This window comes from Thauera sp. DNT-1, assembly GCF_055393985.1.
Window position 1 is genome coordinate 3,319,587 of record NZ_AP043752.1, and the last position, 53,243, is coordinate 3,372,829.

Genomic DNA, 53,243 nt, shown 5'->3' on the forward strand with positions numbered 1-53,243 from the left:
CGGCTCCCGGGACGGCGACTTGCTGCCCGGTCTGTCTTGGCGCATCCGTGCGCCCCTTTCTGCACGTGGGCGGGCGCGACTACCTGCGCTGCGAAGCCTGCGAGGCGACCTTCCTGCACCCGGCCCAGCGGCCGGCGGCGGATGCGGAGTGCGCCGAATACCGCCTGCACCGCAACGACCCCGAGGATCCCGGCTACCGCCGCTTCCTCGCGCGCCTGGTCGATCCGCTGCGCATCCGCCTCGCGCCCGCGGCGCAGGGGCTGGACTACGGCTGCGGTCCGGGGCCGGCGCTGGCCGCGATGCTGCGCGAGGCCGGCCACCCGATGCGGGTGTGGGACCCCTTCTTCGCCCCTGACCCCGACGCGCTCGCGCGCCGCTACGACTTCGTCACCTGCACCGAGGTGGTCGAGCACTTCCACGCGCCCGCGGCCGAGTTCGCCCGCCTGGACGGTCTGCTGCGCCCCGGGGGCTGGCTCGGCATCACCACCTGCCTGCAGACCGAGGATGCGCGCTTCGCCGCCTGGCACTACCGGCGCGATCCCACCCACGTGGTGTTCTATCGCGCGGCCACCTTCCGGGTGATTGCCGCCCGCTTCGGCTGGCGCTGCGAGCTGCCGGCCAAGGACGTGGTGCTGCTGCACAAGCCCGCGCCGCCGGCGGCCGCCGCGCCGTGCCTTTCTCCCCCCAATCCCGACCGGGAGTCTCCATGCGCTACGAAACCCTCCTCTACGACCTCTCCGACGGCATCGCCGAGATCCGCCTGAACCGCCCGCAGCGCCTCAACGCGGTGACGCAGCGGCTCTACGACGAGTTGAACGACGCGCTCGGCCGCGCCGAGGTTGCGCGCGAGGTGCGCGTGGTGCTGCTCACCGGCGCGGGCCGCGCCTTCTGCGTCGGAGCCGATCTCAAGGAACACAAGGCCGGACGCAGCGCCTTCGACCGCCGCCAATACCTCCAGGGCGAGCAGGACGTGTGCCGCCGCCTGATCGACCTGAAGAAGCCGGTGGTCGCCGCGGTCAACGGCTACGCACTCGGCGCCGGTGCCGAGATCGCGCTCGCGTCCGACTTCCTGCTGATGGCCGAGGGCGCGCAGCTCGGCCTGCCCGAGATCTCGATCGGCAACTTCCTCGGCGGCGGCGTGACCTGGCTGCTGCCACGCCTGGTCGGGCTGGCGAAGGCGCGCGAGCTGGTCTTCCTCGGCGAGCGCATCGGTGGCGAGGAGGCGGTGCGCATCGGGCTGGCGAACCGGGTGTTCGCCGACGCGGGCTTCCTCGACGAGGCGCGCGCCTTCGCGCGCAGGATCGCCGCCAAGGCGCCGTTCTCGATGGAGCTCGCCAAGCGCCAGCTCAATCTTTCGGCCGAGCGCACGCTCGACGCCTGCCTCGTCGCCGAGCTCGAGGGCATGATGTTTGTCGGCACCACGCGCGACTGGCAGGAGGGCGTGGATGCCTTCGCCGAGAAGCGCGCGCCGGTGTTCAGGGGGGAATGACATGAACGAGAACTCGAGCCCTGTGCCCTGCAGTCCGGCGCGCCGCAGCCCGCTGCACGATTTCCTCGCCCCCGCCTCGATCGCGATCGTCGGCGCCTCGGCCGATCCCACCAAGCGCGGCTACAAGGCCATGGTCGGCCTCGTCAAGGGCGACTACCGCGGCCGCGTCTACCCGATCAACCCCAAGGTGCCCGAGATCCTCGGCGTGCCGACCTGCGCCACGCTCGACGACGTGCCCGGGCCGATCGACCTGGCGCTGATCTGCACCCCGGCGAAGACCCTGCCCGGGCTGCTCGAGGCGTGCGGGCGCAAGGGCGTGAAGGGCGCGGTGATCCTCGCCAGCGGCTTTCGCGAGAGCGGGCCGGAGGGCGCCAGGCTCGAGCAGCAGGTGCTGGACGCGGCGCGTGCGGGCGGCGTGCGCATCATCGGCCCGAACACCTCGGGCATGTTCAACCTGCATCACAAGGTGAACCTGCTCGACCTGCGCAACGCCAGGCCCGGCGACATCGGCTTCATCTCGCAGTCGGGCAACATGCTGCTGGCGCTGGTGCTGGAGGCCGAGCACAACGGCCACGTGGGTTTCTCGACCTACGTCGGCCCGGGTAACCAGACCGACGTCGGCTTCAACGACTACCTGCGCTACCTCGGCGAGGACGTGCACACCCGGGTGGCGACGCTGTATGTGGAGGGCTTCCGCGACGGCCAGCGCTTTCTCGAGGTGGCGCGCGAGATCACCCCGGTGAAGCCGGTGGTGGTGTACAAGTCGGGCGCCACCGAGCTCGGCAAGAAGGCGGCGAGCTCGCACACCGGCGCGCTCGCCGGCAGCTACGCGATGACGGTGGACCTGCTGCGCCAGGTGGGGGTGAGCGTGGTGCATCACTCCGACGAGATCCTGCCGGTGGCCGAGGGCCTGGCGCTGATGCAGCAGGCGCGTGGGCGGCGGATTGCGGTGATCGCCGACGGTGGCGGCCAGGCGACGATCACCTCCGACCGCCTGTCGGAGTCCGGCCTGGAACTGGCCGAGCTGTCCGCGGCGACCCGCAAGCGCCTGGCGGCGATCCTGTTCCCGCAGGCCGCGTTGGCGAATCCGGTGGACGTGGCCGGCAGCTCGGACGCCGACCCCGAGGTGCTGGCGCGCTGCGTGGAGATCGTCGCCGACGACGACAACGTGGACGCGGTCTTCCTCGTCGGCATGTTCGGCGGCTACCACATCCGCTTCGCCGAGTCCCTGCTCGGCGGCGAGATGCGCGCGGCCGAGGCCATGATCGAGCTCGCGCGCGCCAGCGCAAAGCCGCTGGTGGTCTACAGCCTCTACGCCCCGGTCAAGCCGCCTGCGCTACGCCGCCTGCACGAGGCCGGGCTGCCGGTGTACGCCTCCATCGAGCAGGCGGTGAAGGTGCTGGAGGCGCTCGCCGAGCGCGGGCTCTACCTGCAGGACCGCCACGGCCAGCCCCTGCAGGCCGGCGCGGCGCCCGACGAGGCGATGCAGGCGATGTTCGCGCGCGCCCAGAACGAGGGCCGCGACCTCTACGAGCACGAGGCCAGGGCGCTGCTGCGCACGCACGGTGTCGCGGTGGCGGAGGAAATCGTCGCCCACACGGCGGACGAGCTCGCGGTGGCGATCGAGCGCTTCGGCGACCAGCCGCTGGCGATGAAGGTGGTGTCGAAGGACATCCTGCACAAGTCCGACGCCGGCGGGGTGAAGCTGAACCTGGTCGGCGAGGCGGCGCTGCGCGAGGCCTGGGCACAGATTCTGGCGGGCTGTCGGGCATACGATGCCGACGCCGACATTCGCGGTGTGCTGCTGACACCGATGGCGAGGAAGGGGGTGGAGGTCATCGTCGGCGTGGTGCGCGACCCGATTTTCGGCCCGGTGCTGATGTTCGGCCTGGGCGGCATCTTCGTCGAGATCCTCGAGGACGTCGCCTTCCGCGCGATTCCCCTGTCCCGGCGCGACGCCGAGACCATGGTCGATCAGCTCGGCGCGCGCAAGGTCCTCGCCGGCGTGCGTGGCGAGGCGGCGGTGGATAAGGTCGCGCTGGTCGAGCTGCTGCTGCGGGTGTCGAGCATCGTCAGTGCCTACCCGCAGCTCTCCGAGCTCGACCTCAACCCGGTGATCGCCTACCCGGACGGCTATGCGGTGGTCGACGCGCGCATCATCACCAACCGCACGGTGGCCAGCAGCTGAGCCGGTCGAGCGGATTTTCGCGCCTTGGATCGGGGTGTGCACGAAGCGGATATCGATCGTGCACAAGCTGGATATTGATCGGTGTGATCGCGCCATAACCTGACGGCCTTGCAATCAAGGAAGCTTGACGCACGTCAAGTTCGTCACTGCTCGCCCGTCCGATCTCCCCTGCAGCAATTCCCCCAAAGAGGCACGATTTTGAAAACGAACGTTCCGATGGAAAACCCGGAGATGGCGCGCAAGCGGCGCAGCACCATCATCTGGGTGATCGCCCTGGCCTTCGTCGGCCTGGTCTTCGATGGCTACGACCTCGTCGTCTATGGCGCAGTCCTGCCCGGCTTCATGGGGCCGGACTCCGCCAAGTGGATCGGCGACCACGCACTCACGCCGAAAGACGCCGGCATGCTCGGCTCGTACGCGATGATCGGCATGATGCTCGGCGCCCTCGTCGCCGGCACCCTGGGCGATCTGATCGGCCGCCGCAAGGTCATGATCGGCGCCATCGCCTGGTTCTCGATCGGCATGGCGGTGTCGGCGATGACCGAGACGCTCGCCGCCTTCGGCGTCTGGCGCTTCATCACCGGCCTGGGCGTGGGCGCGCTGGCGGGCACCACGGGCGCGATGGCGGCCGAGTTCGCCCCGCCGGGGAAGAAGAACCTCGCCACCGCCTTCACCTATGCCGGCATCCCGCTGGGTTCGCTGCTGTCTGCGCTGCTGGCGATCTTCCTGCTGCCGATCATCGGCTGGCGCGGCATGTTCCTGATCGGCGCGCTGCCCCTGGTCACCCTGCTGCCGCTGGCGATCTGGAAGCTTCCCGAGTCGGTGGCCTGGCTGGCCTCGCGCGGCCGCCTGGACGAGGCCCGCAAGGTCTCCGAGCGCACCGGCGTGCCCATCCCCGAGGCGGAGATCAAGCCGCAGCAGAGCGCGGCCGCCAATGCCTCGGACGCGCGTGCGGGCTGGGCGGGTCTGTTCACCGTCTATCTCGTCCCGGCCATCGTCATCGGCTTCGTCTCGGCGTTCTGCCTGCTGCTGGTCTATTCGCTGAACACCTGGCTGCCGAAGATCATGCTGCCGATCATGGGCCAGAACGGATCGCTCGCATTGCTGCTGGTCCTCAACGCCGGCGCCATGGTCGGTACCCTGTACGGCTCCACCCTGGCCGACAAGCACAGCCCGCAGCGCATCGTGGCGCTGGGCTTCCTGGTCGGCGCGCTCGCCATGGGCGCCATCGGCATGATCGCCTCCACGATCGACGTCCCGATGGTCGCCAAAGCAGGCGAGATCCAGCAACTCGCCGACGTCAGCGGCATCGTCGTGGCCCTGCTGCTGCTTACGATCGCGATCACCGGCCTGGGGACCTCGGGGACGCAGACGCTGATCTACGGTCTGGCCGCCAACTACTACCGCACCAACGTCCGTGGCGCCGGTGTCGCCTGGACGGCGGCCTTCGGTCGTATCGGCGGCATCTTCGGGCCGATCTTCGGCGCCTTCCTGGCGGTCACGTTCGCCGGCGAGCTGCACAGCATCTTCTACGTGCTCGGCGGCATCAGCCTCGTCGGCCTGGCCCTCACCCTGATCATTCCGAAGAGCAAGGCGGCGGCGGTTGCACAGGCGGTGGCGCCGACCACGGCGGCTGCGGCGGCCGTGCCCGCCGGCAAGTCCCGTCTCTACGGCACCATCATGGCCGTGGTCGATCACACCGGAAACAGGCTGACGCGCGAGCGTGTCTCCGAGTTCGTCTCCCTGACGGGCTCGAAGGTGCACCTGGTGTATCTCGCGCCGGAGCACGTCCTGTCCGCCGAGGTCGATCAGACCGACAAGGCCATCGACCCGGCGCACGTGGCGAACCTGCAGGAGTATGTGAACGAGGTGAACGCGCAGGGTGTCCCGGCGGAGGGCCAGATCCTGACCTCCACGCTGTTCGGTCGCGGCAGGGCGGTGGTCGACCTGGCCGAGCAGCTGCGCTGCGACCTGATCATCCTCAACACCGAGGAGGGCGGCCAGCGTGCCAAGGCCGAGCTCGCGCAGGAGGTGGCCGGACAGAACCCGAAGATGGCGGTGCTGATCGCGCGCTCGACGCAGTAAGACGCTGCCGCACCACGAAGCCCGCCCCGACCGCTACGGTCGGGGCGGGCTTTTTTGTGCGCGGCGCAACCGCGCCTCGCACCCGGGGTGGGCAATAGGTGTATGAGATATTGTGCATTCGAAATGTGTTCATGCGCAAAGATGTGCGATATAGTGCAGTTTTGGCGCCTGGGTCACAGGTGCCTGCGCCATTGCGGCGCACGAACATCGCTCTCTTCGCTCCGTGATGGGGCGGGATGCGGGTCGCGCGCCGTGATCGTGAGCGTCTGCGCGATCTTCGGTCGCAATGCCCGCAGCAACTCCCACAACCCCAACGCAAGCGCCAGGAATCCATCGTGAGAAAAGTAGATGTGCATCAAACAATCGACGAGGCGAAGTTCAACAAATTTCACCTGAACGTGCTGTTCTGGTGTGCGCTCGTCATCATCTTCGACGGCTACGACCTGGTGATCTACGGGGTCGTGCTGCCGGTGCTGATGAAGGAGTGGGACCTCACGCCGCTGCAGGCGGGCTCGCTCGGCAGCGCGGCGCTGTTCGGCATGATGTTCGGCGCGCTGATCTTCGGGCCGCTGTCCGACCGTATCGGCCGCAAGAAGGTGATCATGATCACGGTGATCATCTTCAGCGGCGTGACCTTCCTCAATGGCTTCGCCGAGACGCCCACCCAGTTCGCCGCGATGCGCTTCATCGCCGGCCTCGGCATCGGCGGCGTGATGCCCAACGTGGTCGCGCTGATGACCGAGTACATGCCCAGGAAGATCCGCAGCACCATGGTCGCGGTGATGTTCAGCGGCTACTCGGTCGGCGGCATGACCTCGGCCTTCCTCGGCATGTACCTGATGCCCAGCCACGGCTGGCAGTCGGTGTTCTTCGTCGCCGGCATCCCGCTGCTGCTGCTGCCGCTGATCTGGATCTTCCTCCCCGAGGCCGTCGGCTTCCTGCTCAAGGAAGGTCGCAAGGAAGAGGCCGGCCGCCTGCTCGCCCGCGTCGAGCCGTCCTACTCGCCCGCGGCCGGCGACAACTTCCACCTGGTCACCGGCCAGGGCAGGAGCGTCGCCCTGGTCGCGCTGTTCCAGAACGGTCGCCTGGTCAGCACGCTGATGTTCTGGGTCGCCTTCTTCAGCTGCCTGCTGATGGTGTACGCGCTCGGCTCCTGGCTGCCGAAGCTGATGAACAAGGCCGGCTACGAGCTCGGCTCCAGCCTGAGCTTCCTGCTGGTGCTCAACTTCGGTGCGATCTTCGGCGCGATCGGCGGCGGCTGGCTGGCGGACCGCTTCCACCTGCGCCGGGTGCTGACCATCATGTTCGTGATCGCGGCGCTGTCGATCAGCGCGCTCGCGATCAAGAACGACATGATCGTCCTCTACCTGCTGGTGGCGATCGCCGGTGCGACCACGATCGGCTCGCAGATCCTGCTCTACGCCTACGTCGCGCAGTACTATCCGCTGGCGATCCGCTCCACCGGCATCGGCTGGGCCTCGGGCGTGGGGCGCCTGGGGGCGATTTCCGGGCCGATGCTGGGCGGTGCGCTGATCTCGCTGCCGCTGGAGATGAACTTCCTCGCCTTCGCCATCCCGGGTGCGGTCGCCGGCCTGGCGATCTCCATGGTCGGGCGCAGCGCGGTGCATGCGCCGGAAGAGGAGAAGAACCTCGCCTTCGTGGGTGAGACCGGCAAGCTCGAGGTGGATTGAGGCGATTCCGGGCCATGGGCAACCGTCGGCGCACCGGATCGATGCGGGAACGGCCGGTGCCGTTCCCGCATTCTTGCGTTCGGGTGAATGTGGCGCGGGAACAGCGGCCCGATTGGCGCTAGCATTGAAGTCCCGCCCAGGAGACCCGCCATGGAGCTCGAAGCTTACGTCCGCGCCTTGCCCAAGGCCGAGCTGCACCTGCATATCGAGGGCACGCTCGAGCCCGAAATGATGTTCGCGCTCGCGCGCCGCAACGGCGTGGCGCTGCCCTGGGCGAGCGTCGAGGCGGTGCGCGCCGCCTACGCCTTCACCGATCTGCAAAGCTTTCTCGACCTCTACTACGCCGGCGCGGCCGTGCTGGTCCGCGAGCAGGACTTCTTCGAGCTCGCGTTCGCCTACTTCGAGCGCGCACACGCCGACGGCGTGGTCCATGCCGAGCTCTTCTTCGACCCGCAGACGCATACCGCGCGCGGGGTGGCGCTCGAGACCGTGCTCGACGGCCTCGAGCGCGCCTGCGTCGAGGCGCGCGCGCGCTGGGGCATCGGCTCGCGCCTGATCCTGTGCTTCCTGCGCCATCTCAGCGAGGAGGAGGGCTTCGCCACGCTGCAGCAGGCTCTGCCGCACCTGTCGCGCATCGACGGCGTCGGCCTCGACTCGTCCGAGCGCGGGCATCCGCCGGCCAAGTTCGCCCGCCTGTTCGCGCGCTGCCGCGAGCTCGGCCTGCATGTGGTCGCCCATGCCGGCGAGGAGGGGCCGCCGGCCTACATCGTCGATGCGCTCGACCTGCTGAAGGCCGAGCGCATTGACCACGGCGTGCGCTGCACCGAGGATCCGGCGCTGGTCGGACGCCTCGTGCGCGAGCAGGTACCGCTCACCGTGTGCCCGCTCTCCAACGTCAAGCTGTGCGTGTTCCCCGACCTCGCCCGGCACAACCTCGGGCAGCTGTTCGCCGCGGGGCTCAAGGTGACGATCAATTCCGACGACCCGGCCTATTTCGGCGGCTACGTGGCGAAGAATTATGTCGACACCGCGCGCGCGCTCGGCCTCGGCCGTGCCGAGTTGCGTCGCATCGCGCGCAACAGCCTGGAGGCGAGCTTTGTGTCCGCCGCCGAACGCGCGCCCTGGCTCGCCCGGCTCGACGCGCTCGGGGAGTACTGCGAGGGAGAGGGCGGCGCGGCATGACGCCACCGACTGCCGCAGAGCGCCGGGCGCTGCGTGACCGCCTCACCGCGGTGCCGCTGTTCGCCGGCCTGCCCGCCGTGCAGCTGGCCGAGCTCGCCGCCGCGGCGCGCCTGCTCGAGCTGACGGCGCGCACCCTGGTGCATGGCTGCGGCGAACCCTTCGACGAGGCATACGTGTTGTGCAGCGGGACGGTGGTGCGCTTTCGCGAGCTCGACGGCGACGCGCGCAAGGTGGTCGAGCTGGTGCATACCCCTCAGCTGCTCGGCTGCGGCGAGTTCTTCGGTGCCAGCCGTCATGAATCGGGCTGCGAGACGGCAAGCGCCTGCGCGCTGATCGCGCTCGACGCCGGCGTGCTGCGCGCGGTGGCCGAGCGCAGCCTGGTGCTGACCCGGCGCATGCTGCAGGCGGTGGCGGCGCGGCTGTGCGAGGTCGAGTTCGACGTCGCCGGGCGCCATGCCAGCCGCACCAGCGCGCAGCGCATCCTCGATTATCTGGTCGAGCTCGCCGGCGGCAGTCTGGCGCTCGCCGGCGAGACCACGGTGGAGCTGGCCTCGACCAAGAAGGTGCTCGCCGCGCGCATCGGCATCACCCCCGAGGCCTTCTCGCGCAGTCTGCGCGAGCTGGCCGACAAGGGCGTGATCGTGGTCGACAAGCGCCTGATCCACATCCAGAACGCCGCCACCCTGGACACCGGTGCGGGCGAGCAGCCGCAGCGCCTGAGCTTCTCGCGCCGCAACAAGGGTGCGCGCCGCGACGAGACGATGTCGGTCGGTGAGCTGATCAACCTGTGCGGCCGCCTGCGCCTGCAGGTGCAGCGTCTGGCGATCGACTGGGTGCTGATCAGGCATGGCGTGGCGCCGGTCGAGATGCAGCTGCGCCTGCGCCAGGACATCGCCGAGTTCGAGCGCAGCCTCGCGGTCCTGCAGGCCGCCAGCCTCGCCCCCGAGCTCGGCGAGGCGCTGGAGGACGTGGGCCGGGTGTGGGCGGATTTTCGCGATGCGCTGGGTGCGGCCGAGCGCCCGCCGGCGGGCGCGGCGCGGGTGCTGCAGCTGAGCGAGGACTTCATCACCGCGGCGGATTTTCTCAACGCCGTGGCCGGCGGCTTCGCCGCCTCCGGCAGCCTGTACATGGTCAACGTCGCCGGACGCAACCGCATGTTGTCGCAGCGGGTGGCGAAGTTCTTCCTCTTCGAGGGCTTCGAGGGCTGCCCCGACCCGCAGGCGCAGATCGCCGCCTCGTGCCGGGCCTTCGAGCACAACCTGCAGCGCTTGCGCGAGAATGCCGGCGAGCTGCCCGAGCTGGTGGCGCAGATCGACGCCACGGCCACCCTGTGGGCGCGCTTCATCGCCGCGCTCGACCCCGCGATCCGCCAGCCTCATCGCATCGGCCGGGTGCGCGCGGTGCTCGACGAGGGGGAGCGCCTGTTGCGCTACACCAACACCCTGGTCAAGCTCTTCGAGCGCCTCGCGCACTGAAATCCGGCCGCTGATTCCGCGCCCCGCCTGTCCGGCACGGGGCGCCCTTTTCCCCTCGATCCGTGGAGCAACCCATGAGCGCAGCCTCCAGCCCCTCCCACCCGACGACGCCGCCCGCCACCGAGCCGGCGTTGCGCCTGATGCCGATGCCGGCCGACCTCAACTCCGCCGGCGACGTGTTCGGCGGTTGGGTCATGGCGATGGTCGACATCGCCGGCGCCCTGCCCGCGATCCGCCGCGCGCGCTCGCACGTGGTCACGATGGCGGTGAATTCCTTCGTCTTCAGGCAGCCGATCTCGGTCGGCGACATCGTCAGCTTCCACGCCGACGTGGTCGCGGTGGGCAAGTCCTCGATCACGGTCGACGTGCACGTGTTTGCCGAGCGCCATCCGGCGGATCCGGTGGTGGTCAAGGTGACCGAGGCGCGCATGACTTACGTCGCCGTCGACCGCGCGGGCTGCAAGCGCATGGTGGGCCCGGAGTCGACCCTGCCCCCCGGCGGCGAGCGTCCGCCCCTGGACAAGGAGCTCGTGCTGCGGGTCGTGCCCATGCCGGCCGACCTCAACCCCTCGGGCGACGTGTTCGGTGGCTGGATCATGTCGATGGTGGATATCGCCGGCGCGGTGCCGGCGATCCGCGTCGCGCGCTCCAAGGTCGCCACCGTGGCGGTGGACTCCTTCGTCTTCAGGCAGCCGGTGTCGATGGGCGACATCGTCAGCTTCCACGCCGAGGTGGTGCGCGTGGGGCGCACCTCGATCACCGTGGATGTCGAGGTCTACGCCCAGCGCCACCCGGAGAACCCGGTGGTGGTGAAGGTGACCGAGGCGCGCCTGACCTACGTCGCGGTGGACGAATTCCGCGCCAAGCGCACGATCGGGGCGGGCTGAGCCCGCTTTCAGCCGAGCTGGCCGCGCACCCAGCGCACGATGTCGGCCGCGCTCATCGCGCCGGCCTGGCGGGCGATCTCGCGGCCGCCGCGAAACAGCGCCAGGGTGGGGATGCTGCGGATGCCGAAGCGTGCCGCCAAGGCCGGGTGGGCTTCGGTGTCGAGCTTGGCGAGGCGTAGCTGCGGTTCGAGCAGGCCCGCGGCCTGCGCGAAGGCGGGCGCCATCGTGCGACAGGGGCCGCACCACGGCGCCCAGAAGTCCACCAGCACCGGGACGTCGCTGCGGCCGACATGGCGGTCGAAGTTCGCCGCGTCGAGCTCCACCGGGTGGGCGGTGAACAGCGGCTTGCCGCACCTGCCGTAGTTCGGTGCTTCGGCGAGGCGGGTGGCGGGGACACGGTTGACGGCGTCGCAGTGCGGGCAGACGAGGTGCAGGGCGTCGGACATGGCGGGGCTCCCGGGCATTTCGGATTCTCCGGATGTCGAGGCGAAGCGGCGGGATTCAAGAGGGCCGGTGTCCGTCGATGCGGCTGGGGGTGGGGGCGGCATGTGGCCGCGATCCGGCGGATAATGCCGGCATCTCGTTGTGAAGGAGAAGCGCCGATGAAGCTGCCCCGAATCGTGGTGATGCCCGGCAGCCGCCGGCGCGAGGCCTTGTCGCGTCGCGTGGCGCAGGCGTGCGCGCAGGCCGTGCGGGAGGCGGGGGCCGAGGTCGAGCTCGTCGATCTGGACGATTACCCCGCGCCGCTCTACGACGGCGACCTCGAAGCCGCCTCCGGCCTGCCCGAGGGCATCGTGCGCCTGCAGCGGGTGCTGCATGCGAGCGACGGCCTGCTGCTGGTCAATCCCGAGTACAACGGCTCGCTCACGCCCTTGCTCAAGAACACCCTCGACTGGTGCTCGCGGCCCAACCCGGCCGACGCCGAGCGCTCCGGCGGCAAGGTGTATGCCGGGCGGGCGGCGGCGGTGGTGGGAACCTCGCCGGGCGCGCTCGGTGGCATGCGGGTGCTGTTCCACGTGCGCGACGTGCTCGGCTACCTCGGCATGCAGGTCATTCCGCAGCAGGTCGCGGTGGGCCAGGCCGGCGAGGCGGTCGGCGCCGACGGACGCCTGCTCGATGCCGCCCGGCAGGGCATGCTGGAGGGGCTTGCGGAGGCGTTGGTGGACACGGCGCGGCGCCTGCGCGCCTGAGGGCTTCAGTCCGTCGTCCCGCCCGTCATCGCGGTGGCGGGCGTCGCACGCAGGCCGCGCACCGCTGCGCGGGCCTGCTCGAAAACGCGCTCGGCCTCTTCGCGATCGAAATCCGTGGCGTAGCGCTTCTTGACCCCCTGCTCGTTGAGCAGCAGGTGGGCGGCGGGTCGGACGCCGCGCTCGGCCAGGCTGCTGCGCGTGCATTCGAGCGCGCAGCCGTCGAGCGCGAGGATCGGTCGCCCGGAGCGGGCGATGTTCACCAGATGGGGGACGTTGCCGCCGACCCCGGCGATGCAGGACATCTCGGCCTCGCCCTCGCGATCCAGGCGCAGCGCCACGTGGTTGGCCATCTGCGCTGCGCTGGAGCAGCCCGAGCAGGAATAGACGAGCGGCAGGTTCTTCTTGCGGCCGGCCATGGCGGGGTCCTCGGGCGGGCATGTTGGGACGAATAGTTTACTATGCTGCGGCAGTTCACCCGGTGGACCGTGTTCGGGGTGAATTGACCGCTATCAATCAACTTGTGAGGGTTTGCCGCTAGTGTGCAATGCATTCGCGGAGACGCTCTGCGACGGACCACGACAAATCGGAGAATACGCATGACCAAGTTTCCCTTCCTGATCGCCGCTGCGGCGTCCGTTCTGCTGGCTGCCTGTGGCAACTCCGGTAGCGGCACTCCCGCGGCGCCTGCCAAGGCCCCCGCGGCTCCGGCAGCGGCTGCGGCCCCCGCTGCGCCGGCCGCAGCTCCCGCTGCCGCCCCTGCTGCGGCCGCGCCCGCCGCCGCTCCGGCCGGTGCCGCGGGCGAGGGCACCTACAAGAAGGTTTGTGCGCTTTGCCACGCATCCGGTGTTGCCGGGGCTCCGATCCCGGGCAACAAGGCCGACTGGGAGCCGCGCGTCGCACAGGGCAAGGACACGCTCTACAAGCACGCGATCGAGGGCTTCACCGGCTCGAAGGGCATGATGCCCCCGCGCGGTGGCGGCGCTTCCTTGACCGACGATGAAGTCAAGGCTGCGGTCGACTTCATGGTTGGCAAGTTGAAGTAAGCCGGACTGCGGCAGTCCGCTGCGGCGGACGACGATGTGTTTTTCGCGGGGCCTGCGGGCCCCGCTTTCCATCGCGCGCCGGTGCGCTCAGTGCATGTGATGGGCGTGGTTGGCGTCGCGCAGGCCGGTGACGACGCTGGCGTCCACCTGCTCGAAGGTCAGTGCGCGGCCGCCTTGCTCGGCGATGAAGGCCTGCGCTGCGACGGTGTCGGCGAAGGCCGGCAGATCGGGGCCGCGCATCGGCCCGCGCGCGCGCGAGTCGCGCACGAAGACGGCGTGGCGGGCGGGAAGCCAGGTGCCGTTGCGGAAGTCGGCGACGTACATCGCCGCAGCCTCGGCGGGGGTGCGCGTGCTGCCGAAGCTTGCCGGTTTGTCCAGGAACATGAACAGGTCGACCGGCGAGTCGAAGAAGTGCGCCGCGCCGTCCTCGAAGACGATCTGCGCCGCCCAGCGCGGGAAGCGTGCCGGATACATGCCGCATACGGGGCAGCGTGCGTCCGCGGGGATGGGCCTGGCGTCGTATTTGCCCAGGCCGCTCGCAGGGTCGTACGGATGGGCCTGCGCCGCCCGCGTCGGGGTGACGACGCAGATGTCTTCCGCGGGCGGCTCGAAGCTGCGGCCGGCGCGCGTCGTGTAGTCCCACAGCAGCGCGCTGCCCGCGGCGAGCGAGACGGCGGCGCCGGCGAGCAGGAGCCGGCGGCGACCGCGTACGATGCTCACGTGCCGAAATCCGCGAGTTGCGGATCGCGACCGAGGACGTCGATCACCCGCGCGAGGTTTTCCTGCGGACTGCGCCGCGGATCGGTGAGCGGATCGGCCGCGACGCTGCCGTCGGCCCGATGCAGATGGTTGGGTGTGGTCTCGAGTTGCGGATGAACGGGCGCGGTGTCGATGCCCAGTTCGACTCCGTCGATGTCCGCGCTCGTGCGCCAGCGCAGCGAGTAGGCATCGGGTGCGGCGTAGCGCACGGTGAGGACCACTCCATTCCTGAGCACCAGGTTCAATGCATCCTGCGACAACCGTGCGGGGGCAAGCAGTGCACCTTCGTGTGCGCGCTCGACGTAGTCGAGCAGTTCGGTGTGCAGGCTCATCAGCGGTTGATCTCCCGCAGGCGCTCGCCCACGACCTGGCGTGCGGCCTCGTGGGTATCGGCCAGGATGCGCGCGGCGAGGTAGTGTTCGTAGCCGGGATGTTCGTCGACCGCGCCGGCGGCGATGCGGGCGAGCAACTCGGCTTCATTGTTCGCGCCGATGGCGGCGAGGACCTTGCGGCGGTTTTCGCGCGCCTCGTAGATGAGCCGGGCGATCTGCTCGAGCTCGAGGGCCTGCTCGGGGGGGATGGCGTCGAAGATCGGATTCATCGTGGTGCCTGTCCTGCTTACATGGACTGATCGTGGAGGGCGCCGCCGTCGAGGATCGCCATGTCGGGCGTGACCTCGTCGAAGCGCAGCACCTTGCCGCCGTTCTCCGTGGCGAAGGCCTTGGCGTCGGCTTCGTTGGCGAACGAGGCCGCGGTGGGGCCCATCGCACCCATGCGCCGGGAGCCGAACACGTACCAGGCCTTCTTCGCATCGATCCAGTGCCCCTGGGGGGCGTTCCACGAGGCCTTGGCCATGTCCTGCACGAAGATCGCGGTGACCAGGCGGGCCTGCTCCGGGTTCAGGTATACGTTGAACATCTCGATGGTGTCGCAGAACCAGTCGGGGCGCTCCACGCCGGCGTAGTGCATCTGGACCTTGGAGCCGGGGTAGTCGGCCAGCAGCATGCCGTCGAGCGCGCAACTGGTGGCGCGGTCGATCTCGAGCGGCGTCACGGTGCCGCTGCCGGCTCCCTGCTTGCCGCTGCCGCAGGCCGCGAGCAGCCCGGCGGCAACGCCGGCGATCAGGAAGCGGCGACGGCTCGGGCAGGCGTGATGTGTGCACATGGGGAAATCACTCGATACGGTTCGTTTGGAAGGAGTGTTCAGCGGCGGAAGCGCCACGTCGCGATCGCCAGCGGACCCGCGATCCATGCCGCCATGACCAGCCCGAGCAGCCAGGGCCGCGCCAGCGCGGGCGGGAAGACGGTCGACAGGCCGTAGAGCGTGCGGACGTCCTCCATCGAGAAGATGTTCAGGATGCGGAAGACGTCGGCCGGGTTGAACAGCAAGGCGTAGGGCAGCGCTTCGCCGCCCCACCGGCCGGCGGTGACGACCAGCACGCCGAGCACCAGGAGGTCGAAGATCAGCACGAAGAAGAACCAGGTGGCGATCGCCAGGCCGGAGGCGCGGGTACGGTCGGCGGCGAATACCGAAAGCATCACCGCGATGCTCAGGAAGGCGCAGCCGAGCAGAACCGAGCTGAGCATGAAGCCGAAGTAATGGAACAGCGAGCCGAGGTCGAGCTGCGCCGACAGCACCACGCCGACCAGGCCGAAGCCGGCGACGGTGGAAAAGGTGAGCGCGCCCGCGAGGCCGAGGTATTTGCCGAGCAGGAGTTCGAGGCGGGTGATCGGCATCGACAGCAGCAGGTCGAGCGAGCCGCGTTCGCGCTCGCCGACGATGGCGTCGAAGCCGAGCACCAGCGCGATCAGGGGAATCAGGTAGATGACCAGACTGACCAGGCTGGCGATGGTGACCTCGATCGAACGGAAGCCCACGGCGCCCTGCTGCGCCGAGCCGAAGTAGGCGATCGACAGCGCGAACACGGTGAACACCAGCGCCACGGCCAGGACCCAGCGGTTGCGGATGCGGTCCCAGAACTCCTTGCCGGCGATGGTGGCGATCTGTGAAAACTCCATGGTCCGCCTCTCAGTCCGAAAAGCCGAAGAACACGTCTTCGAGCGAAGGCTCGCGCACCGTGAGGTCGCGGACCTTGCCATTCAGGGTGGCCAAGGCGGCGATCACCGCCATCTTGGCATCGCGCGCGCACTGCACCGCGACATGGCCGTCGCGGGCTTCGATGGCGCCTACCGGCAGGCCGCCGAGGGCGTTGCGCACCGCCTCGAAATCCTCGGGCGCGACGCGCACGTCGAACCACAGCGGCAGATCCATCTGCTCGCGCAGGGCCTGCACCGTGCCGGTGGCCTGCACCTTGCCCGCGGCCATGATCGCAAGGCGGTCCACGCGTTCCTGGATCTCGGCGAGGATGTGCGAGGTGATCACCATGGTGACTCCCTCGCTCTTCAATTGCCGCAGGATGGCGTAGAAGCCGCGGATCGCCTCCGGGTCCAGACCGGTCGTCGGCTCGTCGAGGAACAGGATGCGCGGCTTGCCGAGGAGGGCCTGGGCGAAGCCGAGGCGCTGGCGCATGCCCTTGGAGTATTCGCGCACGCGACGCTTGGCCGCGTGCATCAGGCCGACACGCTCGAGCACTGCGGCGTTGTTCGCCGTCGAGACGCCCTTGAGACGGGCGAAGAAGTCGAGCGTTTCGGTGCCGGTGAGGTTGTCGTAGAGCACGACGTTCTCGGGCAGGTAGCCGACCTTGCGTCGCACCGTGCGGAAGTCGCTGCCCGGCACCGGCGCGCCGTCGATGCGGATCTCGCCGGCGGTGAGCGGGATCAGCCCCAGCATCATCTTGAACATGGTGCTCTTGCCCGCGCCGTTGTGGCCGATGAGGCCGAACAGCTCGCCGCTGCGGACCTCCAGGTCCACGCCATCCACCGCGTGGATGGGGCCGTAGTGCTTGCGAACGCCGCGGGCGACGATCACCGGTGCGCCGGGATCATTCTGAGCGGGGGAAATGTCTGCCACGCCATTGGCTCCAGTCAGGTTTGTTCGGTTCCATGCGCGGCCTGGGGTCCACGATGCTGGGCGCACGCAGCAGGGGAAACTGCTGGGCCACCATGCGCAAGGTCTGGATGGCTGGGCTGCCGAGCAGCAGCTTCATCATCGGGTGACGCCAGGTCAGGCGGTCGACCAGGTCGTTGGCCTCGTACCGCACGTCGCCCAGGCCGTCGCCGTTGCGGTCCCAGCCGAGGTAGTTGCTCCAGTGGTTGCCTTCCTTCTCGCCCCAGATCATGTCGTGCGCGGCCACGTAGCGGATCTGCTCGCGGTTGCCGATGAAGTCGTTGCGCTCCACCTTGTTGTTCTTGGACCCCGCCCACAGGTGGATCCCGACCACGTTGTCGATGATCTGGTTGCCGCGCAGCTCGTTGTACTCGGCATCGTAGATGAAGAAGCCGCGCTGGTTGCCGGCGACCACGTTGTTCTCGATCACGGCGTCCTGGATCGAGCGCAGCATGATGCCGTGGTCCGAGTTGCCCCAGGCGCGGTTGTTGCGCACCACCTGGTCGCGCACTTCCATCAGCGCGAGACCGCCGCGGTTGTACCAGGTCTCGTTGTCCTCCCAGACGTTGCGGTAGGAGGTCATGTAGTGCGTGCCGTAGCGGCTGTGATGCAGCCTGTTGCCGCGGAAGAGCGCGTCGTGGGAGACGTCGACGTAGATCGCGTCGCGCACGAAGCTGATGTTGTTGCCGATGATGCGCGCGCGCTGGGTGTTGTAGAGCTGGATGCCGTTGCCGCGCTTGGGCGAGTCGAAATCGCGCTTGCCGGTGATGAGGTTGTTCTCGATCAGGACGTCGTTGGCCTTCTCGATCCACAGCCCGAACAGGGTGTAGGAGAAGTCGCAATTGCGCACGACCGCCTTGTGCGAGCCGGGGTAGATATAGACGCCGGCGTGCTGGTAGAGGGTGTCGCCGCCCGAGTTGGCGACGATGAGCCCCTCGATGGTGACGCCCTCCGCCTTTATGCTGATGGTGTTTTCCTTCAGCTCGCCGTCGATCGTGGGGCGCTCGATGCCGCGCAGGGTCAGCGGCTTGTCGACCAGCAACTGGCCGGCGTAGCGTCCGCGCTCGATTTCGATCACGTCGCCCGGCGCTGCGCGGGCGATCGCTGCCTGGATGGACTCGCCCGGCGATACCCGCCACGGCGTGGCTGCAGCCGGCGTGGCCAGTGCGGCGAGCAGGGCTGCGGCAGCCAGGAGGCGAGGAAGACGGTGGAGGGAGCGCATTGCAGGGGGGCGTTTGACAGTGGGGCAGAGTATGCGACGCAATGTCGCAGCGAGACTTGATCTAGGTGAAGTGCCCGGCGGCGGCGGGCCCGCGGAAAACGGCGCGCCGCCCCGGGGGCGGCGCGCAATGTAACCCGGGCGGGCCCCGGATGTCAGACCTGCACCAGGCCCATGCTCTTCAGCACGATGAACAGGGCGGCGCCGATCAGCAGGTTCTTGAAGCCCACGTAGCAGATCATGTCCATGATGCTGGCGCGGCGGTAGCGGCTGCCCCACCACGGACCGTCCTTCACGTAGGGCTTGGAACCCAGGCGCACCGCCACCTCGAACACGCTCCAGCCGAACCACCAGCCGATGATGGCACCGGGCGTCATGTTGCCCATCGCTGCCAGGATCCAGGCCACGCTCGCGGCCGCGGCGAGCGCCAGGCCGGCGGCCTGGACGACGCGCTGGCGCTGGAAGCCGTTGCGGCTCCACGGCCACAGGTGATCCCAGATCTCGGCAGGCAGGCGGCTGGCGGAGCCGCGGCTGGCATAGGGCGGCTCCACCTGCTCGGTCAGAATGCGCGGATCGACCATGATCGAATCCTCCTCGAATGCAGTGTCTTGATCAGGCCCGCGGCGCTGCGGGCGCCACCGGCTTGATCGGGATGTAGTAACCGTCCTTGCCGATCGGGGTCAGCGGCAGGCCGTCCTTGGTGCGACGCTTGCGTTCCTGTGCCAGCGGCGGGCAGGCGTGGTCGTCGGTGTAGAGGACCATGCAGTCCAGGCAGAGCATGCATTCGCGATGGTCGATGCGACCTTTCTCGTCGATCGCCAGCGAGCCGCAGCCGACCGCGCAGGCCTTGCAGCTGTCGCATTCCTGCTTGCGGCGCAGGCCGAACCAGCGGAAGGTCGAGGGCATGGCCAGCGAGGCGCCGAGCGGGCACAGGTATTTGCAGAACGGCCGCTCCATGAAGATCGACAGGCCGAGCAGGCCGGCGGCGAACAGCGTGTAGGGCCAGCTGCGGTTGAACAGGCCGACCAGGAAGGTGGTCTTGAAGGGTTCGACCTCCGCGAGCTTCTCGGCCAGGCCCATCGAGAACATCGATACCGCGAGCAGGCCGAAGAACACCGCGTACTTCACCCACTTCAGGCGGTTGTGCCACTTCATCGGCAGCGCGAACTGGAAGCGCTTGAGGCCGATCGCGCCGCCCACCTTGTACAGCAGTTCCGACAGCGAGCCGAACGGGCACAGCCAGCCGCAGAACAGGCCGCGGCCCCAAACGAACACGGTGACGATGATGAAGATCCAGAACAGGAAGATGAACGGATCGGTGAGGAACAGCTCCCATTCCCACTTGAACAGCAGCGAGTGGAACCAGGTCAGCACCTGCGTGATCGAGGGCTGGGCGAGCAGGCCGAAGCCGACAAAACCGATGCTGATGATCCACGCGCTGTACTTGAAGGCGTTGACCGGCCACTTGTTCTTGCGCGTCGAGCGGCGGGTCAGTTCATCGCGCTTGGCATAGACCACCGCCACCGCGACGAGCAAGGCGGAGAACAGGACGATCTCGAGCGCACGCGTCTTCCACACGCGGACCCAGGGCGCATCGGGCTTCTTGACCTCGGGCCGGCCACCCTCGATATAGGCGTCGGGCAGCCAGTATTCCCTGTCGAAGTTGATGAAGGTGCGCGCACCGGTCTCGCGGTCGATGCGGTTGCCGAGGAAGATGAACTTCCATGGGAAGGCGCCGGAGAACGAGGATGAGCGCACGATGAAGATCGCCGACTCGGTGAAGGACGGCGCGCCTGGTGCGGAAATCCCATAGAGGTTGTAGTAGTCGAGGTCGCGGAAGGTGAACACGTCCTGCCCCTGGCGAAGCTGGACACGGTCGTAGATGCCCCCGCGCACGAAGCCCGAGCCCTTGAACGACTCCCTGCCTGCGGTGCGGATGACGAAAAGCGCGTGTTCGCCCTCCTTGATGCGTGCCATCAGGTCGCGCCAGCCGGTTTCTCCCATGATCGCGCGGCCGACCTCGGGATGGTTCAGATAGCCGTACCAGAGGTCGATGAACGGGTCCTTGCCACGCTCGAGGCCGACCTGCTCGGGCATCACGGTCAGGCGTTGCACCACGCCTTCCTTGACCATTGTCGCCCAGTCGAGCTTGCGGCCGCTGTCGACGAACCTGGCCTGAGGGCGGACGGTCTTTTCAAGGATGCCGACCTGGCGCCCGACTGCAGCGCCCGACATCATCATCACCTGGTTCTGCGCGATGACCGTGACGGTGGCGCCGGAGATGGCATCGAGGCCGATGATCTCTTCCTCGGGGCGCGAGCGGCCGATCTCGATGTTGGCGCCGACGAACTTGCCCAGGTATTGGTTGTTGAACTTGACCAGCGCGGATTCGGGGATGCCGAGCAGCAGGATCGGTTCGGAGTGCTTGAGGATCTTGATGCCGGCGAAGTTGCCTTGCGGGGTAAGCCCGATCAGCGTGATCACGGGCTTGCCGGAGTAGGCCGGGGTGTCGGTGACGTCGGTCGATAGCACCACGTAGCCCACCAGCTTGCGTTGGCCGTTTTCCTCGGCGTAGCCCTCGACGTAGGGCGGCTGACCCTTGCGCTCCGAGAAGCTGGTCGCGCCGGGCAGGACCTCCTTGCAGGGCACGTAGTCGCACAGAGCGGGTGAGGTGTTGATCTCGGGAGGCAGGTTCGCCTCGTAGGCGCTCTGCGCCGAGACCTGCGCAGGCAAGAGGGTTGTGGCAGCGAGCAGGGCCGCCATCGCAATGCCCCGCAGGGCGGAGAGGGGCTTCATGATGCGCTCCATAAGTAAATCACGATGGAGTTTAGGGGGTGGGGTCCGGCATGTATTTGTCCAGCGTCAAATTGCCGGTGGGCACGCCTCGAAACGCGAGCGGACTGCAGAAAACAATCGAGGGGCTTGCGCCCCTCGATCTTCAGACGGCACCGCAGTCAAGCGGCGCGGCGCGCTCCGGGATTACGGACGCACGAGCATGCGCGTACGCATCTCCAGGTGCAGCGCGTGGCAGAAGTGCGTGCAGTAGCACCAGAACACGCCCGGCTTGTCGGCCTTGAAGGTGACGGACTTCGTCTCCAGCGGGTTCACCACGAAGTTGATGTCGTACTTCGGAATCGCGAAGCCGTGCGACAGGTCTTCCACCTTGTCGAGGTTGGTGAGGATGAGGGTGACCTCGTCGCCCACCTTGAGTTCGAACTCGCGCAGGCTATAGGCCGGTGCCTGCGAGGCGATCCTCACCGTGACCTTGTTGCCGTCGCGGAACACGCCCGATTCCTTCGCATCCTTGATCGCCAGCGGGTGTGCGTCCAGCACGCCGACCTGACGGGTCTTGATGAGTTCGCGCTTGACGATGATGAAGTCGTGCGGCTCCGGATGCACCGGGTGGTCGGCCAGCAGCACCATCTTCTCGCCACGGATGTCGATCAGCTGCTCGTTTTCCGGGTGCATCGGACCCACCGGCAGGAAGCGGTCCTTGGAGAACTTGCAGCCCACCGCCAGGAACTGGCCGCTGGCTTCCTTGGTTTCGCCCATGTCGGCGCTGATGTGGCCGGGCTGGTAATGCACATCGATACGGTCGACCACGTACTGCGCGGCCTTGTCGCCGTTATGGAACTTGATCGCGGCGTCGATGTTCCACTTGACGATCTGGCTGTCCAGGAAGAGGGTCGTGAAGGCGTTGCCGCGGCCGTCGTAGGTGGTGTGCAGGGGGCCGAGGCCGACTTCGACTTCAGCGACCACCGACTTGCGGATGTCGTCGAGCTTGCCGTCGAGGAAGTCGGCGACCTTGGCGACTTCGATGACCGTGCAGGTGGGCGACAGCTTGCCCGAGCAGATCATGTACTTGCCGTCCGGGCTGGCGTTGACGCCGTGCGGGTTCTTGGGGACCGGTACATAGGCGGTCAGCGCGGTCTTCGGATCGGGGTTGGCGGCCTTGGTGCCGTCGACGACCGGGACCTTGGAGGTGCCGACGGTGAAGGACTTGCCGTCCTTGATCGCCTTTTCGATGCGGGCGACGTCGAAGAACACGCAGGCGTCCATCTCGGCCGACATCATGTCTTCGTAGCGCGCGCCGCCCTCGGTGTTGTACTGGTTGGCGGCGGCGAAGCGGCCGTCATAGGAGGTCGCGACCAGGTCCATGTTGCCGTCGACCTTGCACTGCCAGCGCACTTCCATCGTCTCGGCGTCGACGCAGGTGAACAGGCAGAAATACTTGGTCGGATCGTCGAGGTCGCGGCCGTCGTTCGGCTGCGGGATATGGAACTCGTTGCCGCAGAACACGCGGGTGGTGTGGTTGATGGCCTTGTCGACCGGGTCGCGCTTGTCCGAGAAGATGCCGTGGAAGCCCTGGATGTTCGGGATCTCGGTGATCGCGTCGCATTCGAAGACGTCGCCACGGATACGGCCCAGGCGGCCGTGGATCTTGTCGTTGACCCAGAAGTACTTGCCGTCGTAGGTGCCGTCGGTGTAGGAGCCGTGGATGTGGTGGGTGTCGCCGGTCTTGTACTTCAACTGGCCGTCCGCACGCGTGCCGATCACCTTCTTGGACTCGTTGGTGATGCCCCAGCCGCTCATGCAGTCGATGTTGAAGGTCGGCACGCGCTTGATTTCACGCCCCGAAGGCAGGCCGAGGACGCGGCATTCGCCGGAGTGGCCGCCGGACCAGATGCCGTAGTAGGTGTCGAGCTCACCCGGTGCCATGTGCAGCTTGAGGCCGGAGGCAGCATGCGCCGCGGCGGGCGCGGCGGCCGGTGCCGCGGCGGGTGCAGCGGCCGGAGCGGGAGCGGTTTCCTTGTTGCACGCGGACAGGCCCACCGACATGCCGGCACCGGCGAGGCCGGCGAGCGCTGCGGTGTTGAGGAACTTGCGGCGGCTCGGATCGGGCATGGCTTCGACCGGGTTCATCTTTGCGTCATTCATGGTTCTTTGCTCCCGTAGGCAGGTGTAGTCGATCTCACAGACCCGGCATCGCGACCTTGCGCCCCTCGCGTCGGTTCTTCATGCGTGTCGGGGGCCTGTGACAAATTGTCCTGTGACGTTTTGTCGCACCCCAATTCTATGAAGGTGGAAATCAGTAAACCTTGATATAAGGCAAAGATGAGTCCTTCAGTTCTTGTTTGCGAAGGGAAGAATGCAGCCGATCGAGCAGGAAACCGAGCCCGCCGAGGATCTCGACAACCCCAATCCGGTACTGATGCCTGCGCGGGTGCTCAACGCCGTGCGCACCGATCGCGGGCGCCTGCTGCAGTTGCGCTGGGTTTCCCTGCTTGCGATGGTGCTGATGAGCCTGGTCGTCTTCCCCTGGCTCGCGCCCGCGCAGCCGGTCGGGCCGCTCGTCGGGGTCACCTTGTGCCTGCTCGCGGTCAACCTCGCCCTGCTCGGTGGGGCTGCACGCTGGCTGGTGGGGCGCTGGGGCGCCTTCCTGCAACTCGCCGTGGATCTGCTGGCATGGGCGGCATTCCTCTATTTCACCGGTGGCGTTACCAACCCGGCGATCTCGCTGCTGCTGCCGGTGGTGGCGGTGGGCGCTTCGATCCTGCCCGCGGCACAGGCCTGGGCGCTGGCGGCCCTCGCGGTCGCGCTGTATTCCGTGCTGTGGCAGTTTCACCAGCCGGTTCGCCTGGCCGACGCCGATCAGGCGATGTACTGGCACCTGGCCGGCATGTGGATCAGCTTCGCGGTCTCCGCCGCCACCGTGGTCTGGTTCATCGTGCGGCTCAACGTGGAGCTGGCGCGGCGCGACAACGAACTCGCGGCGGTCAACGCGGCGCGTGCGCGCGACACCTACGCGGTCGGACTGGGCAAGCTCGCCGCCGGTGCCGCCCACCGCCTCGGCACACCGCTCGGCACGCTGCGCATTCTCGCCGACGATCTGGCGAGCCGACCCGAACTCGCCTCCGGGCTGCGTGAAGACGTGCAGCTAATGCGCGAGCAGGTCGACTACTGCCGCGACATTCTCAACGGGCTCACGCGCGAGGCCGGCCAGCAGCGGGCGGAGAGCGGCGGGGCGGTCGAGGTGCGGGCCTGGGTGACGGAGGTGGGCGGGCGCTGGCAGCGTCTGCGCCCCGGGGCAGGCTTGCACATCGATGCGGAGGCGGCGGACGGGCAGGCGGTCATCGTCGCCGACGCATCGCTCGGCGATGCCCTGCACAACCTCATCGACAACGCCGCCAATGCCAACGAGCGCGCGGGAGCGCGCGCTTGCGCGGTGGAGCTAGGGATCCGCCGCGAGGGCGCGCGGGTGGTTGTCGAGGTGCTGGATCGCGGGCCCGGGTTGCCGCCGGAGCGCGTGGAGGCGGCGCGTCTGGCGCGGCTCGGGGAGCGTGCGCAAGGCATGGGCGTCGGCTTGATGCTGGCGCACGCCGCCGTCGAGCATCATGGCGGGCATCTTGAATTCCGTTCCAGACCGGGTGGTGGCACGATTGCGCGCATGCTGATTCCGCGACAGTCCGTACGATGACCCCCGACAACACGCCCTGCCTCCTCGTCGTCGATGACGATCCGGCCTTCAATCGCGTCCTCGTGCGCGCCCTCGGCCAGCGTGGCTTCGATACCTACGGGGCGACCGACAGCGAGGGCGCGCTCGAGCTCGCCCGCGACCACGAGCCCGAGTTCATCGTGCTCGACCTCAACATCGGCGGCGAGTCGGGCCTGAAGCTCATCCGCCCCCTGCTCGAGGCGAGCCCCGGGGCGCGTATCCTCGTGCTCACCGGTTACGCCAGCATCGCCACGGCGGTCGATGCGGTGAAGCTGGGGGCCGTCCAGTACCTGGCCAAGCCGGCCGACATCGACAGCATCATCCGCGCCTTGCGCGCCGAGGGCGTGAGACCCGAGGATCACGCGCCCGGGGCTCCGCTTTCGGTCGACCGCCTCGAGTGGGAACACATCCAGCGCGTGCTCGCGGAGCACCACGGCAACATCTCGGCAACCGCGCGTGCGCTGCAGATGCACCGGCGCACGCTGCAACGCAAGCTCGCGCGCCCGCCGGCGGGGGCCTGACCGGCAGGCGGGTCGCGCCGGTTCCCCTCTGTTCAAGGACGGCCTTCCGCTCTAACCTTCGTTCCCGATCGAACCTTCCCCAGACCCCCACAAGGATCCCATCATGCGCCGCTTGCTCCTGCTGCTGACGCCCGTCCTCGCTGCCACCGCACATGCCAGCCCCGTGCCTGCCGAGGCGCCGATCCGCATGGCCGGTCTGTGGCTGATGAACACGACCCCCGTCGGGGCCGCGGCGCAGACCTCCAGCTTCCACATCTGCATCGGCGCGCCTGCGCGCGACGACGTGCTCGCCCACCCCGGCAGCGCCGTGCAGAACTGCCGCGAAGAGCGCTGGAGCAAGGACGAGCACTACACCTACTATCAGGCGAGCTGCGAGGCCAAGGGCGGCAGCGCGGCGGTCGAGGCGAGGTTTGCCGGTGACTTCAAGTACAACTTCCAGGGGGAGGTCACCATGACGATCGCGTCGCAAGCCGGCGCTGCCGAGGTGACCAGGATGGAGATCGATGGGCGGCGGCTGGCGCCTTGTCGCGGTGGCCTGCCGGAAGGCAGGTTCCTGATCAAGGGGCAGGATGGGGTGGGCAACCTGAATCTGGGCGAACCGATTCGCCAGCCGGCGCGCTGAAGCACGAGCCGTTGCCGACCACGGGAGTCGGTCGTCACAGCCACGGTCCGCAGATCACCGAGCGGGCAGCGGACGACCTCGCCGGGTCCTGCACCGCCTCCCCACGGAGCGATCGCGACGTGCCTCCGCGACGACAGCATTACCGCGGCCGTGATCCGGCGCGCGCCCACAGCATCGCCGAGCTGCGCGCGATGGCGGCGCGCCGGCTCCCCGACTTCTGCCTCGAATACCTCGATGGCGGCGCCGACGACGAGCTCGCGCTCGCGCGCAACCGGCGCGTGCTCGACGAGATCCTGCTGCTGCCGCGCACCTTGGTCGATGTGTCGCAGCGCGAGCTTGCGGTGCCGCTCTTCGGCACCGACATCGCGCTGCCGGCGGTGATCGCGCCCACCGGCTTCAACGGCCTGCTCACCCACGCGGGCGACCGCGTGCTCGCCGAGGCGGCGCACGCGGCGGGCATCCCGTTCTGCCAGAGCATGGTGTCGACCGTGGCGCTGGAGGACATCGCCGCCACCGGGGTGCGCCACTGGATGCAGATCTATCCCTTCAAGGACCGCGACAACCTCGCCGCGGTGGTGAAGCGGGCCGAGCACGCCGGCTGCGAGGCGATCGTGCTCACCACCGACGCCTCGGTGTTCGGCAACCGCGAATGGGACCGCCGCAACTACCGCGCCCCGATGAAGCTGGCCTGGCGCAAGCTGCTCGATGTCGGCCTTCATCCGCGCTGGGTCCTCGACGTGCTGGTGCCGCACGGCATGCCGCGCTTCCGCAACCTCGGCGACTTCCTGCCGCCGGGCATGGACAGCGCGAAGAACGCCGCCGCCTTCCTCGCCGCGCAGATGGACACCTCGCTGACCTGGGAGGACCTGCGCCGCCTGCGCGACCTGTGGCCGCGCCGGCTGCTGGTGAAGGGCGTGCTGCTGCCCGAGGATGCGCTGCGTGCGCAGGAGGCGGGTGCCGACGGCGTGGTGGTGAGCAACCACGGCGGGCGTCAGCTCGACTGCGCGCCGGCGCCGATCGAGACCCTGGCCGCGGTGCGCCAGGCGGTGGGGGCGGAGATGACGGTGATCGTGGATAGCGGCTTTCGCCGCGGCAGCGACTTCGTCAAGGCGCGCGCGCTCGGTGCCGATGCGGCGATGTCGGGGCGGGCGACGCTGTACGGCCTTGCCGCCGCGGGTGCCGCGGGCGCGGCGCGCGCGTTGGAGATCCTGCGCGGCGAGATGGAGCGCACGCTCGGGCTGATCGGCTGTGCGCGGATGGACGAGGTGGACGCGCGTTACGTCGGTCGCGGCTGAAGGCCTCGTGGGGCGGCGTGTGCCTCAGACCCCCCAGACCACCGGCGTCTCCTCGCGCAGCGACTCTTTCAGCATGGCCAGCAGCGGCCACGCGCGCTGGGCGAGGCCGACCGGGGCGGCCATGCCGGTGTTGCCGGCTTCCTTCTCCGCCTCCTCGTCGGCGTGGCCGCGCTGGCGTTCGAGTTCGGCCTGACGAACGCGCTCTTCCTCGATCGCGGCCTCGAGGCGGGCAATGGCCTCGGGGAGTTGTTGCACGGTGACGATGCCCTTGGCGTCGGCGGGGTCCTTGCCGAGGATGCCGATGAGCTTCTTCGCGGCATCGCCGAACATGATCACGTCGGCGCTCGCGTGGGACTTGAAGGTGACCAGCATGGGGTGTCGCTCCTCTCTTACAGGCCCTTGACGGCGTAGATGCCGGGCGCGTTGCGCCAGTAGCCCTTGTAGTCCATGCCGCAGCCGAACAGGAAGCGGTCGGGGATGTCGAGACCGGTGAAGTCGGCGCGCATGCCGGGCCTCGCCTTGCGTTGGTGCAGCTTGTGCACCAGCACCGCGGACAGCACCTCGGCGGCGCCTTCTTCCTTCAGGTGCGCGATGATGGCCTCGAGCGTGTGGCCTTCGTCGAGGATGTCGTCGAGCACCAGCACCGTGCGTCCGCGCAGATCCTGGGTGGGACGCACGCGCCAGTCGAGCAGGGTGCCCTGGATGGCGTGGCCGTAGCGCGTGGCGTGCAGGTAGGCGACTTCGAGCGGGAAGGGCAGGCGCGGCAGGATGCGGCCGGCGAGGATCAGCCCGCCGTTCATCACCGCATAGACCAGCGGGTTGGCGTCGGCGAGGCGTGCGCTGATCTCGGCCGCCATGCGGTCGAGCGCGGCCTCCACGGTGGCGGCATCGGCGAGGCAGTCGGCCTCTTCGCGGGCGCGCTTGATTTCTTCCAGATTCAGGGACATGTCGATGAACTGCGGGCGCTCGCCCGGTGCGTTTGCGGACGCATCATTCTAGCGCCGATCCCCGCAAGGCGCCGCCTTCGAGGGCGTGCGCGGATGAGCGGCTTGCCGCGATGCCGCGGGCTGTGGTTTGTGCGCTTGTGCGCGGACCAGCGGCGCGGTAAAAGAGGCGGGTCTTCGTCCTGCCGCCCCGGAAACCGCCATGCCCATCCATGAAATCCGCCATCCGCTCGTGCGCCACAAGATCGGCCTGATGCGCGAAGGCGACATCAGCACCAAGAAGTTCCGCGAGCTCACTGCCGAGATCGCCCGCCTGCTGGCTTACGAGGCGTGCCAGGACTTCCCGCTCGAGACGGTCGAGATCCGGGGCTGGGCCGGTCCGGTCGAGATCGAGCAGATCAAGGGCAAGAAGGTCACCGTGGTGCCCATCCTGCGCGCCGGGCTGGGCATGCTCGACGGCGTGCTCGACATGGTGCCGAGCGCCAAGGTCAGCGTGGTCGGCATCGCGCGTGACGAGGAGACCCTGCAGCCGGTGCCCTACTTCGAGAAGTTCGTCGGCCAACTCGACGAGCGCATGGCGTTGATCATCGACCCGATGCTCGCCACCGGCGGCTCCATGGTCGCCACCGTGGACATGCTGAAGCGCAAGGGCTGCACCCATGTGCGCGCGCTGGTGCTGGTGGCGGCGCCCGAGGGCATCGCGCTGATGGACGAGAAGCATCCCGACGTGGACATCTACACCGCGAGCATCGACAGCCACCTCAACGAGCACGGCTACATCATCCCCGGGCTGGGAGATGCCGGCGACAAGATCTTCGGCACCCGGCACAACTGAGTCCGCGGTGACGGCGTGCGATCGTCCGCTGCGGTCGCCGCGTCATCACGGCTTCATCGATAACGACAACCATGCCGGCTGCGCGCCACGCCGACCGCGTGCGCCCGGCGGAGAACCCTCATGCGTGAAATTCCCATCCAGTCTGCCGAGCCGCTATGGCGGCAGGCGATCTCCGGCGCCCAGATCCTCTTCGTCGCCTTCGGCGCGCTGGTGCTGGTGCCGCTGCTCACCGGACTGAACCCTTCCCTGGCGCTGCTCGGCGCCGGCGTCGGCACCCTGCTGTTCCAGCTCCTCACCGGGCGCCAGGTGCCGATCTTCCTCGGCTCGAGCTTCGCCTTCATCGCGCCGATCATCTTCAGCATCCAGACCTGGGGCATCCCGGCCACCATGGGCGCGCTCGCCTGCGTGTCGCTGATGTACTTCGTCTTCGCCGGGCTGGTGTGGAAGCACGGCGCCGAGATCGTGCACCGCTACATGCCGCCGGTGGTGGTGGGGCCGATCATCATGATCATCGGCCTGTCGCTTGCCGCGGTGGGCGTCAACATGGCGATGGGGCGCAGCGGCGACGGCAAGCTCGAGCTCGTGCCCTACGCCACCGCGCTCATGGTGGCGGGGATCTCGTTCGGCACCACCGTGCTGGTGGCCGTGTTCGCGCGCGGCTTCCTCAAGCTGGTGCCCATCCTGTGCGGCGTGGCGGCGGGCTACTTCGCGGCGATCCTGTTCGGCCTGGTGGATTTCGCCGCGGTGGGTGCGGCGCCCTGGTTCGTGCTGCCGCAGTTCGTCACGCCGAGCTTCGAGCTCGCGGCCATCCTGTTCATGTTGCCGGTGGCCCTGGCGCCGGCGATCGAGCACGTCGGCGACGTGCTCGCGATCGGTGGGGTGACCGGCAAAGACTATACCGAGAAGCCCGGCCTGCACCGCACCCTGGCCGGCGACGGCGCCGGCGTGCTGTTCGCCGGCCTGGTCGGCGGCCCCCCGATCACCACCTATTCCGAGGTCACCGGCGCGCTGACCCTGACCAAGAACTACAACCCGGCGATCATGACCTGGGCCGCGGTGTTCGCGGTGATCCTCGCCTTCTTCGGCAAGTTCAACGCGCTGCTGGCGTCGATCCCGGTGCCGGTGATGGGCGGCATCATGATGCTGATGTTCGGCTCGGTGGCGGCCGTCGGGCTGAACACCCTGATCAAGGCGCGTGTCGACCTGGAGGAGCCGCGCAACCTGGTGATCGTGTCTTCGGTGCTGGTGATGGGCATCGGCGGTCTGGCGCTGAACTTCGACGGCCTGACCCTGCAGGGCGTCAGCTTGTGCGCCGTCGTTGCGGTGGTGCTGAACCTGATCCTGCCGAACGCTCGAGCCGGCGCCTGAGCAGCGCGAGCAGGCCGCGCAGGAGCGGGACGGCGGTGGGCAGCAGCGCCGACAGTCGCCCGCCGCGCGCCTGGCGTACGAGCAGCCAGCCCACCCAGGCGCGCTTGGCGAGGCGCAGCGTGAGCCTTGGCTTCGCGGCGAGCACGACGATCAGCGCGACCGACAGCAGCGGGACCTTGTCCTTCGCCCACGCGAGCTGATCGCGCAGCGAGTCCACGCGGTCGAGCGCGCCGTCGATGCCGGCGAGGCGCTGCGTGATGTCGGCGCGCTGGGCCTCGGCGCGCAGTTGCAGCTTTTGCTTGCGCAGCGCGAGTTCGACTTGGCGGGGATCCATGCGCGGCACGCCTTCAGTCGGGTTTCTTCAAGGCCGCGCGGTCGCGGGCGAGCTCGGCCAGGCTGGCCGAGAACAGCTTCGTGCCGCTACGGAAGGCGCGCGCCGCGTTACTCGCCGCGAGCAGCCCGCCGCCGAGGCAGATCGCGGTGGAGATGCCGAGCGCGAGCAGGCGATGTTCGTCCCAGAACAGCACGGTCAGGAACACCATCAGAAACACCAGCCCGAAGCCGAGCAGCAGCCCCGCCAGCACCGTGTTGAGCGCAAGCCCGGTGAGGCGGAGCTTTTCTTCCTGAAGCTCGACCGCAAGCAGTTCCAGCCGCGTCTGCGCCGTCTGCAGTCCGGCATCGACGATGCCGTGCAGGCTTTCGGCGAGACGCGGTCTGGGCGGCCTGGGCTCGGTGCTCATCGAATCAGCGACGGCTGACCAGCAGGCCGAGCAGGAAGGCGACGCCGGCGGCGACGCCGACCGACTGCCAGGGGTTTTCGTGCACGTAGTCGTCGGTTGCGCGCACGGCCTTCTTGCCGGAGTCGACGATCGCGGCCTCGGCATCGGCCAGGCGGTCCTTGGCGACCGCGACGCGACCGTTGATGCGCGCGCGCAGATCATCGAGCTTGCCGCCCTGCTGGTCGGCGGTGAGCTTGAGGAGTTCCTCCGCGTCCGAAATCAGGGACTTGAGGTCGTCGACGATCTTGTCCTTGGAGGGCTGAAGGGTCGTTGCCATGGTGGTTCTCCTGTGAGTGGTCCGGGAAAAGTGGCCTGAAGAGCTTCGTGCCATGCCTGAAGCAAGCCTACCACGCGGGGCGTCCGGCCGCAATGAACGATGCGTAAGCGAGTGCTGAAGCCGCTGCAGGGGTATGCCGAATCGAAGCGCGATGTCCTGTTGCAGCGTGTTTTCGGCGGTGCGCCGGGTGCCGTTGCTTGGCAGAATCGGGGCATCTTTCGCGAACGTGCCTGGCGCCGACCGGAACGGCTGCGGATGAAGACGCTCCAAGGACAAGCTTCTCACCGACAAGGTTGCACCATGATCCGTAAATTCGCCCCGATCCTTTGCCTCGGCCTTTTGGCGACGACCGTCCACGCTGCCGAAGACATCGACACCGCGGCCTTGTTCTCGGCCTCGCTGACCGGGCTCGACGCTCAGCCGGTGGCCATGGAGCGCTTCCGCGGGCGGCCGCTCATCGTCAATTTCTGGGCGCGCTGGTGCGCGCCCTGTCGCGAAGAGATCCCCGAGCTCATCCGCCTGCGCGATGCGCAGGGCGCGGACGGGATCGAGGTGATCGGGGTTGCGCTCGAGAGCCAGGTCGAGGGCGTGCGCGTGTTCGCCACCGCCAACGACATGCGCTATCCGGTGGTGCTGGCGGCGAAGCAGGGCATCCCGCTGATGAAGGCGCTCGGCAACGCGGCGGGCGGCGTGCCCTACACGGTCTATATCGGCCGCGACGGCAAGGCGGTGGGCAGCAAGCTGGGGATCGTGCGCGCGGACGATCTCGCCGCGGCGACGAAGGTGCTGCTGAAGTGAGCGCGTGCGGGTGAATGCCCGCACTGCCGCGGCCAGGTTGCCGCAGTTCTCAGACACGGGCGGCGCCGGGCGCCATCGGCGCCCGGGCCGTGGGCTACTCGAAGCGCCCGGCGTCGAGCATCGACGGAAGGCCCGCGCCGACCTCGTCGAAACGCAGGACGCGCGCGCCCTTGTGCTCCTTCAGAAAGTCGGCCGCGTCCTCTCGACTGGCCAGGGGCACGAACTCGTGCCCCATCGGCCCCAGTACGTCCGAGCCCACGACGTACCACGCATTCCTCGCGTCGATGGCGGTCAGCCCGTAGTACTCGGTCACCGAAATGCGCTCGATCTGGTCGCGGCTGTGGCCGGCAGCGTACTTCGCCGGGTCGTGCCAGAACTTGAACAGGTCCTTGGCGCCGTCGAAGAAGTGGGCGTGACCGTCCTTGTAGACGATGGTCGCCACCCAGTTCGGATACTTCGACACCAGCATGCCGCACACCGGGCACAGATCCTTCGTGCCCGGCTTCGGCAGCTCGGCGGCCGGCGCCTGCGCGAGCGCGAACCCCGTCCAGGCTGCGAAAACGAAAGCGAGCAGGGTCTTCATCCTTTGTTGTGCTGCTCCATCATCTTTTGTCGACGCTCGGCGCGGTTCTTGCGGATGCGGGTGACGTCGGCCGACATGTCGGTGTAGGCGGCCAGCAGCGCGCCGTCGAAGTCGGTGAGCTCGCCGCCGTTCGCCGCCTGCGAGACCTTGGCGGCCTCGGCGCTGCCGTAGGCGACCTTGCTGCGCGCGGTCATCACGCCGGCCAACTTGCTGCCGACCAGAAAGCTGGCCTTCTCGACTTCGACCAGCGGCCTGGTATCGCCTTCGGCTGCGTTGTCGCCCACCCACAGCGCCTTGGGGTCGCGATCGATGTTCAGCGCCAGGCTGATCGCCGCGCAATGCAGCGAACAGGTGCCGTCGGCGAGGTCGTCGGCGTAGTGCACGACCATGCGCGAGTGGTGGAACTGTTTGCGATCCATGCCGCAATACGGGCATTTGGGATGCTTGGCGAGGTCATCGACCTGCGGCTGCGGATCGGCTGCGGTCTTGGGGATGAACTGCGCCGGGGTGCCGTCGCCGGTGCAGCCGGACTGCGCGGCGGCCTTGCCGGCGGTGGCCATTCCGATGCTGGCGAGGACGGACATCTTGAGGGCTTCTCTGCGATCCATGGTCTGCTCCTTCGGGGTGGTGCCGGCGCGTGCCGGCAGGGTTCGATTCGAATCGGGCTGCGCCTGCGGCAGGCGCTGCGACCCGGGGCCGGGTCATCGCGTCTCCGGCAGGATGCGATCGAGCTGGATGGCCAGCAGCCTGTCGTCGAGTTCGCCGATGACCTTGCCGCTGATCAGCCCGTTGCGATCGACGAAGATGGTCATCGGCAGGCCTTTCACGCCGTAATCGCGGGTGATGCGCGCGCCGGGGTCGAGCACGGCCGAGTAACCGACGCCGAGGCGCTCGATGAAGGCGGCGGCGGTGGCGCGGTCCTGGGCGACGTTGACCGCCAGCACGCTCAGTCCGCTCGCCGCGTGTTCGCGCCAGGCACGGTCGATCCGCGTCATGCTGTTGGCGCAGTAGCGGCACCAGTCGGCCCAGAAATCGATGATCACCGGCTTGTCGGCAAAGTCTTCCGGGAACCGGCGTACGCCGCCGTCCAGGCCCATTGCCTCGAAGGCGGGGGCAGCGATGCCGCGCGCCGGGCCGGCGTCGGATCCGCCCCGGCCGCAGGCGGCGAGCAGGGTGCAGGCAAGGACGAGCAGCAGGTTCTTCATCGGCAGTGGCCTCAGTCGAGCAGGATCAGGTTGGAGCGCAGCACCATCACGCTCGCCACCAGCATGAAGAGCACAAAGCCCGCCGCGGCGATGCCGGCCAGGCGTGCGCTGGCCTGCGGGGCGAGGGTGGCGAGGCTGGGGCGGCCGCCGAACATCCTCAGCACCCCGGCCGCCAGCCCGGCCGCGGCGGCGGCGAACAGCGGGATGTAGAGCAGGTAGCCCTGGTAGCCGTATTCGGGTTTCAGGATGCAGAACGGGCAGTGGTGATGGGGATGCTCGTAGATGTAAAGCGACACGAAGGCGACCACCCCGGCGAGCGCGGCGAAGAAGGCGGCGACCGAGGCCGTGCCGACCGCGAGCCCGCTCCACAACCTGTGCCCGCCGCTCTTCCAGTGCCAGGCAGCGAGCAGGATCGCGCCGCCCAGCGTGGCGTAGAAGACGCTCATCGCCCGTGCCGGCGCCAGCGCGCTGACCTCGCTCGCGACCGTGTCGGCCTCTTCCGAGAACAGGCTGCCGCAGCACGAGGTGATGACGTCCGCCTCGAGGCGGATGAAGTAGTTGAACTGCAGGTACAGCACCGCCGCGGCGAGCGGCGCGTAGGCGAGCAGCAGGCGGTACTTGATGCGGGTGAGCGGATAGTCGCGCGCCTGGTTGTCGAGGCGGTTGATCGCCAGCCACGTCGCCGCGAAGAAGAACGCCACGAGCTGTGCGTATAGCGCCGGAAAGCCGTACGCGTTGGCGTTGAGCGTGCCGACGGCGCACATCGCGCCGACGAACATCACCGACATCCTGTCGGCGTTGAACACGAACAGCAGCGTCGACAGCACCTGCAGCCCGCACACCAGCGCCACCATCATCGAGAACAGGTAGGTCAGGCGCTCGAGCCGCAACTGGCGCTCGCTGCCGCTGCCGAGGTCCCAGTGGCGAATCAGCTGCACCGCGAAGGGCGAGGCGGTCGCCAGCATGGCCAGGCTAAGGCCGGCGGCGAGCAGCAGGGCGATGATGGCGGGCTGGAAGATCATGGCCAGGCCTTGCGCGTGTCGACGACCTCGATGAGCCGGCCGTCGCGCAGCGAATACACCCGGTCGACGACCTCGGACTCGACCACCAGCGGGTCGTGGCTGGTGAGGATCACCGTGCGCCCGGCCTCGGCGAGGCGGCGCAGGATGGCGAGGAATTCGGCCGAGAGCGTGCTGTCGAGGTTGGCGGTGGGTTCGTCGGCGACCAGGACCTCGGGGTCGTTGATGAGCGCACGGCAGATCGCCACGCGCTGCTGCTCGCCCCCGGAGAGCCACTCCACCTTGGCGTCGCGGCGGTGCGCGAGCTGCAGGTCGGCGAGCAGGGCCTCGGCGCGCGCCAGCAACTGCGCGCGCGGCGTGCCGCCGGGGTAGCCGGGCAGGATGATGTTCTCGACCGCCGACAGGCCGCGGATCAGGTTGAACTGCTGGAAGATGAAGCCGAAGGTGCGGCGGCGGATCTCGGTCAGGAAGCGCTCGGGCAGGCCGGAGATGTCCTCGCCGTTCAGGCGCACGCGGCCCTCGGTGGGGCGGGCGAGGCAGCCGAGGATGGTCAGCAGCGTGGTCTTGCCCGAGCCCGAGGGGCCCTTGAGCACGCTCACCCGCGCCGGCGGGATCTCCAGGTCGATGCCCTTGAGCGCCCAGTATTCGTTGTGCTGGCCCTGGTTGAACACCTTGCGGATGTTGGCGAGTTCGAGCATCGCGTCAGCTCCGCATCACGGTGTCGGGGTCGGTGGTCGCCGCGCGCCAGATCGGCACCAGGGTGGCCGCGGTGTAGGGCAGCACGGTGAACACGAACAGCGTGGCCACCTGCAGGCCGTCGATCTGCGGCGTGAGCGCGAAGCTCGGGTACAGCACCGCCCAGCCTTCGAGCACCGGTGCAAACAGGGTGAACTCGAAGTGGAACACATGCACGTAGGCGGCGACGTAGCCGACCAGGAAGGCGAACAGCGAGACCAGGAAGCCTTCCCAGAACTTCATCGCGATCACGTCGCCGGTCTCCCAGCCGATCGCCTTGAGGATGCCGATCTCGCGCTTTTCTTCCGCCGACAGGCCGGCAGCCTTCTCCCAGGCAAAGATGCCGAAGGCGAGGATGGCGGCCGACAGCAGCGCCAGCATCATGCCCTCGCGCCAGTCGAAGATCGACGCATAGGTGCGCAGCACCTCCTCGCGCAGGATCGGGCGCGAGTCGGGCAGGGTGCCGAGCAGCTTGACACCGACGTTGCGCACCTCGAGCGGGTTGGCCACCCACAGCGCGATGTCGGTGTAGTGGCCGTCCGGATAGGCGAAGAAGTGGCGGAAGTCGGCCTCGTTCATCAGCACCAGGTCGGCGCTGACCAGTTCGGACTCGTGCGCCAGCACTGCGGCGACGATGAAGGTGTGCAACTCGCCGGAATATGCGCGGAAGGAGATGCCGTTGCCCGCCGACAGCCCGCGCGTGCGCTCCAGCGCCGGGCCGACGACGATCTCGCCCGGGACGATCTCGCGATCGGCCGGAACCATGAAGGTGTAGTTGGCCTTCAGCACGCTGTCGTAGTAGTAGCCCCACAGCCGGCCCTCGATCTTCTGCACGCCGCGGATGCGGCCGATCCGCTCGATGTAGCCCGGCGGCACCAGGTCGTGGCGGCCGGCGATGAGGCGCTGCAGCACGATCTCCGGCGCGCCGGCCAGCACCCGCGTGGCCTCGTTGCGCAGCGCGTGGGTGTACAGCGCCACCGAGGCGAGCACGAACACGAGCAGCGTATAGACGAACAGCAGCCCGAGGCTCTTGCCCTTGCGCCGCGCGAGCGACTGCGCGGTGAAGTCAATCAGGTGACGCTGCCTTTCGATCCAGGGTTTCATGGTGGTCCAGCAGCAGGCGTGGTGGCGGCAGCAGCGAGCCCGAGGGGAAGTGCTCCAGCGCCATCGGGTGGTCCTGGAAGGCGGAGTGCAGGTCGGCCTGGCTCAGGTGGCGGGTGTAGCGTGCCTCGGTGAACAGCACCACGTCGGACAGGCGCAAGCCGGTGACGAGTTCCGTTGTGCGCTGCAGTGCCGCCTCGCGTGCGCTGCGCTGCCTGGCGGCGTCGGCGAAGGTTGCCGCAAACAGCACGCCGGCGAGCAGCGTGGCGGCGAGGACGCGGTCGGAGGGGCGCTCCAAGGGCATGCCAAGGTCCCCGCTACTTGCCGCGCGCCAGGGTCTTCCGGCGCATTTCCTCGTAGCTCAGGCTGTGCGCATCGGCTGCGGGCGCTGCGCTGGCAGCGAGGTCGTAGCGCATCGGCGAGCGCTTGACGATGTAGCGGGCCTGGCGCGGATCCAGCCAGGTGACCGCCTTGACGCTCGGACTCTCCCAGGCCGCCACCCACATGCGGGTGGACACGTCGTCCATCCACGGAAAGCGCGTGCGCTGCTCTTCGAGCCAGAAGACCAGGCAGCCGACATCGTCGAACGTGAAGGTATTGTCCCTCGGCCCCCCGCGCAGTTGCGCGGCGAAGCGGTGGTCGGCGATGCGCATGTTGCAGCGCACGCAGGCATCGCGATCCCAGGCGATGGGCTTCATGCCCTCGGGCCACACGTCTCCCGAGCAGGCCGCCAGCGGCGTCAGCAGCAGGCCGCCGGTGCCGAGGCGGGCGATGAAGCGACGTCTGTCAGGGTTGTACATGGGGTTCGTCTCCGACCGCTCGAGGATCTCCCGTGGGGGCGCTCGCCCGGGGCGGGCGCCGGTTCGAATGCCTGGATGATAGCGCCGGCGCGTGGCCCCCGGGCCGCATGGCCCCGGAGGAGGGCAGGGGTGCGACCGCGTGTCGCACCCCACGGGGCTACAGCGTCCAGTCGTAATCCACCGTCAGCGGCGCGTGGTCCGAGAAGCGCTGCGCCTTGTAGACCTCCGCCGCCTGGGCGCTGGCAGCCAGTCCCGGGGTGGCGACCTGGTAGTCCAGCCGCCATCCCACGTTCTTCGCCCACGCCTGGCCGCGGTTCGACCACCACGTGTAGCAGTCCGCGGTGGCCTCCGGGTGCAGGCGGCGATAGACGTCGATCCAGCCCTGTTCGTCGAACAGGCGGCTCAACCACGCGCGCTCTTCGGGCAGGAAGCCGGAGTTCTTCTGGTTCGACTTCCAGTTCTTCAGGTCGGCCTCGCGGTGGGCGATGTTCCAGTCGCCGCACACCACGACCTCCTGTCCGCTCTGGAAGAGCTGGTCCATGTGCGGCAGGAAGCGGTCCATGAAGTCGAACTTGACCTGCTGGCGCTCCGCCGAGCTCGAGCCCGAGGGCAGGTAGAGCGAAACCACCGAGAGCTTGCCGAAGTCGAGCTGCAGGAAGCGGCCCTCGGCGTCGATCGCGGGGATGCCGAGGCCCTCGACGACGCGGTCCGGCGCGTGCCGGCTGTAGATGCCGACGCCGCTGTAGCCCTTCTTCTCGGCGGCGTGGAACCAGCCCTGCATGCCCGCGGGCGCGCGCATCTCGGGGCGCAGGTCGGCGTCCTGCGCCTTGAGTTCCTGCACGCACAGGAAGTCGGCCTGCTGCGCGGGCAGCCAGTCGAGCAGGCCCTTGGTGCAGGCCGAGCGGATGCCGTTGAGGTTCAGGGTGATGATGCGTAACATCGGCGGTTTCCAGTTTCGCTGCCAGGCAGCCAAAGAGCCGTGGATTTTAGCCGGGATTTCATCACCCTCGCGTGCCGCAAGGGCGTGCTGCGCTTCGGCGCATTCGTCACCAAGGCGGGACGCAACTCGCCGTATTTCTTCAATGCCGGTCTGTTCGACGACGGCGCCTCGTTCCGCGAGCTGTGCGGCTACTACGCGCGCACCATCCGCGCCGCGGGTATCGCCTGCGACATGCTGTTCGGGCCGGCCTACAAGGGCATCCCGCTCGTCGCCGGCACCGCGATCCGGCTCGCCGAGGACGGCGTGGACCTGCCCTTCGCGTTCAACCGCAAGGAGGCCAAGGACCACGGCGAGGGCGGCACGCTGATCGGCGCGCCGCTGCGCGGCAAGGTGCTGATCCTCGACGACGTGATCTCGGCCGGCACCTCGGTGCGCGAGTCGGTCGAGCTGATCCGCGCCGCGGGCGCCGAGCCCGCCGGTGTGGTGATCGCGCTCGATCGCATGGAACGCGGTAAAAGTGCCTTGTCCGCGGTCGAGGAGGTCAAGGAGAATTTCGGTATTCCGGTCGTCGCGGTGGCCACGCTCGAAGACCTCGTCGCCTATCTGGCGGACAGTCCCGAGCTTGCGGCCAACCTCGACGCAGTCCAGGCATATCGGGAACAGTATGGGATTTCCTCGCGCTGAACGCGTCCTCGCCGGCTTCGCCTGCACCGTCGCGCTGGTGGCCTCGTCCGGCACGCTGGCGGCGCAGCAGTCTGGCGGCGCATCGATCTACTGCTGCGATGTCGGCGGTCAGCCGGTGTGCGGCGACATCCTGCCCGCCGCCTGCTACGGCCGCGCCTACCGCGAGATGAGCCCCTCGGGCACCGTGCGCCGCACGGTCGCGGCGCCGCTGACGCCCGACGAGATCGCCCAGCGCGCGGCCGCCGAGCACAAGCGTCGCGCCGAGGAGGCCGAGCGCATGCGCCAGCTGCGCCTCGACCAGGCGCTGCTCGAGACCTATCGCAGCGTCCAGGACCTCGACAGCCGGCGCGATCGCGAGCTGCGCGAACTCGACCGCAGCATCCGCGAGCTGCGCGCACGCGAGTCGGAGTTGATCGAGCGCCAGCGCGTCATGATCGACGAGGCCACGCATACGGACAAGAGCGACGTCGCCGCCAGCCTCGAGGCCGACATCCGCCTGCTCGACAGCGAGATCGCCGCCCAGTCCTCGGTGGTCGCGGCCAAGCTGCGCGAGCGCAATGCGGTGGTCGAGCGCTTCGAGGAACACCGTCGCCGATACGTCGAGCTCACCTCGGCGCCCGAGTCCGCGCGCATCCCGCCGATGCCGCGTCGTTGAGTCTTCTGCCGTGCCGCCCGGCCGGGCGGCCGCAACGCAAGGCAGCGATGCCCCCCTCGACCCCCTCCGAAGTCCGCGTGCGCGCGGCCTGCCCGCACGACTGCCCCGACACCTGCGCGATGGAGGTCACGGTCGCCGATGGCCGCGCGGTGAGGATCCGCGGCGCCGCCGACATGCCCTTCACCAACGGCGCGCTGTGCACCAAGGTCGCGCACTACCTCGAGCGGGTGTATTCCGAGCGCCGCCTGCTGCATCCGATGAAGCGGGTGGGGCGCAAGGGCGAGGGGCGCTTCGAGCGCATCTCCTGGGACGAAGCCCTCGACACCATCGCGGCGAAATACCGCGAGATCGCCGCCGAGGACCCGCGCGCGATCCTGCCCTACAGCTACTGCGGCACCATGGGCCTGGTGCAGGGCGAGAGCCTGGACCGGCGCTTCTTCCATCGCCTCGGCGCCTCCCTGCTCGAGCGCACGATCTGCGCCACCGCGGGCGCGCACGGCTGGAAGGCGACCGTGGGCGCGATGCTCGGCGCCGATCCCGAAGCCGCCAGCGAGGCTGGCCTGATCCTGATCTGGGGCGCCAACCCGGTGGTGTCCAACCTGCACGGCTGGCGCCACCTGCAGGAGGCGAAGCGGCGCGGCGCCCGCCTGGTGTGCATCGATCCGCGGCGTACCGATACCGCGAAGAAGTGCGACCTGCACCTCGCCCCGCTGCCCGGTACCGACGGCGCGCTCGCGCTCGCGATGATGCAGGTGCTGATCGCCGAGGGCCTGCTCGACCGCGAGTACATCGCCCGCCACACCCTGGGCTTCGACGCGCTCGCCGTACGCGTGCGCGCCTGCACGCCGGAGTGGGCGGCGCCGCTCACCGGCCTCGCGGCCGAGGCCATCCGCAGCCTGGCGATCGAGTACGGGCGCAGCGCGCGCAGCCTGATCCGGCTCAACTACGGCCTCAACCGCTGCGCCGGTGGCGGCATGGCGGTGCGCAACGTGGCCTGCCTGCCCGCGCTCACCGGCGCGTGGCGCCACCCCGGCTGCGGCGCGCTGCTGTCGACCTCGGGCAACTTCCCGGTGGATGTGCAGGCGCTCGCCCGCCCCGACCTCTATCCCGACGCGAGGCGCTTCCCGCCGCGGGCGCTCAACATGTCCTTCATCGGCGACGTGCTGCTCGACAGCCGCGACCCGCCGGTGCGCGCGATCCACGTCTATAACGCCAACCCGGTCGCAGTCGCGCCCGACAGCCGTCGGGTGCGCGCCGGCTTTGCGCGCGAGGACCTCTTCTGTGTGGTGCACGAGCAGTTTCAGACCGACACCGCCGACTACGCCGACATCCTGCTGCCCGCCACCAGCCAGCTCGAGCACCGTGACCTGCACAAGGCCTACGGCCATCCCTACGTTGTGGACAACCGGCCGGCGATCGCGCCGCTCGGCGAGGCGCGCTCCAACACCGCGGTCTTCCGTGCGCTCGCCCGCCGCCTCGGCTTTGCGGCTGCCGCGCTCTACGAAAGCGACGACGCCATCGCGGCGGCGGCCTTCCGCGCCGACGACCCGCGGGTGGCGGGCCTCGCCGAGGGCCTGCAGGCGCGGGGCTGGGCGCGGCTCGCGCTGCCCGCGGGCCACGCGCCCTTCGCCGACGGTGGCTTCCGCACGCCTTCGGGCAAGTGCGAGTTCTTCTCCGCCGCGCTCGCGCACGAGGGCCTCGACCCTTTGCCGGCCTGGCATCCGCCCGCCGAGTCGGTGCCCAGCAACCCGGCGCTGGGTGCGCTCTATCCGCTCGCGCTGATCACCCCGCCGGCGCGCAACTTCCTCAATTCCACCTTCGCCAACCAGGCGCGCTTTCTCGCCGACGAGGGCGGGCCGAAGCTCGAGATCCACCCCGAGGACGCCGTCGCGCGCGGCGTCGTGGAGGGCATGCGCCTGCGCATCCACAACGACCGCGGTGACTTCATCGCGCGTGCGGTGGTCACCACCGACGTGCGCCCCGGCGTGGTGTGCAGCCCCTCGGTGTGGTGGCCCAAACTGTGCGAAGGCGGCCACAACGCCAACGCGGTCATCGCCGCGCGCCCCACCGACATGGGCGGCGGGCCGACCTTCTACGACTGCCTGGTGGAGGTGGAGCCCGCATGAGCCCGAGTACGACCCTCGACGCGGTGGCGGACATCCTCTCGCGCGCGCAGCGCATCCTCTTCGTCACCGGCGCCGGCATCTCGGTCGATTCGGGCCTTCCCACCTACCGCGGCATCGGCGGCCTCTACCACGACCGCCTCACCGAGGAGGGCCTCACCATCGAGGAGGCCTTGTCGGGCGAGATGATGGCGACCCGGCCCGAGATCGCCTGGCGCTACATCGCCCAGATCGAGGCCAGCTGCCGCGGTGCGAAGCCCAACGCCGCCCACCGCCTGATCGCCGCACTCGAGCAGGAGAAGGCGCTGGTGTGCGTGCTCACCCAGAACGTCGATGGCCTGCACCGCGCCGCCGGTTCGCGCAACGTCATCGAGATCCACGGCACCGTGCATCGGCTGCACTGCATGTCCTGCGGGCAGGGGCGCCGGGTGGAGGACTACGCCGGCCTCTCCATCCCGCCCGAATGCCCGCGTTGCGGCGGCATCCTGCGCCCGGACGTGGTGCTGTTCGGCGAGGCGCTGCCCGAGCTCGCGATCGAGCGCCTGGAGAGCGTGCTGTCGCAGGGCATGGACGCGGTGGTGTCGATCGGCACCACCAGCGTCTTCCCCTACATCGCCGGCCCGGTGCTGTGGGCGGCGCGCGAGGGCATACCCACGGTGGAGATCAACCCCGGCGACACCCAGGTCAGCCAGTTCGTCGACCACCGCCTGCGCATGTGCGCCGCCGAGGCCCTGCCCGAGCTGTGGTGGCGGATGCATCCGGCGGATCCGGCGGAAGACAGGGGTTGGTGAAGGAAACGGGGCCGTTTCCGCCAGGGGCAGGCCCGACCGAGGGTGGAGCGGGCCTCGGAAAGGATCGCGACTTGCGTCGCTCCTACAAGAATCGCGGCGCCCGGGGTGGGGCGTAGGCGCGGCGCAAGCCGAGACCTGACGCTCCTCCAACGCCGCGCTTCCGTTCGGGGCGCCGCGTGGAGGATCTCCCCGCTTACAGCAACACCCGCTCGATCCCTCCGCTGTTCGCCTTCGCCACGTAGTCCGGCAGCCAGTTCTCGCCGAGCAGGTGCCTGGCCAGCTCGACCACGATGTAGTCGGGCTCGATGCCGCCGGCGTCGTCGGCGTAGCGGTGCATGCCCTGCAGGCAGCTCGGACACGAGGTCAGCATCTTGATCTTCGCGTTCGGGTCGCCCTCGCGCAGCTTGGCCGCGCCCTTCTCGATCTCCTCCTGCTTGCGGAAGCGCACCTGGGTGGAGATGTCGGGGCGGGCCACCGCGAGCGTGCCGGATTCGCCGCAGCAGCGGTCGGACAGGTCGACGCGCGTGCCCATCAGCTCGTTGGCCACCTTGATGCCCTGGTACTGCTTCATCGGCGTGTGGCAGGGCTCGTGGTACATGTACTTCACGCCGCCCACGCCCTCGAGTTTCACGCCCTTCTCCATCAGATACTCGTGGATGTCGAGCAGGCGGCAGCCGGGGAAGATCTTCTCGAATTCGTACTTCTGCAGCTGGTCCATGCAGGTGCCGCAGGACACGATGACGGTCTTGATGTCGAGGTAGTTGAGCGTGTTGGCCACGCGGTGGAAGAGCACGCGGTTGTCGGTGGTGATCTTCTGGCCCTTCTCCTCCTCGCCGGCGGCGGTCTGCGGGTAGCCGCAGCACAGGTAGCCCGGCGGCAGCACGGTGTGCGCGCCGACGTGGTAGAGCATGGCCTGGGTGGCCAGCCCGACCTGGCTGAACAGGCGCTCGGAGCCGCAGCCCGGGAAGTAGAACACCGCCTCGGACTCGCCGTTGGCCTTGTGCGGGTCGCGGATCACCGGGATGACCTTGTCGTCCTCGATGTCGAGCAGCGCGCGGCTGGTGCGCTTGGGCAGGTTGCCGGGCATCGGCTTGTTGATGAAGTGGATCACCTGGGCCTTGATCGGGGCCTTGCCGAGCGTGGCCGGGGGCGCCTTCACCTGCGGCTGGACGAGGCCGAACTTCTTGCCCAGCTCGTGGGCGAAGCGCTGCGCCTTGTAGCCCCAGTCGATCATGCCGGTGCGGAAGGCCTTGATCGTGGTCGGGTCCTTGATGGTCAGGAAGGCCATCGCCGCCGCCTTGCCCGGATTGAACGACTTCTTGCCCTGCTTGCGCAGCAGGTTGCGCATCTTGATCGACACGTCGCCGAAGTCGATGTCCACCGGACAGGGCTTCTCGCACTTGTGGCAGATCGTGCAGTGGTCGGCCACGTCCTCGAACTCGGCCCAGTGCGCCAGCGACACGCCGCGCCGGGTCTGTTCCTCGTACAGGAAGGCCTCGATCAACAGCGAGGTGGAGAGGATCTTGTTGCGCGGGGAATACAGCAGGTTGGCGCGCGGCACGTGCGTGGAGCACACCGGCTTGCACTTGCCGCAGCGCAGGCAGTCCTTGATGTCGTGGGCGATCTCGCCGACATCGGTCTGCTCCATGATCAGCGACTCGTGGCCCATCAGGTTGAAGCTGGGGGTGTAGGCGTTGTCGAGGTTGCCGCGGATCGGCCCCTTGCGCATCAGCTTGCCGCGGTTGAAGCGGCCTTCGGGGTCGACCTTTTCCTTGTAGCTCCAGAAGTTCGCCATCTCGTCGTCGGTGAGATAGTCGAGCTTGGTGATGCCGATGCCGTGCTCGCCGGAGATGACCCCGTCCAGGCTGCGTGCCAGCGCCATGATGCGGTCGACCGCGCGGTTGGCGGTCTGCAGCATCTCGTAGTGGTCGGAGTTGACCGGCAGGTTGGTGTGCACGTTGCCGTCGCCGGCGTGCATGTGCAGGGCGACGAAGACGCGGCCGCGCAGCACCTCGCGGTGGATCTCGGCGACGCGGGCGAGGATGGGGGCGAACAGGGCCCCGTCGAAGGTCTGCTCGAGCAGCGGGCGCAGCTCCTCCTTCCACGACACGCGGATCGAGTAGTCCTGCAGGCGATGGAACAGGGTCGGGCTGGCGGCGCGGTTGGAGAGCTCGCCGGCCTGGACGCCATAGGCGGCGAACTGCGGCTCGGCCTCGGCGAGCGGGAGGTCGAGCTTGTCCAGCAGCCACTGCCAGCGCCGGCGCACGCCGGCGACCTGCTCGAGGGCCTGGGCGCGGTGGTCGGAGACCAGCGCCTCGCGGTCGAGGCCCTCGTCCTTGATCTCGAGCGGCAGCTCGCCCTGCAGGAACTCGGCGAGGCGGTCGCAGAGCGCGATCTTGTTCTGCAGCGAGAGCTCGATGTTGATGCGCTCGATGCCGTCGCAGTACTCGCCCATGCGCGGCAGCGGGATGACCACGTCCTCGTTGATCTTGAAGGCGTTGGTGTGGCGCGAGATCGCCGCGGTGCGGGAGCGCTCCAGCCAGAAGCGCTTGCGCTGCTCGGGGCTGACCGCGATGAAGCCCTCCGAACCGCGCGCGTTGGTCATGCGCACGACCTCGGAGGCGGCCTTCATCACCGCGTCCTCGTCGTGGCCGACGATGTCGCCGATCAGCACCATCTTGGGGCGGCCGTGGCGGCGCGCCTTGGTGGCGTAGCCGACCGCCTTGACGTAGCGCTCGTCGAGGTGCTCGAGGCCGGCGAGCTGCACGCCCGCGGCGTGGCCGGCGCCGCCCGGCTTGAAGAAATCGGTGATCTCGACGATCGCCGGCACCGCCTCGCGCACCTGGCCGAAGAACTCCAGGCACACCGTGCGGGTGACCGGCGGCATCTTGTGCAGCACCCAGCGTGCGGCCACGATGAGGCCGTCGGTGCCTTCCTTCTGCACGCCCGGCACACCGCCGAGGAACTTGTCGGTGACGTCCTTGCCGAGGCCGACCTTGCGGCAGGCGGCGCCCGGCATGGCGAGGATCTCCTCGCCGAGCGCGGCGTTGGTCAGCCCGTCGAAGCGGCGCAGGCGGAAGCGGACGGTCTCCTGCTCGTGGATCTTGCCGAAGTTGTGGTCGAGGCGCTCGACCTCGAGCCAGTTGCCGTCGGGCGTGACCATCTTCCACCACGCCAGGTTGTCGAGCGCGGTGCCCCACAGCACGGCCTTCTTGCCGCCGGCGTTCATGGCGATGTTGCCGCCGATGCAGGAGGCGCTCGCCGAGGTCGGGTCGACCGCGAACACGCGGCCGGCGAGCGCCGCCGCCTCGGAGACGCGCTCGGTGACCACGCCGGCGCCGGTGCGGATGGTGGGGTAGGGCTCGGCCATCGCGCCGTCGATGCCTGGCAGCACGGTGGGCTCGACCGCGCTCATGGCGAGCAGCTTCTCGGTGTTGATGACGACCGAGCTGGCATCGAGCGGCACCGCGCCACCGGTGTAGCCCGTGCCGCCGCCGCGCGGGATGATGGTCAGGCCGAGCGCGATGCACTCGCGCACCAGCGGCGCCATCTCCTCCTCCGTGTCGGGGTAGAGCACCACGAAGGGATACTCGACCCGCCAGTCGGTGGCGTCGGTGACGTGGGAGACGCGGGCGTGACCGTCGAAGCAGATGTTGTCGCGCCGGGTGTGTCTGGCCAGCGCCTTGAGCACCGCCTTGCGGCGGCGTGCGGTGTCGTCGAACCAGCGCTCGAAGTTGGACACCGCCTCGCGCGCACGCGCCACCAGCAGGGTGACGTGGTCGTTGCCCTGGCGGCGTTTGTCGATCTCGTTGAGGCGGTGGTCGAGCGCGCCGATCAGCGCGTCGCGGCGCTCGCGCGAGGTGAGGAGGTCGTCCTCGAGGTAGGGGTTGCGGCGCACCACCCAGATATCGCCGAGGACCTCGTAGAGCATCCGCGCCGAGCGGCCGGTGACGCGTTCGGTGCGGAGCTGGTCGAGCACCGCCCAGGCCTCGGCCCCGAGCAGCCGGATGACGATCTCGCGGTCGGAAAACGAGGTGTAGTTGTACGGAATCTCGCGCAGGCGTTGGCTCATTGGACTACCCGGAAGCGGCTGCAGGGAAGCGGTCCATTCTAGCGAACCGCAGTGCACCATGCAGCAAAAATCAAGACCTTAAGGCCAGCAGGGATTCGGCCTCCGTCGCCTGGTGCGGCGAGCTTCAGCGCGCGGCGGTGAGCGCGATCTCGATCCGCCAGCCCGGGTCGGCGAGCCCGGCGACCTGGACGCAGGCGCGTGCCGGGGCGCTGCCGGGCGGAACCCAGGCATCCCACACCGCGTTCATGCCGGCGTAGTCGGCCATGTCGACGAGGTAGATGGTGGCCATCACGATGCGCGCGGGGTCGCTGCCGAGCTTGGCGAGCTGGCGGCCGACGGACTCCAGCACCTCGCGTGTCTGGGCTTCGATCGATCCGGCGCTGCTCGCGGGGACCTCGACCAGGTGCAGGACGCCGGCGTGGATGACGGCGTCGGCATAGCGGGCGGTGACGCCGTGGCGTTCGATGGCGGACATGGGGGGGCTCCGTTGCGAGGGCAGGGGGCGAGTATAGGCGAGGGCGGCGGCGCGGCGCGGGTCGGCGTGCGCGGCGGGCTCAGGCGCCGGCGGACGGCAATGCCCAGGCGATCGCCGCGTAGCGCAGGCCCTTGCCGAGCGCCATCCACGCCAGGCAGGCGAAGGCGTTCAGGCGCAGCGCACCCGCGGCAGCGCACAGCGCGTCGCCGATCAGCGGCACCCAGGACAGCAGCAGGGCGAGGCTGCCCCAGCGCAGCAGCGTGCGTGCATGCGCGCCGGATTCCTTGCGGGGCAGCAGGCGGCCGAGCGCGTAGGTGCTCATGCCGCCCGCGGTGTTGGCCGCGGTGGCGACGAGCAGCGCTGCCGGCGTCAGTTCCGGGCGCAGCGCCAGCAGCGCGGCGAATACCGCTTCGGAGCCGCCCGGCAGCAGGGTCGCGGCCAGAAAGGCGGACGCGGCGAGGCCCGCGAGGAGCGTGGAGTCCTCGTTCAGCATCGGTGCGGGTGCCGGCGGGGAGCCGCATGCGTCTCGGTGGCAATGCGATGCGCATTGACGCCGATGTATGTCATATGCAAAATCGTGTTACGCATTTTGCGTAGAACCGGACGAGGAGACAAGATCATGAAGCGAATTCTCGGCGCCACCGGCGTCGTTCTCGTGCTCGCGGCGCTGACCCCCGCGCAGGCATGGGCCAATCCCCAGCACGAACGCATGAAGCGTTGCAATGCCGAAGCGAAGACGCAGGCGCTCGGGGGCGATGCGCGCAAGGCCTTCATGAGCACCTGCCTGAGCGGCAAGCACGAGGCTGCCGCTGCGAGTGCTCCGGGTGCCGCGCCTGCTCTCGCCTCCGGCAGCGCGGCCGGCGTCTCGGCTGCAGCGCCCGTTGCGGCACCGGCTATGGTGCCGGCAGCGGCCCCGGCCGTCGCACCGGCGGCCGCGGCGACGGCCGCGAGCGCGGCCGGTGCAGCCGCACCTGCGCTTGCGGTCGCGCCGACAGCGGGCTCCGCACAGAAGGTCTCGAGCGAGGACATGGCAAGGCAGAAGGCCTGCAATCGTGCGGCTAACGAGCAGTCGCTGCGCGGGGCCAAGCGCAAGGCCTTCATCGGCGAATGCATGAGCGGCTGATCCGGTCGTTTCCATGCGGGCGTGCCGCGCGGGCGGGCGCCTGTGTCCCCCGCGCACGCCCTTCTCCCGCGCGCGGGGCTCAGACGATGTCGAAGAACACCAGGTCGCGCTCGAGCTCGGTCGTCGAGAAGCCGCAGCCGAGCCGGCCGGGACCGTCGAGCAGCATCTGCTCCTGTCTCACGAAGCACTCCGGCTTGCCCTCGATGGCGACGAAGCTGCCGTTGGTGCTCTGATCGAACAGCACGAAGCCCTCGGGGCGGCGCTCGATGCGCGCATGCTGACGCGAGGCGCGCGGATCCATGATCGTGACGTCGTTGGCCAGCTCGCGGCCGAGCAGCAGCACCGGGCGCAACTCCTCCACGAACAGGACTTCCTGCTGGTGGCGCAGGCGCAGCCGGCTCGACAGCCGCGCTGCGCCGGGAACCGAGGTGACCAGACCGCTGCGCTGTCCGATCGCATGCACCGGGATGCCGACCCGCGTCCACACCGGACCGCTCAGCGGCTGCGAGCCGACCTGTTGCCGTGCGGCACCGCCGAGGACCATCACCGCGGTGCCGGAGATCAGCGCCTGCCCGCTCTCGGCCAGATGGGCGAGCTGGCGGGCCACCGCTGGACCCTCTCCGGCGGGCTCCTCGCCATCGTTGTCCAGGACCCCATAGTGCACGCCGATGCGTACCGTCTGCTTGCTGCCGAGCAGGGGTGGAAGGCCGTGTATGCGGTCGAGCGCCTCGCTCGCCGCGTGCACCGCCGCGTCGCTGCGTTCGAATCCGGCGATGGTCTGCTCCGCGCCGCCGAGCAGGACCTGGCCGCCCTGCATCACGATCGCACGCTCGATCCGCCGCGCGTGACGCTCGGCGGCATGGCGCGCCTCGTCCGCACCGAGGCGTTCGGCGAGCACCGCATCCACCGGATGGAGCGCGACCAGCACGCAGAGGTTCTTTCGCTCGGGCATCGCAGGGTTTTCCGTGTCAGATCTGGCGGCTGGCGTGGCCGGCCCGGAACAGGATCATGGGGATGTCGCGCCGGATCCGCAAGGCGCCGGCGTCGGCATCCGAATCAGGCGCGGTCGCGCCTCCCTCAGGCGCATTCGCGTTCTTCCTGGTCGCCCGCGCGGAACAGCTTCACGCTGGCGCCGAGCGTACGGTCGGGCAGCTCGGGCGGATCGAAGGCGGTGTCGCCTTCTTCGACCACGGTGTGCTGCGTGAGGCCGACGAAGTCGAACAGGCGCGCGTCGGACAGGTGCGAGGGCACCACGTTCTTCAGCGAAGTGGCGAGCGATTCGATGCGGCCCGGGTAGTCGCGCGCCCAGCCCTGCAGCATGTTCTTGATCAGCTTGCGCTGGGCGTTTTCCTGCGAGCCGCACAGATTGCACGGGATGATGGGGAAGTCCATCGTGCGCGCGAAGCGTGCGATGTCGGCCTCGGTGCAGTAGGCGAGCGGGCGGATCACCACGTGCTTGCCGTCGTCGCTGACCAGCTTGGGCGGCATGGCCTTGATCCTGCCGCCGAAGAACATGTTCAGGAACAGGGTCTCGAGCATGTCGTCGCGGTGGTGGCCGAGCGCGATGCGGGTGGCACCGACCTCGTGCGCGGTGCGGTAGATGATGCCGCGGCGCAGGCGCGAGCACAGCGAGCAGGTGGTCTTGCCCTCGGGGATCTTGTCCTTGACGATCGAGTAGGTGTCTTCGGTGACGATGCGGTACTCGACGCCGATGGATTCGAAGTATTCCGGCAGGACGTGGTCGGGGAAGCCGGGCTGCTTCTGGTCGAGGTTCATCGCCACGATGCGGAAGTCCACCGGGGCGCGCTCGCGCAGCGCGAGCAGGCAGGACAGCAGGGTGTAGGAGTCCTTGCCGCCGGAGACGCACACCATCACGGTGTCGCCGTCGCCGATCATGTTGTAGTCGCCGATCGCCTCGCCGACGCCGCGCTCGAGCTTCTTCTTCAGGCGCAGGAAGGTGTTGGAGAAGCGGGCGTCGCCGCCGGTCTCGTTGGCAGGAGTGGCTTCTGCGGGGGCGGGGGCTGCGGTCACGGTTGGTGCTCGTCGGAAAACAGAGCCGAATTATCCCAGAAACCGGCGCGGAAACGGCCCTTGGCTAGAGATGCGCGCTGCGCCCGCCATCCACCGCGACGATCTGGCCGGTGATGTAGGGCGCGTCGAACATCAGGAAGGCCACCGTGCGCGCGATGTCGTCCGCGCTGCCGACGCGGCCGAGCAGGGTGTGGGCGACGATGCGCTCGCGCTCGGCGGGCGGGAACTGGTCGTCCTCCGGCCATTCGATCGGGCCGGGCGAGACGCCGTTGACCCGCACGGCGGGGGCGAGCTCGATCGCGGACGAACGCGTCAGCGCCGCCAGTCCCGCTTTCGCCGCGCAATACACCGGGTAGCCGGCGAGCGGGCGCTGGGCGTGGATGTCGACGATATTCACGATCGCGCCGCGCGCCTCGCGCAGCGCGGGCGCGAGCGCCTGGGTGAGGAAGAGCGGGCCCATCAGGTTGGAGCCCATGAGTTCGTCCCACGCCGCGCGGTCGATGCCGCCGAGCGGCGTGGGGAAGAAGCTGGAGGCGTTGTTTACCAGGCCGTCGAGGCGGCCGCCGCGGGCGAGCACCGCCGCGGCGATCTCCGCGGCGGCGCCGAAGCGCGCGAGGTCGCCGCCCACTGTGAACGCCGAATCCGGGCGCAGCGCGCACAGCTCGGCGGCGAGCACCTCGGCCTCGCCGGCGCTGTGGCGGTAGTGCAGGGCGAGGCGGGCGCCGCCGGCGTGCAGCCGGCGTGCGATCGCCGCGCCGACGCGGCGCGCGGCGCCGGTGACCAGGATCAGCGGGGCCGCGGCGGGGGCGGATGCGGGTTCGGGAGGGGGCGTGCGCATTCGATTCACCGTGAGACCCGGATCAGGCCGGGCGGCTGGTCGGGCGTGCCGCTACAATCGCGGCCTCGCCCTCGTGTCCTGCAGAACGATCATGTCTTCATTGCCCCAGCCTTCCGCCGACGCGCTCGCCCAGAGCGCCCGCCTGCTCGAACACATCGAGGCCGAGTTGGCCGCGGCCGGGGGCTGGATCCCGTTCGCGCGCTACATGGAGCTCGCGCTCTACGCGCCGGGGCTGGGGTATTACAGCGGCGGCGCGCGAAAGTTCGGTCCGGGCGGCGACTTCATCACCGCGCCCGAGCTTACCCCGCTTTTCGGCCAGGCGCTCGCGGCCCAGGTCGAGGAGGTGATGCGCGCGAGCGCACCGGCGCTGATCGAGGTCGGCGCCGGCACCGGCCTGCTCGCCGCCGATCTGCTGCTCGAGCTCGAACGCCGCGACTGCCTGCCCGAGCGTTACGGCATCCTCGAGCTCTCGGGCGAGCTGCGCGAGCGCCAGTTCGACACCCTGGCCGCCAAGGCGCCCCACCTGGCGGCTCGCGTGCACTGGCTGGACGCGCTGCCGGAACGCTTCTCGGGCGCGGTGGTGGCCAACGAGGTGCTCGACGTGATGCCGGTGCATCTGGTGGTTTCGCGCGCCGAGGGGCTCTTCGAGCGCGGCGTCGCGATCGCCGCCGACGGCGCGGGGGTGCGCCGGCTGTGCTGGGCGGACGTGCCGGCGGCGGGCGCGGTGGCCGCGGGTGCGCGCGAGCTCGCCCTGCCGGTGCCGCAGAGCGGGGAATACGTCACCGAGCTGAACCTCGCCGGCAAGGCGTGGGTGGCGGCCTGGGCCGAGCGCCTGCAGGCGGGCGCCCTGCTGTTGATCGACTACGGCTATCCGCGCGCCGAGTACTACCTGCCCTCGCGCTCGGGCGGCACGCTGCTGTGCTACTACCGTCACCACGCCCACGGCGACCCCTTCCTGTGGCCGGGGCTCAACGACATCACCGCCTTCGTGGATTTCACCGCGGTGGCCGAGGCCGGCTTCGAGGCCGGGCTGGAGGTGCAGGGCTACACCACGCAGGCACAGTTCCTCTTCAACTGCGGCGTGCTGGAATGCCTGGAGCGGCGCGGTGCGCGCGCGAGCGCGGACTACATCCGCGCCGCGCGCGCGGTGCAGCGCCTGACCGCGCCGCAGGAGATGGGCGAACTCTTCAAGGTGATCGCGCTGTCGCGCGGAATCGACGGGGCGCTGCTCGGCTTCGCGCGCGGCGACCGCACGCACGCGCTCTGAGGCGGCCGACTCCCGCCTACAGCGCGCGCTCGGCCAGCCAGTCGGCGATCCGCATCGCGGCGATCTCCCAGTCGCGCTCGAGCATCATGCCGTGGCCCATGCCGGGGAGAATCTCGGCTCGGCGGCCATAGGTCAACCCGGTCATGTGGACCTGGTCGGGGGGGATCAGGGCGTCGTGCTCGGCGCCCAGGATCAGCATGGGCACGCGGTGCATGCGTGCCGGCTGTGGCAGGTTGAACAGCGACATGTCCCAGATCGCACGGTGCGACTCGGGCTGGCTCACGCGGTAGTAGCGCTCCAGGTCGTCGGCCGCCACCGGCTGGTGGAAGAGCGCCTCGCGCAGGCTGTCGATGTCCACGTCGTTGCCCGACATGATGCGGTTGAGGTCGGAGAGCAGGTGCGGGCGCTTGAATATCAGGCCGAAGGCCGAGCCCATCAGGCCTTGCGGCGGCACCGAGGACATCAGCACCGCGGCGGGGGCGTCGTACTGCTCCAGATATTTCTGCACCACCATCCCGCCCATCGAGTGGCCGACCAGTACCGGCGGCGCAGGCAGGCGGGCGGCGACCTCGGCGACGTCGCGCACGTAGTCGTCGAGCGAGTAGGAGTCGAGATGCTCGCGTCGGCGGCTCTTGCCGTGGCCGGAAAGCGA

57 protein-coding genes and 1 pseudogene (1 of these 58 only partly in view) are annotated in these 53,243 nt (G+C 69.1%); 24 read left to right on the forward strand and 34 right to left on the reverse strand.

Going from position 1 to position 53,243, the window contains the following annotated elements:
• Window positions 1-47: 47 nt before the first annotated feature.
• The 4 genes from ACZ5PP_RS15280 to ACZ5PP_RS15295 all read left to right on the forward strand — a co-directional run bounded on the left by ACZ5PP_RS15280 (window position 48) and on the right by ACZ5PP_RS15295 (window position 5,762).
• On the forward strand, window positions 48-764 hold the full coding sequence (locus ACZ5PP_RS15280; RefSeq protein WP_004310535.1) for a class I SAM-dependent methyltransferase: 717 nt from the start codon (window positions 48-50) through the stop codon (window positions 762-764).
• A complete protein-coding gene (locus ACZ5PP_RS15285) occupies window positions 707-1,489 on the forward strand; it encodes an enoyl-CoA hydratase/isomerase family protein (RefSeq protein ID WP_012584561.1) in 783 nt (260 codons plus the stop codon). Before ACZ5PP_RS15280 ends, ACZ5PP_RS15285 begins: the two co-directional genes overlap by 58 nt.
• A 1-nt stretch (window position 1,490) precedes the next feature.
• Entirely contained in the window at window positions 1,491-3,677 is a 2,187-nt protein-coding gene (locus tag ACZ5PP_RS15290) for an acetate--CoA ligase family protein (protein ID WP_012584562.1), read from the forward strand.
• A 216-nt stretch (window positions 3,678-3,893) separates the two neighbouring features.
• Window positions 3,894-5,762, forward strand: coding sequence for an MFS transporter (locus ACZ5PP_RS15295; protein ID WP_004310542.1), 1,869 nt, complete (start codon window positions 3,894-3,896; stop codon window positions 5,760-5,762).
• Between the two features lie 173 nt (window positions 5,763-5,935).
• On the opposite strand, the gene ACZ5PP_RS15300 is transcribed toward ACZ5PP_RS15295, so the two are convergent.
• The gene (locus ACZ5PP_RS15300) at window positions 5,936-6,118 is read right to left on the reverse strand and encodes a hypothetical protein (protein ID WP_144312143.1); all 183 of its coding nucleotides are present in this window, start codon (window positions 6,116-6,118) and stop codon (window positions 5,936-5,938) included.
• Here ACZ5PP_RS15300 and ACZ5PP_RS15305 point away from each other — a divergent pair.
• The 5 genes and pseudogenes from ACZ5PP_RS15305 to ACZ5PP_RS15325 all read left to right on the forward strand — a co-directional run bounded on the left by ACZ5PP_RS15305 (window position 6,113) and on the right by ACZ5PP_RS15325 (window position 10,997).
• Entirely contained in the window at window positions 6,113-7,453 is a 1,341-nt protein-coding gene (locus ACZ5PP_RS15305; protein ID WP_004310550.1) for an MFS transporter, read from the forward strand. The two genes, ACZ5PP_RS15300 and ACZ5PP_RS15305, sit on opposite strands and share 6 nt — an antisense overlap.
• 150 nt (window positions 7,454-7,603) lie before the next feature.
• Complete coding sequence (locus ACZ5PP_RS15310) at window positions 7,604-8,635, forward strand: adenosine deaminase (RefSeq protein ID WP_043744020.1); 1,032 nt, start codon at window positions 7,604-7,606, stop codon at window positions 8,633-8,635.
• A complete protein-coding gene (locus ACZ5PP_RS15315; RefSeq protein WP_464826214.1) occupies window positions 8,632-10,110 on the forward strand; it encodes a type IV pili methyl-accepting chemotaxis transducer N-terminal domain-containing protein in 1,479 nt (492 codons plus the stop codon). Before ACZ5PP_RS15310 ends, ACZ5PP_RS15315 begins: the two co-directional genes overlap by 4 nt.
• 200 nt (window positions 10,111-10,310) lie before the next feature.
• Window positions 10,311-10,436, forward strand: a pseudogene (locus ACZ5PP_RS15320) (acyl-CoA thioesterase); the annotation flags it as partial.
• A gap of 141 nt (window positions 10,437-10,577) precedes the next feature.
• Window positions 10,578-10,997: an acyl-CoA thioesterase gene (locus tag ACZ5PP_RS15325; RefSeq protein ID WP_464827059.1), complete on the forward strand. Its 420-nt coding sequence runs from the start codon at window positions 10,578-10,580 to the stop codon at window positions 10,995-10,997.
• 8 nt (window positions 10,998-11,005) lie between these two features.
• Here ACZ5PP_RS15325 and trxC read toward each other — a convergent pair whose 3' ends face one another.
• A complete protein-coding gene (gene trxC / locus ACZ5PP_RS15330; protein WP_464826215.1) occupies window positions 11,006-11,443 on the reverse strand; it encodes a thioredoxin TrxC in 438 nt (145 codons plus the stop codon).
• Between the two features lie 156 nt (window positions 11,444-11,599).
• Between trxC and ACZ5PP_RS15335 the strand changes: the two genes are divergently transcribed.
• Window positions 11,600-12,187 carry an NADPH-dependent FMN reductase gene (locus tag ACZ5PP_RS15335; protein ID WP_273421229.1) on the forward strand — a complete coding sequence of 196 codons (588 nt, stop codon included), beginning with the start codon at window positions 11,600-11,602 and terminating at the stop codon, window positions 12,185-12,187.
• 5 nt (window positions 12,188-12,192) lie between these two features.
• On the opposite strand, the gene ACZ5PP_RS15340 is transcribed toward ACZ5PP_RS15335, so the two are convergent.
• Window positions 12,193-12,603, reverse strand: a complete 411-nt coding sequence (locus ACZ5PP_RS15340; RefSeq protein WP_004310556.1) for a putative zinc-binding protein — start codon at window positions 12,601-12,603, stop codon at window positions 12,193-12,195.
• Between the two features lie 180 nt (window positions 12,604-12,783).
• On the opposite strand from ACZ5PP_RS15340, the gene ACZ5PP_RS15345 reads away from it, so the two are divergent.
• Window positions 12,784-13,230 carry a c-type cytochrome gene (locus ACZ5PP_RS15345; RefSeq protein WP_464826216.1) on the forward strand — a complete coding sequence of 149 codons (447 nt, stop codon included), beginning with the start codon at window positions 12,784-12,786 and terminating at the stop codon, window positions 13,228-13,230.
• A gap of 87 nt (window positions 13,231-13,317) precedes the next feature.
• Here ACZ5PP_RS15345 and ACZ5PP_RS15350 read toward each other — a convergent pair whose 3' ends face one another.
• The 10 genes from ACZ5PP_RS15350 to nosZ all read right to left on the reverse strand — a co-directional run bounded on the left by ACZ5PP_RS15350 (window position 13,318) and on the right by nosZ (window position 23,152).
• The gene (locus ACZ5PP_RS15350; RefSeq protein ID WP_464826217.1) at window positions 13,318-13,950 is read right to left on the reverse strand and encodes a nitrous oxide reductase accessory protein NosL; all 633 of its coding nucleotides are present in this window, start codon (window positions 13,948-13,950) and stop codon (window positions 13,318-13,320) included.
• Entirely contained in the window at window positions 13,947-14,321 is a 375-nt protein-coding gene (locus ACZ5PP_RS15355) for a toxin-antitoxin system TumE family protein (protein WP_004305210.1), read from the reverse strand. Before ACZ5PP_RS15355 ends, ACZ5PP_RS15350 begins: the two co-directional genes overlap by 4 nt.
• Window positions 14,321-14,590, reverse strand: coding sequence for a hypothetical protein (locus ACZ5PP_RS15360; RefSeq protein ID WP_273421224.1), 270 nt, complete (start codon window positions 14,588-14,590; stop codon window positions 14,321-14,323). Before ACZ5PP_RS15360 ends, ACZ5PP_RS15355 begins: the two co-directional genes overlap by 1 nt.
• A 17-nt stretch (window positions 14,591-14,607) precedes the next feature.
• A complete protein-coding gene (locus ACZ5PP_RS15365) occupies window positions 14,608-15,153 on the reverse strand; it encodes a nitrous oxide reductase accessory protein NosL (RefSeq protein ID WP_004305207.1) in 546 nt (181 codons plus the stop codon).
• A gap of 38 nt (window positions 15,154-15,191) precedes the next feature.
• Complete coding sequence (locus ACZ5PP_RS15370) at window positions 15,192-16,007, reverse strand: ABC transporter permease (protein ID WP_004305205.1); 816 nt, start codon at window positions 16,005-16,007, stop codon at window positions 15,192-15,194.
• 10 nt (window positions 16,008-16,017) lie between these two features.
• Complete coding sequence (locus ACZ5PP_RS15375; RefSeq protein WP_012584572.1) at window positions 16,018-16,959, reverse strand: ABC transporter ATP-binding protein; 942 nt, start codon at window positions 16,957-16,959, stop codon at window positions 16,018-16,020.
• Window positions 16,931-18,217: a nitrous oxide reductase family maturation protein NosD gene (locus ACZ5PP_RS15380; RefSeq protein WP_464826218.1), complete on the reverse strand. Its 1,287-nt coding sequence runs from the start codon at window positions 18,215-18,217 to the stop codon at window positions 16,931-16,933. Before ACZ5PP_RS15380 ends, ACZ5PP_RS15375 begins: the two co-directional genes overlap by 29 nt.
• 152 nt (window positions 18,218-18,369) lie before the next feature.
• The gene (locus ACZ5PP_RS15385) at window positions 18,370-18,795 is read right to left on the reverse strand and encodes a hypothetical protein (protein WP_004305198.1); all 426 of its coding nucleotides are present in this window, start codon (window positions 18,793-18,795) and stop codon (window positions 18,370-18,372) included.
• A gap of 31 nt (window positions 18,796-18,826) precedes the next feature.
• Entirely contained in the window at window positions 18,827-21,010 is a 2,184-nt protein-coding gene (locus ACZ5PP_RS15390) for a NosR/NirI family protein (protein WP_040828830.1), read from the reverse strand.
• Between the two features lie 183 nt (window positions 21,011-21,193).
• On the reverse strand, window positions 21,194-23,152 hold the full coding sequence (gene nosZ, locus ACZ5PP_RS15395; protein WP_004305194.1) for a TAT-dependent nitrous-oxide reductase: 1,959 nt from the start codon (window positions 23,150-23,152) through the stop codon (window positions 21,194-21,196).
• A gap of 211 nt (window positions 23,153-23,363) precedes the next feature.
• Here nosZ and ACZ5PP_RS15400 point away from each other — a divergent pair, with 211 nt between their 5' ends.
• The 4 genes from ACZ5PP_RS15400 (at window position 23,364) to ACZ5PP_RS15415 (ending at window position 27,148) form a co-directional block, all read left to right on the forward strand.
• Complete coding sequence (locus tag ACZ5PP_RS15400) at window positions 23,364-24,692, forward strand: ATP-binding protein (RefSeq protein ID WP_004305192.1); 1,329 nt, start codon at window positions 23,364-23,366, stop codon at window positions 24,690-24,692.
• Window positions 24,689-25,231 carry a response regulator transcription factor gene (locus ACZ5PP_RS15405; RefSeq protein WP_138860528.1) on the forward strand — a complete coding sequence of 181 codons (543 nt, stop codon included), beginning with the start codon at window positions 24,689-24,691 and terminating at the stop codon, window positions 25,229-25,231. The genes ACZ5PP_RS15400 and ACZ5PP_RS15405 overlap by 4 nt, the downstream gene beginning before the upstream one ends.
• Window positions 25,232-25,334: 103 nt before the next feature.
• Window positions 25,335-25,853 (forward strand): DUF3617 domain-containing protein, encoded by a 519-nt coding sequence (locus tag ACZ5PP_RS15410; protein ID WP_004305189.1) that lies wholly within the window; start codon window positions 25,335-25,337, stop codon window positions 25,851-25,853.
• A 119-nt stretch (window positions 25,854-25,972) separates the two neighbouring features.
• The gene (locus ACZ5PP_RS15415; protein WP_464826219.1) at window positions 25,973-27,148 is read left to right on the forward strand and encodes an alpha-hydroxy acid oxidase; all 1,176 of its coding nucleotides are present in this window, start codon (window positions 25,973-25,975) and stop codon (window positions 27,146-27,148) included.
• Between the two features lie 24 nt (window positions 27,149-27,172).
• Here the strand turns inward: ACZ5PP_RS15415 and ACZ5PP_RS15420 are convergent, their stop codons facing one another.
• Window positions 27,173-27,520 carry a DUF1840 domain-containing protein gene (locus ACZ5PP_RS15420; protein WP_004305185.1) on the reverse strand — a complete coding sequence of 116 codons (348 nt, stop codon included), beginning with the start codon at window positions 27,518-27,520 and terminating at the stop codon, window positions 27,173-27,175.
• A gap of 17 nt (window positions 27,521-27,537) precedes the next feature.
• Window positions 27,538-28,095, reverse strand: coding sequence for a hypoxanthine-guanine phosphoribosyltransferase (locus ACZ5PP_RS15425; protein WP_004305183.1), 558 nt, complete (start codon window positions 28,093-28,095; stop codon window positions 27,538-27,540).
• 199 nt (window positions 28,096-28,294) lie between these two features.
• On the opposite strand from ACZ5PP_RS15425, the gene upp reads away from it, so the two are divergent.
• Together upp and ACZ5PP_RS15435 are read left to right on the forward strand one after the other, a co-directional pair.
• Window positions 28,295-28,927 (forward strand): uracil phosphoribosyltransferase, encoded by a 633-nt coding sequence (gene upp, locus ACZ5PP_RS15430; protein ID WP_004305181.1) that lies wholly within the window; start codon window positions 28,295-28,297, stop codon window positions 28,925-28,927.
• 120 nt (window positions 28,928-29,047) lie between these two features.
• A complete protein-coding gene (locus ACZ5PP_RS15435; RefSeq protein ID WP_464826220.1) occupies window positions 29,048-30,295 on the forward strand; it encodes a uracil-xanthine permease family protein in 1,248 nt (415 codons plus the stop codon).
• Here the strand turns inward: ACZ5PP_RS15435 and ACZ5PP_RS15440 are convergent.
• The 3 genes from ACZ5PP_RS15440 to ACZ5PP_RS15450 are packed head-to-tail and all read right to left on the reverse strand — an operon-like array spanning window position 30,228 to window position 31,351.
• The gene (locus ACZ5PP_RS15440) at window positions 30,228-30,629 is read right to left on the reverse strand and encodes a YqjK-like family protein (protein WP_043744052.1); all 402 of its coding nucleotides are present in this window, start codon (window positions 30,627-30,629) and stop codon (window positions 30,228-30,230) included. The genes ACZ5PP_RS15435 and ACZ5PP_RS15440 overlap by 68 nt on opposite strands.
• Window positions 30,630-30,642: 13 nt before the next feature.
• Window positions 30,643-31,035 carry a phage holin family protein gene (locus tag ACZ5PP_RS15445; RefSeq protein WP_004305174.1) on the reverse strand — a complete coding sequence of 131 codons (393 nt, stop codon included), beginning with the start codon at window positions 31,033-31,035 and terminating at the stop codon, window positions 30,643-30,645.
• A 4-nt stretch (window positions 31,036-31,039) separates the two neighbouring features.
• Entirely contained in the window at window positions 31,040-31,351 is a 312-nt protein-coding gene (locus ACZ5PP_RS15450; RefSeq protein ID WP_004305172.1) for an ElaB/YgaM/YqjD family protein, read from the reverse strand.
• Window positions 31,352-31,462: 111 nt separating this feature from the next.
• On the opposite strand from ACZ5PP_RS15450, the gene ACZ5PP_RS15455 reads away from it, so the two are divergent.
• Entirely contained in the window at window positions 31,463-32,149 is a 687-nt protein-coding gene (locus tag ACZ5PP_RS15455) for a TlpA family protein disulfide reductase (RefSeq protein WP_231570705.1), read from the forward strand.
• A gap of 94 nt (window positions 32,150-32,243) precedes the next feature.
• On the opposite strand, the gene ACZ5PP_RS15460 is transcribed toward ACZ5PP_RS15455, so the two are convergent.
• The 9 genes from ACZ5PP_RS15460 to ACZ5PP_RS15500 all read right to left on the reverse strand — a co-directional run bounded on the left by ACZ5PP_RS15460 (window position 32,244) and on the right by ACZ5PP_RS15500 (window position 38,532).
• On the reverse strand, window positions 32,244-32,732 hold the full coding sequence (locus ACZ5PP_RS15460; RefSeq protein ID WP_004305169.1) for a nitrous oxide reductase accessory protein NosL: 489 nt from the start codon (window positions 32,730-32,732) through the stop codon (window positions 32,244-32,246).
• On the reverse strand, window positions 32,729-33,340 hold the full coding sequence (locus ACZ5PP_RS15465) for a nitrous oxide reductase accessory protein NosL (RefSeq protein ID WP_043744055.1): 612 nt from the start codon (window positions 33,338-33,340) through the stop codon (window positions 32,729-32,731). The genes ACZ5PP_RS15460 and ACZ5PP_RS15465 overlap by 4 nt, the downstream gene beginning before the upstream one ends.
• A 93-nt stretch (window positions 33,341-33,433) precedes the next feature.
• Window positions 33,434-33,937 (reverse strand): TlpA family protein disulfide reductase, encoded by a 504-nt coding sequence (locus ACZ5PP_RS15470; protein WP_004305165.1) that lies wholly within the window; start codon window positions 33,935-33,937, stop codon window positions 33,434-33,436.
• 11 nt (window positions 33,938-33,948) lie between these two features.
• A complete protein-coding gene (locus ACZ5PP_RS15475) occupies window positions 33,949-34,959 on the reverse strand; it encodes a hypothetical protein (protein ID WP_043744058.1) in 1,011 nt (336 codons plus the stop codon).
• Window positions 34,956-35,654 carry an ABC transporter ATP-binding protein gene (locus tag ACZ5PP_RS15480; RefSeq protein WP_043744061.1) on the reverse strand — a complete coding sequence of 233 codons (699 nt, stop codon included), beginning with the start codon at window positions 35,652-35,654 and terminating at the stop codon, window positions 34,956-34,958. The genes ACZ5PP_RS15475 and ACZ5PP_RS15480 overlap by 4 nt, the downstream gene beginning before the upstream one ends.
• Window positions 35,655-35,658: 4 nt before the next feature.
• Complete coding sequence (locus tag ACZ5PP_RS15485; RefSeq protein ID WP_464826221.1) at window positions 35,659-36,795, reverse strand: ABC transporter permease; 1,137 nt, start codon at window positions 36,793-36,795, stop codon at window positions 35,659-35,661.
• The gene (locus ACZ5PP_RS15490; protein ID WP_004305157.1) at window positions 36,758-37,096 is read right to left on the reverse strand and encodes a hypothetical protein; all 339 of its coding nucleotides are present in this window, start codon (window positions 37,094-37,096) and stop codon (window positions 36,758-36,760) included. Before ACZ5PP_RS15490 ends, ACZ5PP_RS15485 begins: the two co-directional genes overlap by 38 nt.
• A gap of 13 nt (window positions 37,097-37,109) precedes the next feature.
• Window positions 37,110-37,592, reverse strand: coding sequence for a hypothetical protein (locus ACZ5PP_RS15495; RefSeq protein WP_464826222.1), 483 nt, complete (start codon window positions 37,590-37,592; stop codon window positions 37,110-37,112).
• Window positions 37,593-37,749: 157 nt separating this feature from the next.
• On the reverse strand, window positions 37,750-38,532 hold the full coding sequence (locus ACZ5PP_RS15500; RefSeq protein WP_043744067.1) for an exodeoxyribonuclease III: 783 nt from the start codon (window positions 38,530-38,532) through the stop codon (window positions 37,750-37,752).
• A gap of 39 nt (window positions 38,533-38,571) precedes the next feature.
• Between ACZ5PP_RS15500 and pyrE the strand changes: the two genes are divergently transcribed.
• Genes pyrE through ACZ5PP_RS15520 form a run of 4 tightly spaced genes read left to right on the forward strand, consistent with a single transcriptional unit; the run spans window position 38,572 to window position 42,785 of the window.
• Window positions 38,572-39,216, forward strand: a complete 645-nt coding sequence (pyrE, locus tag ACZ5PP_RS15505; RefSeq protein ID WP_043744070.1) for an orotate phosphoribosyltransferase — start codon at window positions 38,572-38,574, stop codon at window positions 39,214-39,216.
• Window positions 39,197-39,871 (forward strand): hypothetical protein, encoded by a 675-nt coding sequence (locus ACZ5PP_RS15510; RefSeq protein WP_004305149.1) that lies wholly within the window; start codon window positions 39,197-39,199, stop codon window positions 39,869-39,871. The genes pyrE and ACZ5PP_RS15510 overlap by 20 nt, the downstream gene beginning before the upstream one ends.
• A 47-nt stretch (window positions 39,872-39,918) precedes the next feature.
• Window positions 39,919-41,997 (forward strand): molybdopterin-containing oxidoreductase family protein, encoded by a 2,079-nt coding sequence (locus ACZ5PP_RS15515; protein ID WP_464826223.1) that lies wholly within the window; start codon window positions 39,919-39,921, stop codon window positions 41,995-41,997.
• A complete protein-coding gene (locus ACZ5PP_RS15520) occupies window positions 41,994-42,785 on the forward strand; it encodes an NAD-dependent deacylase (protein WP_464826224.1) in 792 nt (263 codons plus the stop codon). The genes ACZ5PP_RS15515 and ACZ5PP_RS15520 overlap by 4 nt, the downstream gene beginning before the upstream one ends.
• Before the next feature lie 193 nt (window positions 42,786-42,978).
• On the opposite strand, the gene ACZ5PP_RS15525 is transcribed toward ACZ5PP_RS15520, so the two are convergent.
• The 3 genes from ACZ5PP_RS15525 to ACZ5PP_RS15535 form a co-directional block, all read right to left on the reverse strand.
• On the reverse strand, window positions 42,979-46,857 hold the full coding sequence (locus ACZ5PP_RS15525) for a DUF3683 domain-containing protein (protein WP_012584586.1): 3,879 nt from the start codon (window positions 46,855-46,857) through the stop codon (window positions 42,979-42,981).
• A gap of 124 nt (window positions 46,858-46,981) precedes the next feature.
• Complete coding sequence (locus ACZ5PP_RS15530; RefSeq protein ID WP_004324579.1) at window positions 46,982-47,332, reverse strand: RidA family protein; 351 nt, start codon at window positions 47,330-47,332, stop codon at window positions 46,982-46,984.
• Between the two features lie 79 nt (window positions 47,333-47,411).
• Window positions 47,412-47,825, reverse strand: coding sequence for a YqaA family protein (locus tag ACZ5PP_RS15535; RefSeq protein WP_012584588.1), 414 nt, complete (start codon window positions 47,823-47,825; stop codon window positions 47,412-47,414).
• 63 nt (window positions 47,826-47,888) lie between these two features.
• Between ACZ5PP_RS15535 and ACZ5PP_RS15540 the strand changes: the two genes are divergently transcribed.
• Complete coding sequence (locus tag ACZ5PP_RS15540) at window positions 47,889-48,455, forward strand: PsiF family protein (RefSeq protein ID WP_464827060.1); 567 nt, start codon at window positions 47,889-47,891, stop codon at window positions 48,453-48,455.
• A 79-nt stretch (window positions 48,456-48,534) separates the two neighbouring features.
• Here the strand turns inward: ACZ5PP_RS15540 and ACZ5PP_RS15545 are convergent, their stop codons facing one another.
• The 3 genes from ACZ5PP_RS15545 to ACZ5PP_RS15555 all read right to left on the reverse strand — a co-directional run bounded on the left by ACZ5PP_RS15545 (window position 48,535) and on the right by ACZ5PP_RS15555 (window position 51,324).
• Window positions 48,535-49,407, reverse strand: coding sequence for an FHA domain-containing protein (locus ACZ5PP_RS15545; RefSeq protein ID WP_004327335.1), 873 nt, complete (start codon window positions 49,405-49,407; stop codon window positions 48,535-48,537).
• A gap of 125 nt (window positions 49,408-49,532) precedes the next feature.
• Window positions 49,533-50,486: a tRNA 2-thiocytidine(32) synthetase TtcA gene (gene ttcA / locus ACZ5PP_RS15550; RefSeq protein WP_464826225.1), complete on the reverse strand. Its 954-nt coding sequence runs from the start codon at window positions 50,484-50,486 to the stop codon at window positions 49,533-49,535.
• Window positions 50,487-50,550: 64 nt separating this feature from the next.
• Window positions 50,551-51,324, reverse strand: coding sequence for a pteridine reductase (locus ACZ5PP_RS15555; protein WP_464826226.1), 774 nt, complete (start codon window positions 51,322-51,324; stop codon window positions 50,551-50,553).
• A 91-nt stretch (window positions 51,325-51,415) separates the two neighbouring features.
• Between ACZ5PP_RS15555 and ACZ5PP_RS15560 the strand changes: the two genes are divergently transcribed.
• Window positions 51,416-52,591 (forward strand): class I SAM-dependent methyltransferase, encoded by a 1,176-nt coding sequence (locus ACZ5PP_RS15560; RefSeq protein ID WP_464826227.1) that lies wholly within the window; start codon window positions 51,416-51,418, stop codon window positions 52,589-52,591.
• Between the two features lie 16 nt (window positions 52,592-52,607).
• Here the strand turns inward: ACZ5PP_RS15560 and ACZ5PP_RS15565 are convergent, their stop codons facing one another.
• Window positions 52,608-53,243: the 3' portion of an alpha/beta hydrolase gene (locus tag ACZ5PP_RS15565; protein ID WP_464826228.1), read on the reverse strand. 168 nt of this gene lie beyond the right edge of the window; the window shows 636 of its 804 coding nt (coding positions 169-804); the start codon falls outside the window, past its right edge — the gene reads right to left on this strand; its stop codon occupies window positions 52,608-52,610.

What these genes read in the sequence shown, in the direction of transcription:
- ACZ5PP_RS15315 (WP_464826214.1), top strand. Translation starts at nt 8,632, where the DNA reads ATGACGCCACCGACTGCCGCAGAGCGCCGGGCGCTGCGTGACCGCCTC.
- ACZ5PP_RS15405 (WP_138860528.1), top strand. Translation starts at nt 24,689, where the DNA reads ATGACCCCCGACAACACGCCCTGCCTCCTCGTCGTCGATGACGATCCG.
- ACZ5PP_RS15545 (WP_004327335.1), bottom strand. Translation starts at nt 49,407, where the DNA reads ATGCCCGAGCGAAAGAACCTCTGCGTGCTGGTCGCGCTCCATCCGGTG.
- ACZ5PP_RS15335 (WP_273421229.1), top strand. Translation starts at nt 11,600, where the DNA reads ATGAAGCTGCCCCGAATCGTGGTGATGCCCGGCAGCCGCCGGCGCGAG.
- nosZ (WP_004305194.1), bottom strand. Translation starts at nt 23,152, where the DNA reads ATGAATGACGCAAAGATGAACCCGGTCGAAGCCATGCCCGATCCGAGC.
- ACZ5PP_RS15560 (WP_464826227.1), top strand. Translation starts at nt 51,416, where the DNA reads ATGTCTTCATTGCCCCAGCCTTCCGCCGACGCGCTCGCCCAGAGCGCC.
- trxC (WP_464826215.1), bottom strand. Translation starts at nt 11,443, where the DNA reads ATGTCCGACGCCCTGCACCTCGTCTGCCCGCACTGCGACGCCGTCAAC.
- ACZ5PP_RS15450 (WP_004305172.1), bottom strand. Translation starts at nt 31,351, where the DNA reads ATGGCAACGACCCTTCAGCCCTCCAAGGACAAGATCGTCGACGACCTC.
- ACZ5PP_RS15300 (WP_144312143.1), bottom strand. Translation starts at nt 6,118, where the DNA reads ATGCACATCTACTTTTCTCACGATGGATTCCTGGCGCTTGCGTTGGGG.
- ACZ5PP_RS15420 (WP_004305185.1), bottom strand. Translation starts at nt 27,520, where the DNA reads ATGCTGGTCACCTTCAAGTCCCACGCGAGCGCCGACGTGATCATGTTC.
- ACZ5PP_RS15460 (WP_004305169.1), bottom strand. Translation starts at nt 32,732, where the DNA reads ATGAAGACCCTGCTCGCTTTCGTTTTCGCAGCCTGGACGGGGTTCGCG.
- ACZ5PP_RS15340 (WP_004310556.1), bottom strand. Translation starts at nt 12,603, where the DNA reads ATGGCCGGCCGCAAGAAGAACCTGCCGCTCGTCTATTCCTGCTCGGGC.
- ACZ5PP_RS15400 (WP_004305192.1), top strand. Translation starts at nt 23,364, where the DNA reads ATGCAGCCGATCGAGCAGGAAACCGAGCCCGCCGAGGATCTCGACAAC.
- ACZ5PP_RS15475 (WP_043744058.1), bottom strand. Translation starts at nt 34,959, where the DNA reads ATGATCTTCCAGCCCGCCATCATCGCCCTGCTGCTCGCCGCCGGCCTT.
- ACZ5PP_RS15345 (WP_464826216.1), top strand. Translation starts at nt 12,784, where the DNA reads ATGACCAAGTTTCCCTTCCTGATCGCCGCTGCGGCGTCCGTTCTGCTG.
- ACZ5PP_RS15480 (WP_043744061.1), bottom strand. Translation starts at nt 35,654, where the DNA reads ATGCTCGAACTCGCCAACATCCGCAAGGTGTTCAACCAGGGCCAGCAC.
- ACZ5PP_RS15410 (WP_004305189.1), top strand. Translation starts at nt 25,335, where the DNA reads ATGCGCCGCTTGCTCCTGCTGCTGACGCCCGTCCTCGCTGCCACCGCA.
- ACZ5PP_RS15465 (WP_043744055.1), bottom strand. Translation starts at nt 33,340, where the DNA reads ATGGATCGCAGAGAAGCCCTCAAGATGTCCGTCCTCGCCAGCATCGGA.
- ACZ5PP_RS15540 (WP_464827060.1), top strand. Translation starts at nt 47,889, where the DNA reads ATGTATGTCATATGCAAAATCGTGTTACGCATTTTGCGTAGAACCGGA.
- ACZ5PP_RS15500 (WP_043744067.1), bottom strand. Translation starts at nt 38,532, where the DNA reads ATGTTACGCATCATCACCCTGAACCTCAACGGCATCCGCTCGGCCTGC.
- ACZ5PP_RS15310 (WP_043744020.1), top strand. Translation starts at nt 7,604, where the DNA reads ATGGAGCTCGAAGCTTACGTCCGCGCCTTGCCCAAGGCCGAGCTGCAC.
- ACZ5PP_RS15295 (WP_004310542.1), top strand. Translation starts at nt 3,894, where the DNA reads ATGGAAAACCCGGAGATGGCGCGCAAGCGGCGCAGCACCATCATCTGG.
- ACZ5PP_RS15425 (WP_004305183.1), bottom strand. Translation starts at nt 28,095, where the DNA reads ATGTCCCTGAATCTGGAAGAAATCAAGCGCGCCCGCGAAGAGGCCGAC.
- ACZ5PP_RS15470 (WP_004305165.1), bottom strand. Translation starts at nt 33,937, where the DNA reads ATGAAGAACCTGCTGCTCGTCCTTGCCTGCACCCTGCTCGCCGCCTGC.
- ACZ5PP_RS15370 (WP_004305205.1), bottom strand. Translation starts at nt 16,007, where the DNA reads ATGGAGTTTTCACAGATCGCCACCATCGCCGGCAAGGAGTTCTGGGAC.
- ACZ5PP_RS15285 (WP_012584561.1), top strand. Translation starts at nt 707, where the DNA reads ATGCGCTACGAAACCCTCCTCTACGACCTCTCCGACGGCATCGCCGAG.
- ACZ5PP_RS15435 (WP_464826220.1), top strand. Translation starts at nt 29,048, where the DNA reads ATGCGTGAAATTCCCATCCAGTCTGCCGAGCCGCTATGGCGGCAGGCG.
- ACZ5PP_RS15440 (WP_043744052.1), bottom strand. Translation starts at nt 30,629, where the DNA reads ATGGATCCCCGCCAAGTCGAACTCGCGCTGCGCAAGCAAAAGCTGCAA.
- ACZ5PP_RS15380 (WP_464826218.1), bottom strand. Translation starts at nt 18,217, where the DNA reads ATGCGCTCCCTCCACCGTCTTCCTCGCCTCCTGGCTGCCGCAGCCCTG.
- ACZ5PP_RS15490 (WP_004305157.1), bottom strand. Translation starts at nt 37,096, where the DNA reads ATGCCCTTGGAGCGCCCCTCCGACCGCGTCCTCGCCGCCACGCTGCTC.
- ACZ5PP_RS15495 (WP_464826222.1), bottom strand. Translation starts at nt 37,592, where the DNA reads ATGTACAACCCTGACAGACGTCGCTTCATCGCCCGCCTCGGCACCGGC.
- ACZ5PP_RS15530 (WP_004324579.1), bottom strand. Translation starts at nt 47,332, where the DNA reads ATGTCCGCCATCGAACGCCACGGCGTCACCGCCCGCTATGCCGACGCC.
- ACZ5PP_RS15515 (WP_464826223.1), top strand. Translation starts at nt 39,919, where the DNA reads ATGCCCCCCTCGACCCCCTCCGAAGTCCGCGTGCGCGCGGCCTGCCCG.
- ACZ5PP_RS15525 (WP_012584586.1), bottom strand. Translation starts at nt 46,857, where the DNA reads ATGAGCCAACGCCTGCGCGAGATTCCGTACAACTACACCTCGTTTTCC.
- ACZ5PP_RS15445 (WP_004305174.1), bottom strand. Translation starts at nt 31,035, where the DNA reads ATGAGCACCGAGCCCAGGCCGCCCAGACCGCGTCTCGCCGAAAGCCTG.
- ACZ5PP_RS15390 (WP_040828830.1), bottom strand. Translation starts at nt 21,010, where the DNA reads ATGAAGCCCCTCTCCGCCCTGCGGGGCATTGCGATGGCGGCCCTGCTC.
- ACZ5PP_RS15385 (WP_004305198.1), bottom strand. Translation starts at nt 18,795, where the DNA reads ATGGTCGATCCGCGCATTCTGACCGAGCAGGTGGAGCCGCCCTATGCC.
- ACZ5PP_RS15520 (WP_464826224.1), top strand. Translation starts at nt 41,994, where the DNA reads ATGAGCCCGAGTACGACCCTCGACGCGGTGGCGGACATCCTCTCGCGC.
- ACZ5PP_RS15535 (WP_012584588.1), bottom strand. Translation starts at nt 47,825, where the DNA reads ATGCTGAACGAGGACTCCACGCTCCTCGCGGGCCTCGCCGCGTCCGCC.
- ACZ5PP_RS15365 (WP_004305207.1), bottom strand. Translation starts at nt 15,153, where the DNA reads ATGTGCACACATCACGCCTGCCCGAGCCGTCGCCGCTTCCTGATCGCC.
- ACZ5PP_RS15355 (WP_004305210.1), bottom strand. Translation starts at nt 14,321, where the DNA reads ATGAGCCTGCACACCGAACTGCTCGACTACGTCGAGCGCGCACACGAA.
- ACZ5PP_RS15485 (WP_464826221.1), bottom strand. Translation starts at nt 36,795, where the DNA reads ATGAAACCCTGGATCGAAAGGCAGCGTCACCTGATTGACTTCACCGCG.
- ACZ5PP_RS15290 (WP_012584562.1), top strand. Translation starts at nt 1,491, where the DNA reads ATGAACGAGAACTCGAGCCCTGTGCCCTGCAGTCCGGCGCGCCGCAGC.
- ACZ5PP_RS15555 (WP_464826226.1), bottom strand. Translation starts at nt 51,324, where the DNA reads ATGCGCACGCCCCCTCCCGAACCCGCATCCGCCCCCGCCGCGGCCCCG.
- ACZ5PP_RS15510 (WP_004305149.1), top strand. Translation starts at nt 39,197, where the DNA reads ATGGGATTTCCTCGCGCTGAACGCGTCCTCGCCGGCTTCGCCTGCACC.
- upp (WP_004305181.1), top strand. Translation starts at nt 28,295, where the DNA reads ATGCCCATCCATGAAATCCGCCATCCGCTCGTGCGCCACAAGATCGGC.
- ACZ5PP_RS15360 (WP_273421224.1), bottom strand. Translation starts at nt 14,590, where the DNA reads ATGAATCCGATCTTCGACGCCATCCCCCCCGAGCAGGCCCTCGAGCTC.
- ACZ5PP_RS15325 (WP_464827059.1), top strand. Translation starts at nt 10,578, where the DNA reads ATGGTGGGCCCGGAGTCGACCCTGCCCCCCGGCGGCGAGCGTCCGCCC.